Origin of the sequence: Hymenobacter rigui (assembly GCF_003944715.1) — a bacterium.
Lineage (GTDB): Bacteria > Bacteroidota > Bacteroidia > Cytophagales > Hymenobacteraceae > Hymenobacter > Hymenobacter rigui.
The window spans coordinates 1-57,671 of record NZ_RWIT01000018.1; the positions used below are offsets into that span (position 1 = coordinate 1).

51 protein-coding genes and 1 tRNA gene (1 of these 52 running past the window's edge) are annotated in these 57,671 nt (G+C 57.2%); 29 read left to right on the forward strand and 23 right to left on the reverse strand.

Features of this window, described 5'->3' with window-relative positions:
- Positions 1-550 precede the first annotated feature (550 nt).
- The 4 genes from EI291_RS20095 (at position 551) to EI291_RS20110 (ending at position 5,076) form a co-directional block, all read left to right on the forward strand.
- Positions 551-1,024, forward strand: coding sequence for a hypothetical protein (locus EI291_RS20095; protein ID WP_125424081.1), 474 nt, complete (start codon positions 551-553; stop codon positions 1,022-1,024).
- Positions 1,025-1,147: 123 nt separating this feature from the next.
- A complete protein-coding gene (locus EI291_RS20100; RefSeq protein WP_125424082.1) occupies positions 1,148-3,274 on the forward strand; it encodes a TonB-dependent receptor family protein in 2,127 nt (708 codons plus the stop codon).
- Between the two features lie 334 nt (positions 3,275-3,608).
- The gene (locus EI291_RS20105) at positions 3,609-4,307 is read left to right on the forward strand and encodes a hypothetical protein (RefSeq protein WP_125424083.1); all 699 of its coding nucleotides are present in this window, start codon (positions 3,609-3,611) and stop codon (positions 4,305-4,307) included.
- Positions 4,308-4,578: 271 nt separating this feature from the next.
- On the forward strand, positions 4,579-5,076 hold the full coding sequence (locus tag EI291_RS20110) for a GNAT family N-acetyltransferase (protein ID WP_125424084.1): 498 nt from the start codon (positions 4,579-4,581) through the stop codon (positions 5,074-5,076).
- 73 nt (positions 5,077-5,149) lie between these two features.
- On the opposite strand, the gene EI291_RS20115 is transcribed toward EI291_RS20110, so the two are convergent.
- The 6 genes from EI291_RS20115 to EI291_RS20140 all read right to left on the reverse strand — a co-directional run bounded on the left by EI291_RS20115 (position 5,150) and on the right by EI291_RS20140 (position 8,420).
- The gene (locus tag EI291_RS20115; RefSeq protein ID WP_170172737.1) at positions 5,150-5,971 is read right to left on the reverse strand and encodes a universal stress protein; all 822 of its coding nucleotides are present in this window, start codon (positions 5,969-5,971) and stop codon (positions 5,150-5,152) included.
- A gap of 136 nt (positions 5,972-6,107) precedes the next feature.
- Positions 6,108-6,545, reverse strand: coding sequence for an arsenate reductase ArsC (locus EI291_RS20120; protein WP_125424086.1), 438 nt, complete (start codon positions 6,543-6,545; stop codon positions 6,108-6,110).
- A 24-nt stretch (positions 6,546-6,569) separates the two neighbouring features.
- Complete coding sequence (locus EI291_RS20125) at positions 6,570-7,118, reverse strand: ArsI/CadI family heavy metal resistance metalloenzyme (RefSeq protein ID WP_125424087.1); 549 nt, start codon at positions 7,116-7,118, stop codon at positions 6,570-6,572.
- A gap of 36 nt (positions 7,119-7,154) precedes the next feature.
- On the reverse strand, positions 7,155-7,505 hold the full coding sequence (locus EI291_RS20130) for an ArsR/SmtB family transcription factor (protein ID WP_125424088.1): 351 nt from the start codon (positions 7,503-7,505) through the stop codon (positions 7,155-7,157).
- Positions 7,506-7,652: 147 nt separating this feature from the next.
- A complete protein-coding gene (locus EI291_RS20135) occupies positions 7,653-7,925 on the reverse strand; it encodes a hypothetical protein (RefSeq protein ID WP_125424089.1) in 273 nt (90 codons plus the stop codon).
- 42 nt (positions 7,926-7,967) lie between these two features.
- Positions 7,968-8,420 carry a hypothetical protein gene (locus EI291_RS20140; protein ID WP_125424090.1) on the reverse strand — a complete coding sequence of 151 codons (453 nt, stop codon included), beginning with the start codon at positions 8,418-8,420 and terminating at the stop codon, positions 7,968-7,970.
- A gap of 129 nt (positions 8,421-8,549) precedes the next feature.
- Between EI291_RS20140 and EI291_RS20145 the strand changes: the two genes are divergently transcribed.
- Together EI291_RS20145 and EI291_RS20150 are read left to right on the forward strand one after the other, a co-directional pair.
- A complete protein-coding gene (locus EI291_RS20145) occupies positions 8,550-8,837 on the forward strand; it encodes a GNAT family N-acetyltransferase (protein ID WP_125424091.1) in 288 nt (95 codons plus the stop codon).
- A 156-nt stretch (positions 8,838-8,993) separates the two neighbouring features.
- Entirely contained in the window at positions 8,994-9,881 is an 888-nt protein-coding gene (locus EI291_RS20150; protein WP_125424092.1) for a universal stress protein, read from the forward strand.
- A gap of 255 nt (positions 9,882-10,136) precedes the next feature.
- Here the strand turns inward: EI291_RS20150 and EI291_RS20155 are convergent, their stop codons facing one another.
- Both EI291_RS20155 and EI291_RS20160 read right to left on the reverse strand, forming a co-directional pair.
- Positions 10,137-12,464 (reverse strand): endonuclease, encoded by a 2,328-nt coding sequence (locus EI291_RS20155; RefSeq protein ID WP_125424093.1) that lies wholly within the window; start codon positions 12,462-12,464, stop codon positions 10,137-10,139.
- Positions 12,465-12,681: 217 nt separating this feature from the next.
- Positions 12,682-13,173, reverse strand: coding sequence for a fasciclin domain-containing protein (locus tag EI291_RS20160; protein ID WP_240635620.1), 492 nt, complete (start codon positions 13,171-13,173; stop codon positions 12,682-12,684).
- Positions 13,174-13,723: 550 nt separating this feature from the next.
- Between EI291_RS20160 and EI291_RS20165 the strand changes: the two genes are divergently transcribed.
- A complete protein-coding gene (locus tag EI291_RS20165) occupies positions 13,724-14,152 on the forward strand; it encodes a hypothetical protein (protein WP_125424095.1) in 429 nt (142 codons plus the stop codon).
- A gap of 343 nt (positions 14,153-14,495) precedes the next feature.
- Here the strand turns inward: EI291_RS20165 and EI291_RS20170 are convergent, their stop codons facing one another.
- Genes EI291_RS20170 through EI291_RS20185 form a run of 4 tightly spaced genes read right to left on the reverse strand, consistent with a single transcriptional unit; the run spans position 14,496 to position 21,316 of the window.
- Positions 14,496-15,329 (reverse strand): metallophosphoesterase family protein, encoded by an 834-nt coding sequence (locus tag EI291_RS20170; RefSeq protein WP_125424096.1) that lies wholly within the window; start codon positions 15,327-15,329, stop codon positions 14,496-14,498.
- Positions 15,322-16,677, reverse strand: a complete 1,356-nt coding sequence (locus EI291_RS20175; RefSeq protein ID WP_125424097.1) for a sodium:solute symporter family transporter — start codon at positions 16,675-16,677, stop codon at positions 15,322-15,324. The genes EI291_RS20170 and EI291_RS20175 overlap by 8 nt, the downstream gene beginning before the upstream one ends.
- A gap of 10 nt (positions 16,678-16,687) precedes the next feature.
- A complete protein-coding gene (locus EI291_RS20180) occupies positions 16,688-18,136 on the reverse strand; it encodes a SusD/RagB family nutrient-binding outer membrane lipoprotein (protein ID WP_125424098.1) in 1,449 nt (482 codons plus the stop codon).
- A 15-nt stretch (positions 18,137-18,151) separates the two neighbouring features.
- The gene (locus tag EI291_RS20185; RefSeq protein WP_240635617.1) at positions 18,152-21,316 is read right to left on the reverse strand and encodes a SusC/RagA family TonB-linked outer membrane protein; all 3,165 of its coding nucleotides are present in this window, start codon (positions 21,314-21,316) and stop codon (positions 18,152-18,154) included.
- Positions 21,317-22,537: 1,221 nt separating this feature from the next.
- Here EI291_RS20185 and EI291_RS20190 point away from each other — a divergent pair.
- Both EI291_RS20190 and EI291_RS20195 read left to right on the forward strand, forming a co-directional pair.
- Complete coding sequence (locus tag EI291_RS20190) at positions 22,538-23,296, forward strand: arylamine N-acetyltransferase family protein (RefSeq protein ID WP_125424100.1); 759 nt, start codon at positions 22,538-22,540, stop codon at positions 23,294-23,296.
- The gene (locus EI291_RS20195; RefSeq protein ID WP_125424101.1) at positions 23,296-23,850 is read left to right on the forward strand and encodes an NADPH-dependent FMN reductase; all 555 of its coding nucleotides are present in this window, start codon (positions 23,296-23,298) and stop codon (positions 23,848-23,850) included. The genes EI291_RS20190 and EI291_RS20195 overlap by 1 nt, the downstream gene beginning before the upstream one ends.
- 18 nt (positions 23,851-23,868) lie before the next feature.
- Here the strand turns inward: EI291_RS20195 and EI291_RS20200 are convergent, their stop codons facing one another.
- Together EI291_RS20200 and EI291_RS20210 are read right to left on the reverse strand one after the other, a co-directional pair.
- On the reverse strand, positions 23,869-24,159 hold the full coding sequence (locus tag EI291_RS20200; RefSeq protein WP_170172738.1) for a transposase: 291 nt from the start codon (positions 24,157-24,159) through the stop codon (positions 23,869-23,871).
- Between the two features lie 588 nt (positions 24,160-24,747).
- Positions 24,748-24,819: transfer RNA gene (locus tag EI291_RS20210), tRNA-Arg, on the reverse strand.
- 149 nt (positions 24,820-24,968) lie between these two features.
- Here EI291_RS20210 and EI291_RS20215 point away from each other — a divergent pair.
- On the forward strand, positions 24,969-25,457 hold the full coding sequence (locus EI291_RS20215) for an organic hydroperoxide resistance protein (protein WP_125424103.1): 489 nt from the start codon (positions 24,969-24,971) through the stop codon (positions 25,455-25,457).
- Positions 25,458-25,545: 88 nt separating this feature from the next.
- Here EI291_RS20215 and EI291_RS20220 read toward each other — a convergent pair whose 3' ends face one another.
- The 3 genes from EI291_RS20220 to EI291_RS20230 form a co-directional block, all read right to left on the reverse strand.
- Entirely contained in the window at positions 25,546-26,424 is an 879-nt protein-coding gene (locus tag EI291_RS20220; protein ID WP_125424104.1) for a transglutaminase-like domain-containing protein, read from the reverse strand.
- A 123-nt stretch (positions 26,425-26,547) separates the two neighbouring features.
- Positions 26,548-27,753: an ADP-forming succinate--CoA ligase subunit beta gene (sucC, locus tag EI291_RS20225; RefSeq protein WP_125424105.1), complete on the reverse strand. Its 1,206-nt coding sequence runs from the start codon at positions 27,751-27,753 to the stop codon at positions 26,548-26,550.
- Between the two features lie 131 nt (positions 27,754-27,884).
- Entirely contained in the window at positions 27,885-29,009 is a 1,125-nt protein-coding gene (locus EI291_RS20230; protein WP_125424106.1) for a glycoside hydrolase family 113, read from the reverse strand.
- 137 nt (positions 29,010-29,146) lie between these two features.
- Here EI291_RS20230 and EI291_RS20235 point away from each other — a divergent pair, with 137 nt between their 5' ends.
- From EI291_RS20235 to EI291_RS20295, 13 genes are all read left to right on the forward strand, one after another.
- On the forward strand, positions 29,147-29,803 hold the full coding sequence (locus EI291_RS20235) for an ABC transporter ATP-binding protein (RefSeq protein ID WP_110979954.1): 657 nt from the start codon (positions 29,147-29,149) through the stop codon (positions 29,801-29,803).
- Positions 29,804-30,191: 388 nt separating this feature from the next.
- Positions 30,192-30,992 (forward strand): hypothetical protein, encoded by an 801-nt coding sequence (locus EI291_RS20240; protein WP_125424107.1) that lies wholly within the window; start codon positions 30,192-30,194, stop codon positions 30,990-30,992.
- Positions 30,993-31,087: 95 nt separating this feature from the next.
- On the forward strand, positions 31,088-33,010 hold the full coding sequence (locus tag EI291_RS20245) for a RecQ family ATP-dependent DNA helicase (protein WP_125424108.1): 1,923 nt from the start codon (positions 31,088-31,090) through the stop codon (positions 33,008-33,010).
- A 116-nt stretch (positions 33,011-33,126) separates the two neighbouring features.
- Positions 33,127-33,747 carry a DUF4304 domain-containing protein gene (locus EI291_RS20250; RefSeq protein WP_125424109.1) on the forward strand — a complete coding sequence of 207 codons (621 nt, stop codon included), beginning with the start codon at positions 33,127-33,129 and terminating at the stop codon, positions 33,745-33,747.
- A 48-nt stretch (positions 33,748-33,795) separates the two neighbouring features.
- Positions 33,796-34,632 (forward strand): glutamate racemase, encoded by an 837-nt coding sequence (gene murI / locus EI291_RS20255; protein ID WP_125424110.1) that lies wholly within the window; start codon positions 33,796-33,798, stop codon positions 34,630-34,632.
- Positions 34,633-34,991: 359 nt separating this feature from the next.
- Entirely contained in the window at positions 34,992-35,519 is a 528-nt protein-coding gene (locus EI291_RS20260) for a CsgE family curli-type amyloid fiber assembly protein (protein WP_170172739.1), read from the forward strand.
- A 54-nt stretch (positions 35,520-35,573) separates the two neighbouring features.
- Positions 35,574-36,002 (forward strand): curli production assembly/transport component CsgF, encoded by a 429-nt coding sequence (locus EI291_RS20265; protein WP_125424112.1) that lies wholly within the window; start codon positions 35,574-35,576, stop codon positions 36,000-36,002.
- 19 nt (positions 36,003-36,021) lie between these two features.
- Positions 36,022-37,413, forward strand: a complete 1,392-nt coding sequence (locus EI291_RS20270; RefSeq protein WP_125424113.1) for a CsgG/HfaB family protein — start codon at positions 36,022-36,024, stop codon at positions 37,411-37,413.
- 213 nt (positions 37,414-37,626) lie between these two features.
- Entirely contained in the window at positions 37,627-38,598 is a 972-nt protein-coding gene (locus EI291_RS20275) for a hypothetical protein (protein ID WP_125424114.1), read from the forward strand.
- 181 nt (positions 38,599-38,779) lie between these two features.
- The gene (locus EI291_RS20280; protein WP_170172740.1) at positions 38,780-39,325 is read left to right on the forward strand and encodes a hypothetical protein; all 546 of its coding nucleotides are present in this window, start codon (positions 38,780-38,782) and stop codon (positions 39,323-39,325) included.
- Between the two features lie 103 nt (positions 39,326-39,428).
- On the forward strand, positions 39,429-39,824 hold the full coding sequence (csgH, locus tag EI291_RS20285) for a curli-like amyloid fiber formation chaperone CsgH (RefSeq protein ID WP_125424116.1): 396 nt from the start codon (positions 39,429-39,431) through the stop codon (positions 39,822-39,824).
- A gap of 29 nt (positions 39,825-39,853) precedes the next feature.
- The gene (locus EI291_RS20290) at positions 39,854-41,383 is read left to right on the forward strand and encodes a carboxypeptidase regulatory-like domain-containing protein (RefSeq protein ID WP_125424117.1); all 1,530 of its coding nucleotides are present in this window, start codon (positions 39,854-39,856) and stop codon (positions 41,381-41,383) included.
- 653 nt (positions 41,384-42,036) lie between these two features.
- Positions 42,037-45,252, forward strand: coding sequence for a T9SS type A sorting domain-containing protein (locus tag EI291_RS20295; RefSeq protein WP_170172741.1), 3,216 nt, complete (start codon positions 42,037-42,039; stop codon positions 45,250-45,252).
- A gap of 1,041 nt (positions 45,253-46,293) precedes the next feature.
- On the opposite strand, the gene EI291_RS20300 is transcribed toward EI291_RS20295, so the two are convergent.
- The 4 genes from EI291_RS20300 to EI291_RS20315 form a co-directional block, all read right to left on the reverse strand.
- Positions 46,294-46,620, reverse strand: a complete 327-nt coding sequence (locus EI291_RS20300) for a HesB/IscA family protein (protein ID WP_125424119.1) — start codon at positions 46,618-46,620, stop codon at positions 46,294-46,296.
- Between the two features lie 95 nt (positions 46,621-46,715).
- On the reverse strand, positions 46,716-47,126 hold the full coding sequence (locus EI291_RS20305) for a hypothetical protein (protein ID WP_125424120.1): 411 nt from the start codon (positions 47,124-47,126) through the stop codon (positions 46,716-46,718).
- A 112-nt stretch (positions 47,127-47,238) separates the two neighbouring features.
- A complete protein-coding gene (gene iscU / locus EI291_RS20310; RefSeq protein ID WP_044001465.1) occupies positions 47,239-47,655 on the reverse strand; it encodes a Fe-S cluster assembly scaffold IscU in 417 nt (138 codons plus the stop codon).
- A gap of 116 nt (positions 47,656-47,771) precedes the next feature.
- Positions 47,772-48,986 (reverse strand): IscS subfamily cysteine desulfurase, encoded by a 1,215-nt coding sequence (locus tag EI291_RS20315; RefSeq protein ID WP_125424121.1) that lies wholly within the window; start codon positions 48,984-48,986, stop codon positions 47,772-47,774.
- A 154-nt stretch (positions 48,987-49,140) separates the two neighbouring features.
- On the opposite strand from EI291_RS20315, the gene mce reads away from it, so the two are divergent.
- From mce to EI291_RS20335, 4 genes are all read left to right on the forward strand, one after another.
- The gene (mce, locus tag EI291_RS20320; RefSeq protein WP_125424122.1) at positions 49,141-49,545 is read left to right on the forward strand and encodes a methylmalonyl-CoA epimerase; all 405 of its coding nucleotides are present in this window, start codon (positions 49,141-49,143) and stop codon (positions 49,543-49,545) included.
- Between the two features lie 22 nt (positions 49,546-49,567).
- Positions 49,568-50,143 (forward strand): L-threonylcarbamoyladenylate synthase, encoded by a 576-nt coding sequence (locus EI291_RS20325; protein WP_125424123.1) that lies wholly within the window; start codon positions 49,568-49,570, stop codon positions 50,141-50,143.
- A 143-nt stretch (positions 50,144-50,286) separates the two neighbouring features.
- Positions 50,287-50,568 carry a hypothetical protein gene (locus EI291_RS20330; protein WP_205701640.1) on the forward strand — a complete coding sequence of 94 codons (282 nt, stop codon included), beginning with the start codon at positions 50,287-50,289 and terminating at the stop codon, positions 50,566-50,568.
- Positions 50,569-50,687: 119 nt separating this feature from the next.
- Complete coding sequence (locus EI291_RS20335; protein ID WP_125424124.1) at positions 50,688-52,106, forward strand: CCA tRNA nucleotidyltransferase; 1,419 nt, start codon at positions 50,688-50,690, stop codon at positions 52,104-52,106.
- A gap of 447 nt (positions 52,107-52,553) precedes the next feature.
- Here the strand turns inward: EI291_RS20335 and EI291_RS20340 are convergent, their stop codons facing one another.
- Entirely contained in the window at positions 52,554-55,187 is a 2,634-nt protein-coding gene (locus EI291_RS20340) for a PspC domain-containing protein (protein ID WP_125424125.1), read from the reverse strand.
- Positions 55,188-55,238: 51 nt separating this feature from the next.
- Entirely contained in the window at positions 55,239-55,646 is a 408-nt protein-coding gene (locus EI291_RS20345; RefSeq protein ID WP_240635618.1) for a PadR family transcriptional regulator, read from the reverse strand.
- Positions 55,647-55,927: 281 nt separating this feature from the next.
- On the opposite strand from EI291_RS20345, the gene EI291_RS20350 reads away from it, so the two are divergent.
- Positions 55,928-57,025 carry a putative type IX sorting system protein PorV2 gene (locus EI291_RS20350; RefSeq protein WP_125424126.1) on the forward strand — a complete coding sequence of 366 codons (1,098 nt, stop codon included), beginning with the start codon at positions 55,928-55,930 and terminating at the stop codon, positions 57,023-57,025.
- A gap of 106 nt (positions 57,026-57,131) precedes the next feature.
- Positions 57,132-57,671 carry the start of a putative type IX secretion system sortase PorU2 gene (porU2, locus tag EI291_RS20355; protein WP_125424127.1) on the forward strand. It continues 4,029 nt past the right edge of the window, so 540 of the gene's 4,569 nt are visible here — the first part of the coding sequence; its start codon is at positions 57,132-57,134; the stop codon falls past the right edge of the window.

Consider the following 57,671-nt stretch of genomic DNA (forward strand, 5'->3'; position numbering starts at 1 on the left):
CAAAACCAAGCTGCGACAAGCCCAGGCCCGTACCCGTGAAGCAGTGGAGGCGGCTATCCAAACGGCCGTGGACTGGATTTCCAGCAAGGACGCCAAAGCCTGGTTCAACCATTGCGGCTATCATGTACACCGTTCATGAATCCGCTATATAACAGCACATTCGATAACAGAGTGTATTGTAGTTCCTTGCACCCTCGGCACCGCCACGCACCCCAGCCACAGCAGCCCCGCTAATGCCAGCAAACCCGGCGGAAAAAACAGCGCCCGATACCGGCGGCGAGGGTAGGGGAGGTATAGGGCAGCGGGCATAGTATTGAATAACAGGAAGATAAAAATACAGAATCTGCCGTTAACTACTCCGGTCGATTATACCCTTTTTTTTTTACTGATTGGGTGGTAATTGTAGCAGTAGCAAGCAAGTACTATCGGCCTGCTGAGGCATAAGCCGTAGCTTTGTCAGAACAGCAGGCCCTACTTTAGGGTTATAAGCTCATGCTCGCAACCAGCGCCTCATGCTTAATGAGTCTCCAATGGGCCATTACACCACTACATGAGTAACGAACAGAATTCTATGTTGCGGGAAATTGCAGAATTTACCACTATTCTGCAGCAGCAAGGCGTACACAACGCGCTGAAATACCTGAACAATCGTACCCCGTACCGCTTCACCGGGCTATACCGATTTGATGGATCTTTACTGCAGAATGACGCTTTGTTCGATCAGTTTACCCCGGCTCTGCAGCGCGCCGAGCCGGTGCCGATGTCGGTTACCTTCTGCTCATTGGTAGGCCAGAGACAACAGCCTCTGGAAATTCAGGACGCCGCCACTGATACCCAAATGCAGGGCCTAATTGATACGGAAGTTGTGTCATACTGCGGCGTGCTGATTCGGGATGCAGCCGGTCAGCCCTTCGGAACGCTATGTCACTATGATATGCAGCGGTGCCAGGAGCGCACTGCCGATATGCCGCTCCTGCAGGCCGCGGCGGACCTGTTATACCAGCACACGCAGACGAAGGGCTAAATCCGTTGGCCAGTTTGCCCTCTGGATGGGTAAAACAGCATGACTATAGTTGACGATTTCGGCTGCGCTGGTTGCCCGTATGTGCCGCCCTTACGTTCGGACAAGGTTCCTTAACACTATTGGATGATTTCCCTGTACCGCCCTGCGGCTCCGCTGCTGCTGCTATCCTTCACGGCCCAAGCCCAAACCACCCCCCGGCCCGATACTACCCGCGCCGTGGCCCTGCCCGAAGCCACCGTAACGGGCTACGGCCAGCAGCTGCCCCTGCGCCGCACTGCCGCCGCCGTGGGCACCCTCGCAGCCCGTGACTTTGAACGGTTTCCACAAAATGCCCTCACCCAGGCCGTAAACACGCTGCCCGGCGTGCGGCTGGAGGAGCGGGCCAGCGGCAGCTACCGCCTCAGCGTGCGGGGCAGCACGCTCCGCTCGCCGTTTGGGGTGCGCAACACCAAGGTGTACTACCAGGGCATTCCGTTCACTGAAGCCAGCGGCAGTACCCCACTCAACCTGCTCGACCCCGCGCTGCTGGGCGGGCTGGAAGTGGTGAAAGGTCCCGCCGCCAGCGTGTACGGGTCCGGTACCGGCGGGGCCGTGCTGCTAAGCGGCCGCCGACCCGCGCCGGGTACCAGCGCCGCCCAGGTGGGTTTCACTGCGGGTAGCTTCGGGCTGCGGCGGTACGTGGCGAGTGTGGAAACCGGCTCGGCCACCGGCTACCTGCGCGCCACCTACGCCCGCCAGAGCCTCGACGGCTACCGTCAGCAAAGCGCCCTGCGCCGCGACGTACTGGCCCTGGATGGCGAGTGGCAGACTACTAAAAAACAGACTGTGGGCCTGCACGCGCTGTATTCAGATATTAACTATCAGCTGCCCGGCGGCCTCACCCGCGCCCAGTTCCAAGCGGACCCACGCCAGGCCCGCCCCGGCACGGCCACCGCGCCCGGCACCGTGCAGCAGCGTACCTACTACGCTTCCCGCACCGCCTTACTCGGAGCCACCCACGAAGCCCGCTTTACTGACCGGTTCAGCCTGCGCACCACTGTGTATCTGAGCGGCAGCCGCATCAATACGCCTTACCTGATAGATTTCGAGCGCAACACGCTGCTGGGTGGGGGCGGGCGCACGGTGGCCAGCTACCGCACCGCCCTGGCCGGCTGCACGTTGCGCCTGCAGGCCGGGGCCGAGGCCCAGACCGGCTTCGAAAGCTCCCGCAACTACCAGAATCGCGCTGGTCAACCCGGCGCGTTGCGCTACGACGACGAAATCCGGACGCTCACCGGCTTTGCCTTCGCCCAAGCCGATTACGAGCTGCCGGCCGGGCTGCTGCTCACGGCCGGGGCCAGCTACAACCGCCTCCGCTACCGCATCAGCCGCCTGTCGGATGCGGCCACTAACCCCGCGGGCTACGAGCTGGAGCGCAACTTTCGGCCTGAGGTGTCGCCCCGGGTGGCGCTGCTGCGGGAGTTTGGGCCGGGGCTGACGGTGTATGGCAGCCTGAGTACCGGCTTCTCACCGCCCACCGAGGAGGAAATCCGCCCTTCCGATGGCTCCATTAACCGGGCCTTGCAGGCCGAGCGGGGCCGCAGCTACGAGGTAGGCCTGCGCGGCATGGTGCTGCGGGAGCGGCTCCGCTACGACGTAGCCCTCTACGACCAGCGTCAGCGCCAGACCATCACCACCCGCACCACCGATTTGGGCACTCAACTGTTCACAAATGCTGGCAACACTCGCCAGCGCGGGGTGGAGGTGGCTTTGAGCGGCTGGTTGTGGCAGGGAGAAGCTACAAGCTTTCAGCCACAAGCAGCAAGCACCGAAGGTAACGTGTCGCCCACAGGCCTGCGGACCTTCGTGAGCTACGCCTACAACCACTACCGCTTCGGGAACTATGAAACCGGCGGACAGGACTTCAGCGGCAACCGCCTCACCGGCACCGCTCCCCACACGCTCACCGCCGGGCTTGATTTGGCGGCTCCGTTGGGTTTCTATCTCAGCCCCACCGTCAACCATCAGTCCCGCATCTACATCAACGATGCCAATACCGAAGCTGCCCCCGGCTACTGGACGTTTGGCACCCGCGGGGGCTGGCGCCGTAGCTTTGGCAGCTTCACCGCAGATGTATTCGGCGGGGGCGAAAACCTCACGGACCGCCGCTACTCCCTGGGTAACGACCTGAACGCTTTCGGCGGGCGCTACTTTCAGCCTGCCCCGGCGCGCAACTGGTACGCAGGCATACAGGCGGGCTGGAAATGGTAGATCCAGGCCGCGCCGTGCCTCCGGCCCATAAGGTAGCCGTATAGGATACGCTCCTGTGCAAGCCAGCTGGGTGTACCATTCTGGGCGAAGTTCGCGGCGAATTCGTGTAGTCGGAAAGTCAGAAATACTGACCGGCAACCCGGGGAAATTGTGGGCGACAGTCCGGATTATGGCTGATATACGGCAGCCGACAGGGCGGTGGTAAAGTTGGTTGGCGCGGCAGGTTGGTTTTCCGGGAACGGTGGCCGGAGCTACTATTGCTCATCGAAGTAGGGGAACACCGAAATCCGCAGGGCTTCTGTACCCGTGCTGTCATCGTTTATTCACGCTATCCATGAAATCCACCGTTACTTTCCTGAGCGCCGCGCTGGGCCTGCTGGCCGCTGGCTGCACCGATAAAGAGGTCCTCGATACCTGCATGGGCTCCTGCACCACGGTGGTTGGTCGACTCATAACGGCCAATGGGCAGCAGCCATTGGCCAACGCGCCGATAGAGGTGCGCTGGAACTACGGGCCGGCCTACCACCCAATGTCGAAGCTAAAAGCGCAGGCCACCTCGGATGCCAACGGAAATTATCGGCTGTCCTTTTTTATCAAGGATGAGGAGCTGACGGAAGGCTATTTCAACGTGCGCTATTCTCCGAACAAAAAGCAGTATTACACCATCGGGGAAGACGGACAGGTGCTGAACGGTGCCCGCCGGGATACCACGTTCACCCTGCCGGACTACCTGATTCCGCGTAAGGCGTACGTGCGCCTTGCCATTACCAACCCCACCGACGTTACCCTCTATGCGTTTATGTCCGACTTCAATACTCCTTACGGCCTCAATACCACCTTCAGTCGGAAAATCCAGGGAGGCGGGCCGGTAATTTTCTGGGATGGGCTACCTGCCGAAAACCCACTGCCTGTAGCCGGCGACCAGCCCATTCTGGTAAAAGGCTATAAGAAGAAAAATGGCCTCACCGAATACACCACCGACTCGCTGTTTATTCCGGCCGGCACCACCGCTACCTATTCCGTTACCTTCTAGCCGTGCTAGGTTGCAGTGCGCCCGTGTAGTACGTTTCTATTTCTGGTAATCAAGGTAAATAGAGTCCGCTGAAGCAGAGTGGGGCGTGCTGCCTGCGCCGCTGCATCACCTGACGCCCACATCCTGGTCACGGCAGCGGTAGAAAGGTAGTCCGGGATACCGGCATAGTTCGGGCGGCGCGGATAGCAGGGGGCATGTAAAGGCCAGGATTCACGGCTGATGCAGCCCGATCCTGCTATTTTCGCTCTGTACATTGCTTGCTGCACGCATTATGGCCGAAACTTTCTCTTTACTGCCACTATCGGCCGCCCATTATCCGGCCGTGGCGACTATTTATGCCGAGGGTATTGCCACGGGCCAGGCCACCCTCAACACGGAAGTGCCGGACTGGGAAGCCTGGGATACCGCCCATCTGGCGCACAGTCGCCTAGTAGCATGTACGCCTGCGGGCGAGGTAGCCGGCTGGGCCGCCCTGACGCCGGTATCGGGCCGGTGCGTGTATAGTGGGGTGGCGGAAGTAAGCGTGTACGTGGGGGCCTCACACCGGGGCCGGGGAGTGGGCCTTCTGCTGCTTCGGAAATTAGTGCAGCAATCAGAGCAAAATGGTATCTGGACGCTGCAATCCGGTATTATCCGGGAGAACACGCCTAGTCTACGCCTGCATGAGCAGGCAGGTTTCCGGTTGGTCGGCATCCGCGAAAAACTCGGTAGGCTTCACGACCAGTGGCGCGATATATGTCTGCTGGAACGCCGTAGTACGGTACTATAGTGAGGTAATGAACTGGTGCGTTTGACGTTCAATTCGCGCAGGTGGCGCAGGTAGAACGTCACTACCTCACCCCTTAGTCCAGCGCGGGCAGTAGCAGCATGGGCAGGTGGCCATGCAGAATTACCTGCGAGGTTACGCTCCGGTTGAACAACTGCCCCAGAAAGCTGCGGCGACGCGCCACGAGCACCAGTAAATCGGCGTGGGTTTCGTGGGCGGCCTGTAAAATTCCCTCCGGAACCCGGCGGTTGCGCACCCCATGCGAGTGAATTCGGGCTTCGATGCCGGCCAACAGCCCACTGGCGGCTACTGCCTGCACCGCTCCGGCGCAGGTATCATCATTTTCAGGCTCGGCGACGTGGGTTACCGTCAGGCGTGGCTGCAGGTGCTGCAGTAGTTCCCGCATACCTGTCGACTGCGTTTTTAGGCTGATGGAGCTGTTGTCGGCGGCTATTGTGACGTTGCGTGGCGGTACGGCCGCCTGGCTCCCGACAGGTACCACCAGCAGCGGAGTACGGGTGGCACGCAGCAGCTTCAATGAGGTACTGCTGACCAGTTCATCGGGGGTAGTTTCGGTATCCGGCTTGCCCAGCACCACCAGGCTGGGGGCATGCCGACGCACCGCATCGGCCACGGCCGCTTCTACTCCCTCCACGGCCGACTCCACCACGACTGGCACGCCCAGCGGCTGAATTCGCTCTTGCAGAGACGCGGCCACTTCCCCTTCGCTCAGGTGACGAATACTGCCATTGAATGCATCCGGGTCGAGAAGGGTTTCGCGCCGGATGTGGAGTACTACCAGTGGTGCCTGTATGGGGGCCGCCAGCGCCGCCGCGTACCGCAGGGCCTGATCGGCAGCGGGAGTAAAATCGGTGAGCACGAGGAAAGGAGCAGCCATAGCACGAATACGTTTAGGGGTGGGAGCAGAATGCAATAAGAACCCCAGTATACGCGAAAGGTGGCTGGATGCTGCACGGAGCCCGAGGAAAAAGCGCCGCCGTTTCCTTGGGCTCCGTGCAGCTGATGCAGCCTTCCTATGCTGGAAAGGAGAAGAGTTCGGGTGCATACGTGCGCCCGAACTCAGCGGCATAATCCCGTATCTGGTCGCGCGTCGCCCGAAAAGCGGCCATAATATCGGCTTCGGAACCCGTAGCCTGGGCTGGGTCCGGAAAGCTGTGGTGTAGCCGGCGGGCATTGGCTGCGCCGGGCAGCACCGGACACGTTTCACGGGCATGGTCACACACAGTCAGCACATAATCGAAGGGCATATCTGCGTACTCCGTGGCCAGGTTGGAGGTGTGGTGCCTGATGTCTACTCCCGCTTCGGTCATTACCTGCACGGCACGCGGGTTCAGCCCATGCGTTTCCACCCCGGCCGAGTACACGGCGGCGGCGGGCAAATAGCGTTGCAGATAGCCGTGCAGCATCTGACTGCGGCAGGAATTGCCGGTACACAAAACCAGGATATTCATACAGATAAGCTGTTCAGGGGGCTTTTAGCAGCAGCCTCCGCCTGGCGTGCAGGCCGCGCCGGTATCTACCAGGGTAAATGCCATCGGGGCCATGGCGGGCACCGTTTCGGCGGCTGGGGCCGCGGTGGGTGCAATGCAGCACTGGCTGTTTTCGGTGGCTTGGTCGTACTCCTGCTGGTAGCGCGGGTCATTGAACTCAGCATCCTCGTGGAAGTAGTACACTTCCCATTCGGTGCCATCCGGGTCGTTTACCCAGAATTTATCCTGCTTGGCGTAACAGCAGCTCGTACCCATTTCTTCCCGCTGCACCAGACCGGCTCGTTTGGCCGCCGCCAGCCGCTCTTCCAGCTGCGGCAGGGTTTCTACCTGAAAGCCCAAGTGCCCGAAATTGCTGTGCACCCGCTCCGGGTTCTGCACAAACGAGATAATCAGGGCCGGCGCATCCAGGACGTACTTAGCGTAGCCGGGCTTGATTTTGCTAGCCGGCTGCCCAAAAAATGCGGTATAGAAATTAACCGTGGCTGTCAGGTCGGAAACGTACAGCGACACGTGCATGCGGGGGAAGGTACTCATGGCTGAAACGGGGATAAGTGAGAAACAGAAGAAAAATCAGCAGTTACAGGCATCGGCGGGGCTGCAGCTGGCCGGCGTGGTTGCCTGGGCAAAAAAGCCGGCAAACTGCTGCTGTACCTGCTGCCACAGGGGCGTGTTCAGACAATAGCACACAGTGAGGCCATCAATTTCCCCCCGGATCAGATCCAGGGCTTTCAGCTCCTGCAGGTGTTGGGAAACCGTGGTGCGCGACAGGGGCAGCTCCGCGGCAATGTCGCCGGAAATGCAGGTGGTTTTGCTGGCCAGCAGCTGAATAATGGCAACCCGCGCCGGATGAGCCAGTGCTTTTGCCATACGGGCCAGTTGCTGCTGCTCGGCGGTAAAATCAGTAAGTCTGGCGTAGGTCATCTTGATGCTATGTTGTATGACGTAAACATACGACATTAATCGACAGGTGTTGCTCAACTGACAGCTGATTTTTTTTGCACATACAAAAAAACGCCCTCTGCACACGCAGAGGGCGTTTCCGAAAAAGCCATAAAGCGGCTTTACTGACTAGCGGTTGTTGTCGTCGATGGGGTTGTTGAAGCCGGGGTTCATCAACTCATCGGTCATGCTGGAGTTGTCGGGGTCGGGGCCGGTGGTAGCACTATCCGTCGGAATGCCGGCAGTTTCTTCTTCCAGGCGGGCAGAAGTGTCCAGTGTGCCTTCGGCGTCGCGCTTGTAGCCATACAGCTCTTCGCGGTGTTTGCGCTGCTCGTCGGTAAGATGAGCACCTGAGTTGGGCTCAAGAGCAGCGGCCGGATCCTGATTATTATCGGTTGCCATGTGCGTAAGTCAAAAGGAGGAGATAAGAAAAAGTAGGCTCGCTTACTTGCCCGAGCCCGGGATACCGCGTCCTTCATCGGGACGGAAGGCGCTGAACTCGTCGGGGTTGTCGTTTTTACCCACGTTGGGGTTCTCGGGGTGTTCACCGTGTTCCGGGGCCGGCTCGGTCGTATGGTTGGCCGGCTCGTTAGTGGGCCAGTTGCGGGTACCACCGGCGTAGCGGGGGTCATCCTGCGCCCACCCTTCACGCTGCTCAAAATATTCCGCATCTTCCACCTGCTGCACCGCCGATGGGTCCATGTTCTGAGGTGTGCTGCCGCGCTGCTCCGGAAAGGCAACTGGCGGGGCTACCTGGCCGCCTTCAGTCACGCTTTCTTCGTTTTCAGTAGTAGCCCGTGTTTCGGTTGCGGTAGGTTTGCCAAAATTCCCGTATTGCGGAGTGCCGGGCGTGGGGTTTTCGGGCGTGCGGTCGGAGGTATCGGAATTGGTCTGCATGGTAAGGGAGGTAGGAGAGAAGAGTTCGGGAGAATACGGGGTTGAATACCCGCTTCTCTGCCTCTTACGTAAACTCCCGGCAAATGGCGGTACTCATCCGCCAGCTCCGTCACGTTTTACCAACCACTCATGGCTGCCTCCATTACTCATCAGCAACAGGATCAAGAATTTACCACTACCCGGGAGGGTCACTCGGCCGAGCTGGCCTACAGTCTCCCGGCCCCTGGCGTTATCGATTTCACGCATACCTACGTGGATGAGCCGCTACGGGGCAAGGGCGTGGGCGAAGAGCTGGCCAAGGCAGCCCTGACGTACGCCCGCCAACAGCAACTGCGAGTGCGCACCAGTTGCCCATTCATGCAGCAATACGTGGAGCGGCATCCGGAATACGCGGAGCTGCTGGAATCCGGCGACTAAAAGCCGCATGCAACAACTGCCTGCCGTACTATCAAGTAGCAGGGCGGGGAATAATTGATTGATCCGGTGATTTTTTAATAAGATATTAATTTTTGGCCTGTTCGAAAACAGTACCTTCCCTTCTGTAATTTCTCCACGTCGTTTTACTACCGACTGATGCTCACGTTCCATGTTCTTACGGATTTTTCGGCGGCGGCCACCAATGCGCTGCACTATGCCGTAGTGTTGGCCCGGCACGTAGGAGGAGTGGTACACCTGTGGCACATGTTGCTGCCCCGGCATAGTGCCGAGGCCGCTTATTTCGACATTGCCCCCGCTATTAATTCGCCGGCCCAGGCCCAAGCTGTTTTGCTGGAAGTAGCCCGGAAGGTAGAGCAGTATGTACCTTGCACTACCTCCCTGCTACTGGAAAATCCTATGCAGCATTTGGCCGCTGCTCTGCAAACCAAGGCCGGACAGGTACTGGTGGTTGGTAATGCCAATCCGGCCAAAGTAATGTCGGCGGCAGCTTCCAGTACGGCCCTGCATCTGGTGCAAACCCTGGCGCAGCCCCTGCTGGTGGTGCCCAATACGTATCGGGCCGGAGCATTACCGCGCCGGATTGTGCTGGATACCGACAGGCAGAAGGTGAGGTTGCCAGTGGCCGCCTCAACTATCCCGAATCTGCTGGCCCAACTCACCACCTCCAGTCAGCCGCTTACTCTCTCGCACCTGCCCGGTGATGTGGAGAATTTGCTGAACCGCATTATCCCGTCGGTAGTAGGTCTGCACGTTTATACCAGCTCAGCCTCGCCGGAGATGGTGGATGTGGCCAATAATATTCAGGAAACCGGACTGCTGCATGGGGTGGCGCACACCGTTACTTCAGCCCGTCATCCATCTATAGAGGAGGGCATCCGGTATGCTGCCACCCGGCACCACGCTGACTTACTGGCTTTCGTAACCAGGCAACGCATGTATCCGGGGCGGCAGTTTCTGCACAGTGTAACAGCAGGCTTGCTGGCCCATAGCCGCATCCCGGTCCTGACCATCCCGGAAATCTAGCACCCGGTCAGATGTTATTCGCCGATACTTTGTGTTACCATTCCGCTAACAACCGCACGTGAAAAGAGCCCGCACTGCAATGCGGGCTCTTTTATGCGCATCCTACTTGGAGCGAAGCACCTAAATCGGGAAGGACATTCCTGGCTGGAGTTCCACGGATGCATGATTACACTTTGACGTAAGTCGAGTAGCAAAACGGCCCGCATCCGGGGTAGGATGCGGGCCGTTTTGCTGATTTTCAGCTCCGATGAACGATTAGTGCTGCACTGCTACGCGGCGGCTGTAGCGTATGCCATCAACGGTTGCACGCACTGTATACAGGCCATTGGACAGCGTTTCTACTGCTACCGGAATGGCTTCGGCTGCTGATACAGCTACCTCGCGGTGGAGCACTTCCTGGCCCAGGGCGTTGTAGAAGCTGATAATGGCCGTGTGGCGGCCCCGCAGCTCCGACAGGCGTACCTGCACACTACCGGCTGCTGGATTGGGGAATACCTCAATGCCAACGTTCAGTGGTGCTGCCTTGGTGGTAGCCGTGGTAATACAGCCGCTGGTATGGCTGCCTACGTTGGTGTAGATGTCCGTGCCCACAAACTGCCACTCGCCGGCGGCCTGGCTCCAGCGCTTCTGGCCCGCGTTTACGGTTGCCTTACGCACCAGCGTAGCATTAGTGGTAGAGCCACCGCCCGGCAGCTGCCAGCCACCTGCCGGCTGCTGGCCAATCACGCCAATCACGTCCAGCGTATCGGTACCGTCCATCAGCAGCAGAGCATCGTCGCCGTTGAAGAAGCACACGCTCGACTGCAGATCAGTCTGGGCGGCTACTATCGGGGAAGCTACGCCGGTGTTGGCAATTACGTACACGTCGCCGGGAGCCACGGTACCGGTAAGGGCTTGCGTAGCGGTGGGGGAGGTAGCGCCATTGGCAAACAGGCGCACCTCAATGCCTGCCAGGCTGATGGGAGCCGGCGAGGGATTGTAGATTTCCAGCACCTTGGTGTTGGTGGTGTTGCCTTCCACGTATTCCGAGAAAAACAGATCGGTGCAGGGCGAGCCGGCCGGAGCCTGGTCGTCGTTGGTGATGGTAAGCACGTGGGCCGAGGGGGCACCCAGCACGGCGCCGCCGGTAGTGGGGGTGCCTAATACCAGGCGTACCGTTTCGTTGGGCTCCGGCTGCGTGTCGCCTGCCACCGATACGGTTACAGGGAAGGACTGCGTAGCCTGCCCGGCTACAAATGTGAGCGAGGTAGTGCTGAGCGAATAGTCAGCGGGGGAAACGGCGGTGGTGCCGCTGGTGCTTACCGTAACCGGAATAGTAACGGCCGCCGTGGGGGCGCTGCCGCTCAGCGTTACATTTACCGTGTAGGTGCTGGTACCGGTGTTGCCCTCTACAATGCTGCCCGTGGCCGACGCAAACTTGATGGTCGGAGCGGGACCGTCGTCGTTGGTGATGGTGAGTTCCTGCGAAGCCGGGCCGCCCACTGCGCCGCCCGTTGAGGGGTTGATGAGGGCTAGTACAACCGTTTCATCGGCCTCCGGCTGCGTATCGCCGTTCACGGTTACGGTTACCGTCTGGGAGGTCTGGCCCGCCGCGAAGGTCAGCGTCTGGGGGGAGGTGAACGTGAAGTCACTACCAGCCGTAGCCGTTGAGTTGGCTGCATCCAGCGTTACCTGCACCGTGAGGGGCGAAGTAGGCGTAGGTGTTACGTTAATAGTGGCCGTGTAGGTGCTGGTGCCGGTGTTGCCTTCCAGAATGCTGCCGGTAGCCGACGAAAACGAGAAAGTAGGCAGTATCTGGAAGCCCCAGGCCCGTGCTACTAGGTCCGGGTAAGTAATGTAGGGGTTGAAGTTGCCCTGGCTTTTGGCCGCCCGGCGGTTCCGCTCCCGCTCCCGGGCATCCACTGGGTCGGCCAGGTGCCACTGGTACAGGGTGTTCAGGTCGGCGGCGGCCGTAATTACATCCTTGCCCGGGTCAAACGTCTGGCCCTGGTGCATGGTATAGAAGTAGAAGATGGCGCGGGCTAGATTGCCCTTGTGGTCTTCGCGCGGCTCAAACTGCGAGTTGGTATCCTCGCTGTATTCGTCGATGTTGGCTGTGGGAATGGTGGTCTGGCTGGACGTGTTGCGCATCCAGAGCTGGGTCTGGGTATCCGGAATTTCGGCAAACGGATCGGAGCCCCGGTTCGAGTTCCAGGTATCGTAAGTCGGGAACAGGTGGTGAATATCGGAGCGCATGCGCACCACTTCATTAAACCACGACTGGGGCACGGTATGCTCGCAGTTGATGCGGGTTACGCCGCCGGTGCTGGTGCTGGAAGAATCCAGCCGTACCGTTTCAGTGTAGCCAGAGTATACGCACACTACGCGGCCGTTCTGGTTATCCACGTAGTTGTACATCTTGCCACGGGCATCGTTGTAGCTCAACACCACCCGTTTACCATCGTACCAGTTCTGGCGGAGCCAGTCTTTCAGTGCCTGGCCCTGCAGGTTGGTGGGTGGGGCAGCAGGCAGGGTTTGTGCGGAAACAGCTACTGAACCAAGGCTCAGCGCAGCAACCACTATCCAGGAGAAAAAGTGTTTCATCAACGGGGGGAAGGTGTGAGGAAATAAAAAGAAATGTAAATGTCGTATTCTTTTGGGAGACGCAGATACTCAACCTGCTAACGGCCCGCAAGAATAACCTGCCGGTAAACCAGACTGGTCCAACGAAGATACGTGTGGCCCGGCCGGCTGCCCGTTGCACAAAAAAAGCCAGCCCCGGAGGACTGGCTTTTGTAGCAACAGGTAGTGCAGGAAAAAACTATTTGGTAGGCATCAGCACGGTGTCAACTACGTGCGTTACGCCGTTTTTCGAGACTACGTCAGCAATAGTTACGTTGGCCATGCCACCCTTGGCGTCATGAATCATTACCATATTGCCGTTACGGTGTACGGTCAGGGCTTCGCCTTCCACCGTGGTCAGCGTCTGGCCGTCCTTCAGGTCAGCCGCCAGCAGGCGGCCGGGTACCACGTGGTAGGTGAGGATGGTGGTGAGCTTTTGCTTGTTTTCGGGCATCACCAGCGTATTGACGGTACCGGCGGGCAGCTTATCGAAAGCGGCATTGGTAGGGGCAAACACCGTGAACGGACCGGTGCCTTTCAGCGTTTCTACCAGCCCGGCGGCTTTTACAGCGGCTACCAGGGTAGTGTGGTCGGTGGAGTTAACAGCGTTATCGACGATGTCTTTGTCCGGCGTCATCATGGCTCCACCCACCATCACGCCGTTGCCGGTGGTCATGGTCATGTCTTTCATGTCCTTGCCCTCGCGGGGCTTGGTGGTGGCTTTAATTTTGGCGCCGTCCTCTGATTTGCCTTTGACCTTGGTTTTGCCATCGTCGGCCACCTTGGTCTTAGTGGTCATCTCGCCGTCCTTAGTTTTCGTCTTCTCGTCGTCCGACTTATTCTTCATTTTACCCTGTGCCACGGCCGAGCCGGTGGTGAGCGTGAAAGCCAGTGCCAGAGTGGAGAGCAGATACTTATGCATGGTACAAGAAGAGTTGAGGGTAGACACCCAGTGAGAGAAAGTGTCCGCCTTGTACGCCAACCTCGACAGAAAGGATATATCAAGCCCTATACTCCTGCTGAAAAGAAAACCGTATCCCCGTGTCGGGCAGTCCGGCCAGAGTACTGGGATACTGTTTCCTACATGCTGCGGCAACAGTCTGTAGTAACTCGGAACAGAAGAAATGCGTGCAGCTGCGCAGATAAATAAGTTAAAATCCCTATGTTTTGGAGCCAGTGCGCTAAACCATAAAGGGCAGAGGCATTAGTTGATCGGGAGATACCAGAACGGGTAGCGCGTTATGAACAGTATTTTTCCCCTGCCCATTTACTACGAAAACGGCGCAGGTCGTATCCTGGAAAACTACAGCGGCTTTGCAGTCCTCAAGTATCACGCAACGCCGCGGCCGGAGCAGAGCCTTGCGCAACTGCTGCACGCAACAGGACAGCTGCTGCTGGCCCGCTCCTGGAGTCGTTTGCTGGTGGACCAGCAGCTTATGCAGCCGTTCTCGCCGGAGGAAGAGCGCTGGATTCTGAAAGAGTGGTTTCTGCATAAGGTGCAGCGCCCGGCCAGTCTGTACATTGCTATTGTGCCACCACTCAACGCCCGCACAGGCAGCCGGGTGCAGCAGGTGGTCAGCCAAGCGGATCCGGGTAGCCACTACTACTTCTTCCAGACGGTACAGGAGGCCGACGTTTTTCTGAAATCCTTATCTCAATCCGCAGGCTAACGGCTCCAGTAGTGAAGGGGGGAGTAGGCTGAGTGCGGCAGAAACTGCAACAACAAGAGGGCTAGCTACTTACTTGGGGGGCATCGGTTTGCATCGGTTAGACTAAATAGCGACCAGTATGCAAATGCCCATCATCCAGACAGATCCGGAGCCGCAGCTGCTGACTGGGTGTTTTTTTCAACAGGGTGGGTTTGCACCCCAAGCAGCTTTGGATAGCCGTTTCCGGGGATAGGCTCTCGGCGGGGTACCTACCAGCACTTTATACGATATTTTCACTAGGGTGAGCCCTGGTGAAAGTTCTGGTTCAAAAGGCAAACGACGAGCCTTTGGGTTCGTTAGCCTCTTAAGGCAGCACAATGGTCTGGCCCTGCAGCGCCTTCTCGGCCTCTGGCAGAATTTCGCAGTTGTCCCAGATGCCCGTCAGGAGCGTGTCAGCATAGGAATCGGGGAGCCCATTGGCCCGCATCAACTGATGTGCCTTGTCGTTATCGTAGATAAAGGCGTGAAAGGTATAACTGAACCGGCCATCGACATCGTCGAGCAGCAGGTACCACACCCGCGGGGTGCCGTCGTTGGCCGGCATCCCAATCACGCCCGCGTTAAGCCAGCAGTGCCCGGCCCGTTCATCGGCAAAGGGCAGGCCAGCGTGGCCGGCCAGGATTACCTCGGCTCCAGTGGCGGCAAAGCTGCTTTCTTTCACCGGCCAGGGAGTCGACGCAAACACGAAATCAGCAATGCCGGTGGCCGCACCGTGCAGCACTGCTACTACCTTGTCCGCGTACCGGAAGGAGAGCTGAAGCGGGAGTGTACCCAGCCAGGCAACCGAGCCGGCTGATAGGTTCCGCACCGCGTAGGGAAACCAGGCGCGCGACAACAGGTCGCACCGGCTGCCCTCGGCAAAGTTGCAGCCGCAGTCGTCTTCGCCCCGGATGATGTTCTGCTCGACGTTGCCCTGAATGGCGTGCACGCCCCAGGCTTTCACAAACTGCACCGCGGCTTCGGGCTGGGCGCAGTAGCCCACAATGTCGCCGGTGCAGAGGATGTTGCCGGCCGGAATCTGCAGCTGGTCGGCAATGACCTTAAGTGTCTCTAGGGCCTGCAGGTTTGAGTAGGGGCCGCCAAAAACGAGCAGCCGGCCGCTACGCGCGCCCAGGTCCTGGGTGAGGGGATTATTCATGAGCGGACTTTTTTTGGAGAAGTGCACAAAGCCCGAATACCGCGAAGCAGAAACCCGACGTCAGCAGGTTGGTGCTGAGTAGCGCCCCGTATTTACCGTCGCCCAGCCGCAGGGCCTCAGGCAGGGAAAATAACGTCAGCAAACCACCCAGCACCAGCCCCCCAACCACCGATAGGTGAAAGGCCAGGCGCGGCACAGGCACGTGCCAGAACAGGAATACGGGGGCCAGCCCCAGCACCAGCGTGCCGCTGATGGTAGTAGCCGATAGGATGGCCGGGTTGAAAAACACCGGGATGGTGCCAAGCACCGTGAGCACCACCATGGCCCACCGTCCTTTCGAAACGCTGGGTACGGTCGCCTTACTCAGGTCGATGCTGATGAGCTTGGAGAAGGAGGCCATGGCCGAATCGAGGGTCGACGAGGCGGAGGTGACCATGATCAGGTTCAGCAGCAGCAGCATCGGCACCCCGAAGTACCGCGCCACGGCCACCGGGGCTTCGCCGGTCAGGGCGTTGAGCTTGGCGAAGATGCCCACGAAGCTGAAGAAAATGATGCAGCCCGAGCCGATAAGCCCCGCCCACAGGTAGGACCGGAGCGTGGTGCGCGTATCGGAGATAAAACCTCGGTCGGTGAGCACCGGGTCGTGAAACGGGTAGCTGAAGCACTGCACCAGCGCCACCAGCAGCAAGTCGACACCCTGTCCCAGGGTCCACTCTCCGCTGCTTACAAAGGGCTGCAGGCTCCCCCCATACTGCGGCAGGATAAAGCCCAGAATAACCAGCAGCAGCACCACAAAGAGCGAGAGCTGAATCACGTCGGTCATAATCGAGCTGCTCATGCCGCCCTTGAGCGTGTAGGCCAGCGTAAGCAGGGTGAACACCACAATAGCCACGTAGTAGCCAGTAGTGCCCTGCGCCCCGAAATAAGAGCCGATAACGATGGTATTGGACCAGATTTCGTTGTACAGCCGAATGATAATCAGACAGGTAAAGACGACCACTGCCCCCGCGCCGTACTTCGACTCGAGAAAGTGGTGGATGCTGCGGTAGCCCCCTTTATTACGCATCGAGACGATGACAAAGCCGGCCACCAGAAACGACAGGTAATACCCCGCGTAGGCTACGCCCCCCACCAGCCCGAAGCTTTGGCCCAGGTTAGCGGCGTTAGTAATCGACTTGGCAAACAGCCAGGAAATAACCAGACTACTCGTCAGGAAAACGGTATTGGGAGCCCGCTCGTGGCGGGCTCCCCTGAAAAATTCGGGCACGGTGCGCGCCAGCGGCGACACCAGAAACAGCGTGACGCTGGAGGCCAGCACCAGGGCCCACTGCAACAGGGTTGTACTCATACGGCGGAAATCAGCGGGCCCACCACACGGGGACGTTGATGCTGTTGTTCTGGGTTCTGTCGGCTGCTATCTTGTACTGCACCGCGTTAAGCGCGCTTTCTGTGGCGGGGTAAGGCATGCGCACAGGAATCAGCCCGTTGTTGAGGCTGGCCGAAACCGTTTTCAGGCGAGGAAAACCGGTCCGACGGTACTCCGTCCAGCCTTCGTAGGCGTTGTTGATGTTGCCCAGCCATTTTTGCGTCAGGATCTGCTCAAGGGGGTTCTGGCCATTCAGCCCGTAGGCCACCTTGCTACTGGTAAGGTAGCCGGCGGGCAGCGCCGTGCCCCAGTAGTCAAACGACTGGGTGATGCCCTGCTCGTACAAGGTGCGCGCCGAGCCAGGAATGAGCCCCCGTTGGGCGGCTTCGGCCAGCCAGAAGCTGGTTTCGGCCGCCGTCATGAAGTTGGCAGACAGCCGGTCCGAGTTTTCCCGGAAAATGGTGCCCGTAAGCGAGTAGTCGGCCAGCGAGATGGAGAGCCGTGAGGCATCCGGGCCGTTCAGCAGGCCTTTGTAGCTACCCGGGGTGGCCGCCGCGGGCCGGAAATACGTCGCTATGCGGGAGTCACTCAGGCCCGTGAGCAGCTCCTCGCTGGTTTTGGACATGATGAACAGATTAAAGTCTCCGACCCGGGCAGTGGCCATGCGGAAATTGTTGGGCTGGGTCAGTGAGAACCGGAAGGCGGCGTTGTCCGCATTGGTCTTGATGAAGTTGCCTTCGGCTACGACTTTCTGCAGGGCCATCTGCACGTTTACCTTCCCCGATATGCGCATCAGGTATTTAATCTTCAGTGAATTGGCCAGCAGTATCCATTTGTTGCGGTTGCCCGCATACAGCACGTCGCCTTCGAGTGCCGTCGGCCCCTTGTAGCTGTTGATGGCGGCAATGCCTTTGTCGAGGTTGTCGAGGATGCCGCCCGGGGCCGTGTAGATGGCCTCCTGGGTGTCGTAGGCCGGCGTAATCACGCCCGCTTTGCCCTGCAGCGCCTGGCTGTAGGGCACGTCGCCGTACAGGTCCGTCAGCGAGGCGGCGATGTAGGCCTTCATAATCAGGGCCGGGCCCTCGTATACCCCGAATGCCGCGTTGGTGCGCGCCTTCTGCAGCAGAATCTCGTTGTCGCGCAGGTTGCTGTACATAAATGGCCAGGGGTTGCCGCCGTACTGCGGCTCGCTCAGGCTGTGCCGGTCAAACAGGTTGAAGTCGATGGCCGTGAAATACTGCCCCAGCAGGTTGCCCGCCACGAAGGCTTCGTAGGACATCTGCTCCCCGTAGTCGAAGATGATTTTGCGCAGCAGCAGCGACGGCTGCACGTCGACCGGGGCGTTGGGGTTGGTGTTGATTTCCTCGAATCTGTCCGTGCAGCCGGGTAGCAGGCCGACCAGAACGGTCAGCAGCAATAGGCTGTATAATTTCCGTTTCATACGTTGGGTCGGGGCTTAGAAGGTAGCGCTGAGCTTCAGGCCCACGTTGCGGGTGGTGGGGTAGGTCATGTCCTCGACGCCCGTCTGCAGCTGGTTTTGCTGGAAGGAGGTCTGCTCGGGGTCGAAGTGCGGGATGTGGGAGAGGGCCAGCAGGTTCCGGCCCACCAGGGCGACAGTCAGCTGCTGGGTGCGCAGCTTCCTGGCCAGCCAGGCCGTTTGGGGCACCGAGTAGCCCAGGGTCACTTCCCGCAGCTTCACGTAGGAGGCATTGTAAGTGTTGTTCTCCTCGTTGTTGCGGTCGTAGTACATGCGGTAGTAGGTTTCGGCCGGGATGGCCTTCGTGTTGGGCTGGTACACTGGGTTTTCGGGCGTGCTCACGTTCACCACGCCCTTGGCCACGATGCCCGCATCAGGCCGGTCGGCCGTTTCAATCAGCTGGCCCGCCACGCCGGCCAGGGCCAGCGTCCGCGACACCAGGATGCCGCCCTGCCGCCAGTCGAGCAGAAAGCCCAGATTATAGTTGCCGAAGCTGAACTGGCTCGACAGGCCCATCATAAAATCGGGGTTGTAGTTGCCCAGCTTCTTGAGGGTGTTGTCGGCAATGTACTGCCCGTTGCTGCCCACGATGAAATCGCCCTGCGGGCTGCGCAGATAGCCGGTGCCCCACATATCACCCATCCGGTCGCCTTGCCGCACCTGGTACCACACCGTCTGATTCACGTTGTCGTAGATGCGGTTGTAGCCCAGCGTCAGGGTGCCGGCCTCTTCGGGCAAGGACACCACGGTGGTCCGGTTGCGGCTGAAATTCAGGCTCGTGTTCCACCGGAAGCGGCTCGTCAGTACGGGCGTGGCATTGACCACCGCCTCAACGCCCCGCGAGCGGACTTCGCCCCCGTTGATGACCCGCTCGCTGTAGCCCGTCGAAATGGCAATGGGCAACGACAGAATCTGGTTGCTCGTGCGGGAGTCGTAATACGTCAGATCGAAGCCCAGCCGGTCGTGGAAGAAACGCACGTCGGCTCCGGCCTCCAGCGAGGTAATGGACTCCGGCTTCAGGTTAGTGTTGGCAATAGCGCTTTGGTCACTGAACGCCGGTTGCGAAAACACCGGGTTCCGGGCCGTGAAAGTGCCCGCCGTCTGATAAGGACCGGTGTCGTTGCCGACGCTGGCAACACTGGCCCGCACTTTGGCAAACGACACGGCCGCAGGCAAGGCAAACTGGTTCGACAGCACCCAGCTGGCCGATACCGACGGGTAGAAAAAGGATGTATTAGCCGTGGAGGTGGGCGTAGCCAGGGCGCTCGACCAGTCGTTGCGCCCGGTGATGTCGACAAACACCAGGTCCTTATAGCCCAGCTTAGCCAGAGCATACAGGCTGTTGATGCGCTTGCGGCCGCTCTGCTGGTACACCTCCACCGGCGAGGCGGCGTTGTTGAGCTTGAACACGCCCGGCTGGGCCAGCGTCAGGGCCTGATACTGGTCGAACGACGTCAGCTGGTCCAGGCGGTTGCCCCCGGCCGATACATCGAGCGACAGCGGCCCCAGGCTGCGGGTATAGTTCAGCAGAAAGTCGGTGTTGACTTCCCGGAAGAAAACGGCGTTTTCGGCGTAAGCGCCACTTTTGAAGCGGTTACTGCTGAAGGCCCGCCGAAACTGGCGGTTCTCACGGGAGTAGTCCATGCCGCTACGCACCAGCAGCGTCAGGTTGTTGGCCAGCTCGCCCGTGACGGCCAGGTTGCCGATAAGCCGGTCGCGGGTAAACGAGTTGCGGTTTTCGTAAAGCGTAAAGTACGGGTTGTCGAAATACGTGTAGTTGTAAGAAAACTGCTGAATCCCCTCCAGCCCCGGCTGCCAGTACTGCTTCATGGGGTTGATGTCGGTCTGCCGGCCCAGCCAGGCACTCAGGGCGTAGTTGGTGTTTTCCGAGCCGTACTTGGTGGCGGGCCGGTTGTCGCTGCCGCTGTTGATGTAGTTAATCGACGAGCTGATTTTCAGCCGCCGGATGGGGTCGAACTGCAGCCGGGCGGCCAGCGTTTTGCGCTTCAGGTCCACCCCCGGAATAATCGACTGGCTGTTGAGGTCCGTGTACGAGAGCCGGTAGCTGCCCTTGGCGTAGTCGCCCGCCACGGCCAGGTTGTTGATGGCCGTAAGTCCCGTCTTATAAAAATCCTTCAGATTGTCGGGGTGCGATACGAACGGCGTTGGGGTGATGGGCAGGCCGCTGTAGAGCCGCGTATCGGCGCCGCGCACCACCTGGCCGCTGGGCAGGGTGACGGGGCTGTCGTACTGCGGAATCAGCAGGCCCGCGTCCAGCCGGGGCCCGTAGCTGTAGGAAATGTTGTCGTTGATGCCCCCGCCCAGGCCGTCGCCGTACTTGAACGCTCCGCTGTTGCCCTGCCCGTAGGTGTTCTGGAAGCGGGGCAGCTGAAACGGCCGCTCGGCGTAGAAGGTGCTGTTGAAGCTCACGCCAATGCCTTTGCCTGCCGCCGAGCCGTCTTTGGTCGTAATCAGAATTACCCCGTTGGAGGCCCGGGTGCCGTACAGGGCCGCCGCGCTGGGGCCCTTCAGCACCGACACCGACGCTACGTCGTCGGAGTTGATTTCCCCGGCCCCATTACCGAAATCAATTTCCTGAAACCCGTTGGCATCGTCGTTGACCCGGTTGACCACTGTGGCATTGTTAATCACAATGCCGTCGACCACAAACAGGGGATTATTGTTGGTGAAGGACGATTCGCCCCGGATGGTAATGCGCGACGACGCCCCCACCCCGGTGGAGCCACCCGTGACCATAACCCCCGCCACCTTACCCGCCAGATTGTCGAGGAAGTTGGACGCTTTGACCTCGCTGATCTGGCGGCCCTCTATCTTCTGCACCGCGTAGCCCAGGCTCTGAGCATTGCGCTCCAGCCCCAGGGCCGTTACGACGACTTCGTTGAGGGATACGCCCGCTACCAGCTCTACTTTCAGGCTAGTTTGGCCCGTGTACTGCACTTCCTGCGTTTTGTAACCCAGGGAGTTAATGACGAGTACGTCGGCGGGCTGGAGGTTGGCCAGCGTGAACATGCCCGCAGTGTTGGTGAGCGTGCCCGCCTGCGTACGTTTTACCTGCACAGAGGCCCCCGGTATCGGTTGCGAGGAGGCCGCGTCCAGGATCTGTCCGGTGAGTTTCTGGGCCACTGCAGAACCGGATAAGCAGGACAGGGAGACTAGGAGGAGTAGGCGTGCTCGCATTCAGGGGAAACGTTCGAGGGATGAAGTTTGGCAAGCTACGGTATGTAAGGGGTAAGTGGATGCCTTAAATGCTACAGGTATCGCTCCAGAGCATAATAATGATGAGGTGATTTAGGAATGAAGGGTAGAAGAAGGCCTTGTATTTCTTCTGTTCTGGCAGCGTAATCCAGCAGAGCGTTGACCCACAAATGGCGTAAATACGACAAAGCTTTCAAGGCTGAATCGCTGCGTCCAGCCATTGAGGGCCGCAGCCCCAAAGCGCCCACCCGCTGGTAGCAGGCGCAGCTGGTGGCCGAAGTAGGCAGTGAGAAAGTAGCCCACGACCCGTAGGTTCAGGCTCTGCACGCGCTTGAAGCGGGCCGAGCAGGAGCTCGATATTCTATAAAAACCTTGGTCAGCAAATGCTTTAGCCGCATTACTACCCAGCATACCCCGCGAGCAGATATCAGCACATTGCCCCCTACTCAACGGCCGTACTTCAAGTGTAAGTTGCCGAATAAAAGCAGACTGCTGACCCGGGTCATGTAGCATTAAGTCCGCCTACCAAAAGAACCCATTCTAAGCAACGCAGCGGCGATTCACTATGCTTTCAGTTCGCGCCATTACCCATGTTGCGTACGCCGTGGCTCATTCTCCGGCAGCTCACTGCCAATGATGCCGCAGTCATGCAGTTTTTCGGGTTAATGCCGAGTTTCCTCGCTACGTGCCCCGCGAGCCGGGGACGTTGCTGTTACAGGGGAACAGGGCAGGAGATGCGGGGAATTATCTGTTGGTGGAACCTGCAGCCCGAGAACTATCGGGCCGAAATCGACAACGGACTGCACCCCGCGCACGGTCCGAAAGGATTGATGAATGAGGCCTCGGCCGCGGTGGTCCGGTCGGCTTCGAAACGATGAAGCTGCACTGCATTGAGGCACCGCTCGCCCCGGAGAATACCGCATCTGTCCGGCTGTTGGAAAAGCCTAACTTTGTCCGCCAAGTCCACTTCCACGAAAAGCTGTGCCCCCGGGGGGCAGTTTTTGGATGTGGCTGTCTATATCCTTCTGGCCTCTGCCTGCGCGCTTTTAAATAGCTCGACCAGCCGTCGTATAATGGCCCGGGAAAGTCAGGCGTTGGCCAGAGAAAGTGCATTCCACATCACGGGTCAGGTAGTCTACCTCATACAGGATGGATACTAACGCATATTTGGAGAGAATTCATTACCACGGCACTCCTGGTGTTACGTTAAATACCCTCGCGGAACTACAGGTAGCGCATATGCGGGCCGTGCCGTTTGAAAACCTGGCAATTCATTATCAGCAGCCTATTTCGCTGGATAATGACCGGCTGTTCCAAAAAATTGTGCGGAACCGCCGCGGCGGATTTTGTTATGAGTTAAACGGTTTATTCGCCCATCTGCTGCAAGAAATCGGGTTTTCGGTCACATTGCTTTCGGCCGAAGTATACCAGAAGGATGATACCTTCGGCCCCGCCTTTGACCACCTGACGCTTTTGGTGGAACTGGATGATATCTTCCTGGTGGATGTCGGTTTTGGCGACTCCTTTACCCAGCCATTGCGCCTGCAGCAGCGCAGCCCACAAGTGCAGGGAACAACGGCCTATCAAATCGAGCAAGTGGGGGATATCTATATTGTTCACCAGAAAAAGCTGGAAGAGCCGGATGGCGGTTGGGAACCCCAGTACCGATTCACGCAGCAGGCGTGGCAGCTGGCCGATTTTAGCCCTATGTGCCACTACCACCAGACATCACCAGAATCCCACTTTACCCACAAAAGGATCTGTTCCCGGGCTACGGCAGAAGGCAGAATTACCTTGAGTGATCAGCGCCTGATTGTTACTGAGGGGGCTAGTAGGATGGAAACCATCCTGCCGTCGGAAGCAGCATTTTTACAGGCTTTGCAGGCCTATTTTTCCATCCAGATCTGATGAGCAACCCAACCCCCAAACTAGTTGGTCTAGGAGGGAGCCTACGAGCTGGCTCCTACTCCGCGGCCGCTCTTCGCACCGGATTAAGCATCGCCACCGAAAGGGGCGCTTTGACGGAACTACTGGATCTGGGCAAGCTGCACCTGCCCCTCTACGTCCCCGATTTGCCCATCCAAGAGTATCCCCCGGAATCCCAAGCAGTCATTGAACACGTCGTGACGGCCTTTCGGAGTGCCGATGCCATGCTGTGGGCCACGCCCATCTACCACGGTGCCATGAGTGGCGCCTTCAAAAATGCGCTCGACTACATGCAGCTTTTGGCCCGAGACCCATTGCCTTACTTACAAGGCCGCGCCGTGGGCTTACTTTCCATTGCAGGACCAACGCCGTTGAGCCAGATGGCTGATTGCGTAGCAGAGTTGCGAGCATGGGTAGCGCCAACCCGTGTTACGCTGCTGGCACAGGACTTCTCGCCAGAATTGACGCTAACCAGTGAAGTAGGAATCCGCCGGCTAACCCGGGTAGTCACGGAATTACTCAGTTTCAAAAGATGACCTAGAGAGCGTGGATAGTCAACGCATCCAATCGAGAGCAGCCAGTAGGTGCGCCAAGGCTAAGAAGGAGGAAGCGGTTTTCTCGTAGCGGGTAGTGAAACCACGCGCTTCCTTGAGATGGCCGAAGAAGCGTTCGGCTTTGTTGCGGTGTTGTGGTCGGCGTACAGGTTGGGGAGCGTGGTGACGCGGGAGTTTGCACAGGGTTCTGAATGGAATCACGGGTGTAGCCTCGCATGCGGCCACAGCGGCCACTACGGCGTTGGTATCGTAGGCTCGGTCGGTTACTACCGTACCGAGCGCTTGGGGCAAGCGGACTAACAGGCGGCATCACTTTTTTTACCAAGCGGCGGAAGCGCCGCGCTACCGTGTTTCACGGGCCGAACTGCTCTGGTAAATTGCGCCATCTGCAGCCCGTGCGCACATGGTAGACCACCGCGTAGACAAACTGCCGGGCCGTAGCCCGCGTGTAGCTGCTTTCGTCAGCCAGACACAAGCCCCCGGGCTTGAGCACGCATCGTAGTTGCGCCGCTTGTCCAGCTTGCTTACTTGCAGAGGTGTTGCCATAACGGGAGGAAAACACATCCGAAATCCGTCCGGCCTCACTGCACCACCTTATTGGGCGGCCGTTGGTAGGAGTAGTAGAAAGCCACAATTGCACCCATGCAGAATTGAAGGGTAAAAGCCTGCTCTTTTTTCTGGCGTCGGAGAAAAACCTGTGGATAGGCGGCAAATTTTACCCGATTGCTCTGCTCACGTTTTGGCTTGAGAATGCCTCCAGCACTACTACCAGAAACCAGGCTAACGGGCTGAATGAGCAAATAAATGTCCCGTGAACTGTCCCGTAGGCAAAGAAAAACCCCACTAACTAACTGATCAGTTGATTAGTGGGATTTAGTGTGGTCGCGCTAGGAATCGAACCTAGATCAAGAGCTTCGGAGACTCCCATACTATCCGTTGTACTACGCGACCCGGTAATGAGTGGCAAAACTAGCCAGAAAACCCGCTGCTGCCAAACAGCTTCCCCCATTTTCTGCAAAATCCTGCACCGTTTTTCAGTAACCTTCGGCTGTTCAGGGGAGTTAACCCATCAGACTATTTTGACATTACTCACATTTTGTATGACCAGCACCGAAAAAAAGACCTTGTACACCGCCGAAGCAACGGCTATTGGGGGCCGTAGCGGCCACGTTCGTTCCACCACTGGTACCATCGACTTGGATATGTCGGTGCCGGAAGGATTGGGTGGTAAGAAAGGTGCCACCAATCCGGAGGAACTGTTTGCCGCCGGTTATTCATCCTGTTTCCAGCAGGCATTGCTGGTTATTGCCCAACGTGCCGGCGACCGGCTCGATTCGCAGACAGAAGTGAAGTGCGCGGTTTCCCTTTTCCAGGAGGGAGAAGGTTACGGCCTCTCAGCAGTACTTGATGTAGATCTAAAATCGTTTGATCGGGATAAGACCATTGAAATGGTGCGGCAGGCGCACGCCATCTGCCCATACTCAGTGGGTACCCGTGGAAATATGGAGGTAGAACTGCGGGTACAGGGAGAAGCTATTCCGCTACAGGCCGAAGAAAATGCCGGCGTCGCCGTGCAGAAAAACGCGTAAGCGCATCGGTTATCAACCACAACGACCCGGCTACAGATAAGTAGCCGGGCCGTTGTGCGTAGTTAGGATAGCGCATGATGCCAGATACTCAGGGAGCCGAAAGGCTGCCCGACTTGGCCGTCATACCGTCAACGGGGGTAGGAGGGGCGTAGAAGGTAGCCACTGAATTGGTGTAGCGGATGTTATGGATAGCTTCAGTCCGTTGGAAAATAACGGGCTTATGGGCACGCAACGGGACCAGCATCAGCGCCGTTTTAGCCGACTTCACATCATACCGGTTATCCATCACCGTATCGAAGTAAAACAGGTACTGGTTCACCCACTTGAAATATGACCTGGACTTGGCATCCGTGGAGGTCAATACTGTAAGATCCTCTTTATCGGCGGCCAAGGCCTGTTGCAGTTCCACGGCGTTAAGCGGAGTAGTGCCCAGCATCGGAATAATATCAGCCTGTGCGTCTACCATCACCCATTTGCCCAGGTCGGGCAACCAGGCTTCGGCCAACGCATGGCCGGCGGCAGAGGTGCGCGTTTGCACATCTTCGGCTTTCAGATAAAGCGGCCGGGCCGGAATGCCCACGGCGTTAAAGGCGGCTGCTAGTACCAGGCCAAACTCCACGCACTGCACCTGCTGACCGGCCTGGGCCGCTTTCAGAATGGCAAACGGATCCTGCGACTTAAACTGCTTGTGTCCGTCGTGCTCCAACCGGAAATGCACCCACTGGCAAAGTGCCCGGGCGCGGCCCAGATCCGTGGTTTCTTTCGCAATGACTTCGTTCAGGCCAAACATTTCGCGAAACCGCGTCAGATACGCTGTTTTGGCCGAGCTAAACTGAAAAGAATAAGCAACCGGGTCGAGCGTAGCGAGGTAAGGAGAATCCGCCGCCATTCGTGCGGTACCCTGCCCGTGTGCCATAAGCGCCATGCTCAGAGCCGTGAAAAGAAGTGTAAACGTCTTGCGGTACATAGGCAGTTGCTGATGAGTTGCTCTAAACGCAACCAAGTACCCAATGGTTAACGAGTACGCAAACAAAAGCCCGTCCGGAAATCCGGACGGGCCTTGTAAGTAAACAAATTTTTCTTGGAATTACTATGAAATTCCTTGCTCAGCCAGTACTTCCTTTACTTTCTGAGCGGCATCTTTCAGCAGTACAGCCGAGTACACTTTCAGGCCGCTTTCGTCAATGATGCGGGCACCTTCCTCGGCATTAGTACCCTGCAGACGCACGATGATGGGCACCTTGATGTCGCCGATGTTCTTGTAGGCTTCCACTACCCCGTTAGCTACCCGGTCGCAGCGTACGATGCCACCGAAGATGTTGATCAGGATGGCTTTCACGTTCGGATCCTTCAGGATGATGCGGAAACCAGCCTCTACGGTCTGGGCGTTGGCTCCACCCCCTACGTCGAGGAAGTTGGCAGGCTCACCGCCGCTCAGCTTGATGATGTCCATGGTAGCCATGGCCAGACCAGCACCGTTCACCATGCAGCCCACGTTGCCGTCGAGCTTCACGTAGTTCAGGTTCGAGGCCGAGGCTTCTACTTCCAGCGGATCTTCCTCGTTGGTGTCGCGCAGCTCTACGAAGTCCTTGTGGCGGTACAGGGCGTTTTCGTCGAGGGTTACTTTGGCGTCAACGGCCAGAATCTTGTTGTCCGACGTCTTCAGCACGGGGTTGATTTCGAACATGGCCGAGTCGGTTTCGTCGTAGGCTTTGTACAGGGCCATTACGAACTTTACCATCTCTTTCTGCGCCGCGCCGGTCAGGCCCAGGTTGAAGGCAATTTTAGCAGCCTGGAAGGGGCGCAGGCCCACGCGGGGGTCTACATGCTCGCGGTGGATTTTCTCGGGGTGCGCTTCGGCCACTTCCTCGATATCCATACCGCCCTCAGTGGTGTAGATAATGACGTTTTTACCGGACGTACGGTCCAGCAGCACGCTCATGTAGAACTCTTTGGTTTCCGACTCGCCGGGGTAGTACACGTCCTGGGCAACCAGTACGCGGTGTACTTTGCGGCCTTCGGCGCCGGTTTGCTTGGTTACCAGCTGCATGCCCAGGATCTGGCCGGCAATTTCTTTTACCTGCTCCAGGTTTTTGGCGAGTTTCACCCCGCCCCCTTTACCACGGCCACCGGCGTGGATCTGAGCCTTAATCACGTGCCAGCTGGTGCCGGTTTCCTCGGTCAGTTTTTTGGCAGCTTCCACGGCTTCCTCGGCCGTATCGGCCACGATGCCTTCCTGTACACGCACGCCGTAGCGCTTCAGAATGTCTTTGCCCTGATACTCGTGAATGTTCATAGAGTCAGTTAAGAGGGGGTTTCGGGGTGGTTAACTAGGCGCGAAAGTAGGGAGAAATGCGTTGATAGTTTTGGTTTTTGGTTTTTTGATGGGTGGCGTGACCCGATTATCGGCTCCGGCAGACGCAGGGGTTATTTGTGGAACCACTCAGCCATCACGCGCTCAGCTGGTTTGTGCTGCGGGGTAAAATCCAAGTGGCGGCGGGCCGAGCCATCGGGGCCCAGGCCCGGGTACCATTTCCACACAAACAGCCCCTTAAACCAGCGGCGCGGCCAGAACGTCTCGAACAGGGCGGCGTAGCAGTTCGCCTGCGTAGTTTCGTCGGCGGTGGTCAGTATGGCCATGCGGTCGGGCCAGGCCCAAGGCTCAATGGCCGCGTCCGGGGTGGTTTTGTAGCCGGCCTCCGTAAATACCACAGGTTTGTCGAAGCGTTTCTGGATGACCTCCAGCCGCCTGACCGGGTTCCGCCAGGCCCGTAGCAGGGTGGCTTTGTCGGGGCTGTTGGTAGTGCTGAGCGGAAAGTAGGCCTGCACCCCAATGAAATCCAGCGCATCCCAGAACGGTACCCGCTCAAACTCGCCGCTCCAGTTGGCCGCATACGTAAGCTGCCCGTGGTATACGGCCCGGATTTGCCGGATCAGCTCCCGCCAGGCTGCTTCATGGTCCGGGCCGCTGGCGTGTTCCAGCTCCGTGCCAATGCACAATGCTTCAATCTGACTGGTTTCTGCCAACCGGGCATAGTGCAGTATAAACACCGAGTAGTTGGCAAACCACTGCTGCCAGTCGGCCGCCGAGGTCATGGCAACGTCCCCCGGCCAGGTGCCGCCGTTGCGCAGCCACAGGTGGGGCTTCAGCAGGGTATGAATTCCCTGTTGCCGGGCCCGGGCCGCCGTCAGCCGGATGCCCCGGTCACTCTCACCCCAGTAATGCCGGTTGTTGCCAGTGCTAAGTCGGATTTCGGGTCCGGTGGCACTGGGCTGCCATCCGAAAGGGGTTTGGGCAATCCAGGTCACGCCGGCCCGGCGTAGGGGTTCTAGGTCGAGGGCCGAAACAGAGTCGCCGGCCACCCAGCTCACGCCGCGCAGACGCCCATCGGCGGGCGGCGGCCCCAGGCTGCTTAATGGCGGCAGGGCCGCCGCTTCGGGGCGCGGCTGCCGGGGCAAGAGAAACCAGCCGGCTCCTGCCAGCAGCGGCAGCAGAAGCCAGGCAAAGCGGCGCACGGTACGGGCGGGCAGGGTGGGCATAGAAACGGCCATAATGGCTTGTAAGGTACTTTGATTTGGGTAGGTTTGGCGGGTAGTTTGCCCGATTGCGCGCCGGGCACCACCGCAACGGCCTACATTCCGTAGATTTGTTTTCCGTACTCCGGCTCCACTTTACTTTTTAGTCTGTTTTGCTGCAAGCCATCAACGTCCGCAAAAAATATAACACACTGGAAGTGCTCAAGGGCATCGACCTGACGATTGAGAAGTCGGAAATCGTAAGCATCGTGGGCTCGTCGGGAGCCGGTAAAAGCACGCTACTCCACATTCTGGGTACCCTGGATAATCCGGACTCGGGCGAAGTGCTGTTTGACGGGGAGTCCGTAAGCTCTCTGGGACGTTCTGACCTGGCCCGGTTCCGGAACCGTCACATTGGCTTTATCTTCCAGTTTCACAACCTGCTGCCTGAGTTTACGGCTCTCGAAAACGTGTGTCTGCCGGCCTACCTGGCGGGCCGCTCCGAGAAGGAAACCCGCGTAAGGGCCCGTGAGTTGCTCGGGATGCTGAACCTGGAGCGCCGTGCCGACCACAAGCCCTCCGAAATGAGCGGAGGGGAGCAGCAGCGCACCGCTGTGGCCCGCGCCCTCATCAACTCCCCCGAAATCATCTTCGCCGATGAGCCCAGCGGCAACCTCGACTCGCAGAACGCTCAGGAGCTGCACCAGATTTTCTTCCTGCTGCGTAAGGAGCTAGGCCAGACGTTCGTCATCGTAACCCACAACGACCAGCTGGCCGAAATGGCCGACCGGAAGATTACGATGAAAGATGGAAATATCTGGGAAGGATAGGAAAATACATAGGCGAAATCGGAACTTGCCGATATCAGCTTCGGTTTACAAGGCACCTGTTCCAGTGGAGCAGGTGCCTTTTGCTTACTTGGTCGCGCGTCCGTTTTTGCCCCGGACCGTGTTTTATAACCCGCTGCCCCATTACCGGAATGAGGCAGCGGGTTTTCTGTTTTCGGGCCATCTAGCTGCGTGTCAGAATGGATAGGGCAGGTTGAAAAAGCTAAAAAATGGGTTTGGCTAAAAATTTTGGAAAAAATATTTATAAGTATCTGTAAATCAAGGGTAAAATTTGATAAAAATCAGAGCTGTTTTTGCACCTTTTTAGGGAGGTAGCCGTTATATTCACGTAAACAAATACGGTACTACAGGACACTAACGGAAAGACGCCATGAGCGAAGCAACCAAAATCACTAAAGAGCAGGTTCGTAAAACCAAAGTGGAGAGCTACGACATCTCGCGCTCCGATGAAACATTGCATCTGGCGACGGACCTGGCCAAGTTCATTAAAGACAATAAGCTCAGCACTACGGTGCAGGGCAAGGAGTTCGTGAATGTGGAAGGCTGGCAGTACGCTGGCTCCCGACTGGGCATTGTGCCCATTGTGGACCACGTCATCAACGTATCAAACGAGCAGGAAATTAAGTATCAGGCCAAAGTGACACTGTTTGATATGCGCAGCGGCCATACGGTAGGGGCGGGCTTCGCCATTTGCTCCAATAAGGAGCAGGGCAAGAAGTTCTACCAAGAGTTTGCCATCATGAGTATGGCCCAGACGCGGGCTATTGGTAAAGCGTACCGAAATATCTTGGCTTGGATCATTCGCGCGGCTGGCTACGAGCCCACGCCGGCTGAGGAAATGGAATACGGTGGCAACACGCCGGCTGTTCAGCAGCCTGCTATGGCTGCCGTGCCGGCCGCTCCGGTAGCAGTAGCTGCGGAAGCCCCGACTCCTATGAAAGCCGTAGCCGCTGAGCCGGCTGCTTCCGAGGCTGCCGCCCCGGCCTATGCCTCGGCTTCGCAGAAGGAGGAGATTATCCGGCTTCTGAACCATCCGCTCATCACACGCCCCGAGAAGACGAAGATGTTGCTGAACATCAACCGGCTGGATGAGGAGCGTGCCACCCAGGCAATCAGTAAGCTGAAAAAAGCCATTGATGACCGTGAAAACGGTACAGCTGCCGCTGCCTAGAACTCGTTGTTTTCTACTTGTAAAAGCCTGCCGTTTCCCAACGGCGGGCTTTTTTTGTGGGCTGATGCGCCGGCTTACCCGTACTTTTGCGGGCTATGCTACCCGCCACCGACGATATTCTGCACGTACTGCGCCAAACCTGGGGCCACATGCAGTTTCGGCCATTGCAGGAGGATATCATCCGCTCGGTGCTGGCCGGGCAGGATACGCTGGCCCTGCTGCCTACGGGCGGTGGCAAAAGCATCTGCTTTCAGGTGCCGGCCTTGGCCCGGCCAGGTCTGTGCCTGGTAGTGTCGCCGCTGATTGCCCTGATGAAGGATCAGGTGGAAAACCTGCGCAAGCGTGGCATCAAGGCCGAGGCTGTGTACGCCGGCATGAGTCACCAGGAAATCGACCAGACGCTGGACAACTGCGTGTATGGGCCGGTTAAATTTCTGTACGTAAGCCCCGAGCGGCTGCTGACGGATATGTTCCGGGCGCGGGTAGTGAAGATGAAGGTAAGCCTGCTGGCCGTGGATGAAGCGCACTGCCTCTCGCAGTGGGGCTACGATTTCCGGCCGCCGTATCTGCGCATTCAGGAGCTGCGGGAGTTGCTGCCCGGTGTGCCCTGCATTGCCCTCACGGCCACCGCTACCGAGCAGGTGCGGCTGGATATTGTGGAGAAGCTGCGGTTCGGAGCCACGCACCGCATGTTTCAGCAGAGTTTCGCCCGGCCCAATCTGTCGTACTCCGTACTGAGTACCGAAGACAAGCTGAAACGCCTGCAGGAAGTGGTGCGCGGGGTTGGGCCTGCCAAAACGAGTATCGTGTATGCCCGTACCCGCCGCCAGACGGAGGATACAGCGGCCTTTCTGCAGCAGCAGGGCATAACTGCCGCCGCTTACCACGCCGGTCTGCCCGCCGAGCAGCGCACCCGCGTGCAGCAGGACTGGATGCAGAACCGGACCCGGTGCATTGTGGCCACCAACGCCTTCGGAATGGGCATTGACAAGCCCGATGTGCGGCTGGTAGTGCACCTCGATGCGCCCGATAATCTGGAGGCTTACTACCAGGAAGCCGGCCGGGCCGGGCGTGACGAGAAGTATGCCTTTGCCGTGGTATTGCAGGGGCCCAATGATGCCGATGAGCTACGCCGCCGTACCCGGCTCAGTTTTCCGCCGCTCGATACGGTGCGCCGGGTGTACCAGGCCCTGGCCAACTTCTCCCGCACAGCCATTGGGGGAGGCGAGCTGGTGGCCTTCGATTTTGATATTCAACAGTTTGCTGAAACCTACCGCATCAAAGCACTGGATGCACACAACAGCCTGCGGATGCTGGAGCGGGAAGGCTTTGTGCAGCTCAATGAAGCGGTGAATAACCCGGCCCGCGTGCATATCCCCATCGACCACACCGATTTGTACCGGTTTCAGGTGGCTAATGCCCAGCACGATAAGCTGATCAAAAGTCTGCTGCGGTTTCATGGTGGGGAGCTGTTTGCCGGGTTTCAGCGGATTTCCGAGAACAGCCTGGCCCAGCACCTGCGGCTAAGTGTAGTGGAGTTGCGCCGGATGCTGGTGTTTCTGCACCGCTCGGGCATCATCCAGTTTCAGCCGCGCCACGAGTCGCCGCAGGCCCTGTTCACTACCCCCCGCTACGACGCCGACAAGCTTCCGCTGGACCAGAAGCGTCTTACCCAGCAGCGCGACCAGGCGCTGCACAAGACCGAAGCGGTAATCCGGTATGCAGCCGGCGGCCGGTGCCGCCAACAGCTGCTGCTGGAGTATTTCGGGGAGCTGGATGCGCCGGCCTGCGGCGTCTGTGATACGTGCCTGGCCCGCAAAAAAGCCCAGCAGGCGGCCACCCCGGCCCCCGAGCTACGGGCGCAGCTGCTGACCTTGGTGCAGGCCAATCCCCAAACACCCCGCGAGCTACTCACGCACTTCGCTCCTGGTCAGGCAACGGCCGTGACCGGTCTGCTGCGGGAGCTGATAGAGCTGGGGCAGCTGCGTTACGCACCGGATGGACGGCTGGTAGGGTAGGAGTCCGGTTTGTGGAGAGAGCCGTCTGAATTCTGGAGTTACAAACGGTATGGAAGCTTTACCCAGCATATAACCTGCCGGAAACAGTTGGTAATAGTAGCCAACGAACAGCCAGCATGAATAAAACGATTGTACAAACCCGTTTCGATAATCTGGTGTCTAGCGGGTTGTGGCCGGTACTTAAGGAACTGGGATATCGGCGGCAGGGCAATAACTTCCGGCAGTACTTCTTTGCGGAAGGCTGGGGGCGTATCCTGAATGTACAGAAGAGTGCTTTCAATGCTTCAGATAGAGTGCAATTCACCCTGAACGCGGGGCTGTACCTGTTGGCTGCCGAGCGGGTGAATAACTGGGGCCGCGTTTCGGCAGAGCAGTTTCTGGAGCCGGACTGTCTGATACGCAAGCGCATTGGCCGGTTGAACGGTACGCAGCAGGATACGTGGTACGAGCTAACGCCCACTACGCCGCCCGGGGTAGTTGAGCAGCAGGTACTGGCCGATGTGCAGCACTACGTGCTACCGTATCTGCAACGGGTGCAGTCGGGCCCGGAGCTACTGGCCCAGGTGGTGCGAGAACGTGACCCCAACAATGCCGACGGTATCCGGGCGGCGTTTGTGGGTGGTTTGCGGCAGCAGGCGCTGGCATGGTTGAATGAGGAAATAGCCGCAACCATCTATCAATACAAGAAAGCAGAACTACTGCGGCTGCAAGCGCAACTGCTAGCCGAAGAGTTGTGAGCCAGTGCCGAAGTCCTGTTGCAGCGGACTGCGTACCTTCGGGCCGCAATGGCTACTACTTCCTCTCCCCCCGACCTGACTACCCGTCCTATTGGTGTTTTCGACAGTGGTATTGGCGGCCTTACGGTAGCGCGGGCCGTGAACCAGGTGTTGCCCCACGAGCGGCTGGTGTACTTCGGAGATACGGCCCATTTGCCCTACGGCGACAAAAGCACGGCGGCTATCCAGGCCTACTCCGTCAAAATCTGCGACCTGCTTCTGAAGCAGCAGTGCAAAGTGATTTTGATTGCCTGCAACTCCGCCTCGGCAGCAGCTTATGAGCTGGTGCGCGAGTACGTAGGCTCCAAAGCGCGCGTGCTCAACGTCATTGATCCTATTGTTGCACACGTAGGCCAGCAATATGCCGGCCGCACCGTAGGCCTCATCGGCACTAAGCAAACGGTGAACAGCAACGTGTACCGCAAAAAGATAGATGATCTGGACGCCGGAGTGGACCTGCGCAGTCTGGCTACGCCCTTGCTGGCTCCTATGATTGAGGAAGGCTTTTTCGATAACTCCATTGCCGGCAATGTCATCGAAACCTACCTGTCGAATCCCGTACTGGAGGGCATTGAGGCGCTGGTGCTGGCCTGTACTCATTACCCGCTCATCAAACACCAGATTGCCGAGTTTTATCAGGGGCGAACCGAAGTGCTGGACGCTTCTGCCGTAGTAGCCGAGCATGTGCGACACTACCTGCAGAATCAGCAGCTGGCCGCGCCGGCCGCTGCCACTCTGCCCCGGCACCACTTCTACGTGTCCGATTTCACCCGCTCCTTTGAGGAAAGCACCCGTATCTTTTTCGGGCAGGAAGTGCATCTGGAGCATTATCCACTGTGGGAGTAAGATCTGACAAGTAAGTCTGGCACAAGAGTAAGTAACGTGCTGAGTATAAGGGAAGTTGCGGAGATGCTGTTATTGGCATAGTGCAGACATTACTGAATTGTGTGCAAAAATAATCTTGTTACATACTTGTATTATTTTTCTAAATATTTATATTTATGCCGTCAAACTGTTTGCTGATCCTGTAAACAGTTCTATTCATCCTTTTTGATCAATTGGAAATTCCTGCCTTTTGAGGTGGGCCAGCTCCTTATTGTCTTATGCGTAAGCCTCGGAAAGCCAGCTCTGGTAATGCCCCCGTTGCACTTGTTTTGTGGTGGCGGCCGTGGGTATGGGGGTTAAGCAGTATTCTGCTGCTTGTTGTGTTGCCGCAAAGCGGCTGGGCTCAGGCGGAGCGCAACCGGCCGATGCGGGCCGATGCTCCTAAAAAACCGGCTGCGCAAGCTCCGGCCAAAGAGGCCACTGCCGGTGCCGAATCAAGCCGGAAGCTGGAAGAAAATCTGCGACTGCTACTGCGCCTCGACTCGCTGCAGTCGGCACGCCGCAAAGTGGTTGCCGGCCTTGAGATTAGCGGCCTGGTGGTGGATCAGTCCATTACCAAACCTGCACGCGACTTCTACGACCTGTTCTATAGCCAATGGGAAGCTCCTGCCGGCATCCAGGAATACACCATCATCATTGGCGAAAAGCCTGCCCGCGCCACCAGCACTCTGCTTACTCTGCGAGTGAATGAGGAAGACCTGCTGGAATTTCCGCTGCAGCCCAGCTTTGATCTGATCCAGGATGCGGTGACGGAGGCCATTGCCTATGTGCAGGATTATATGGTGCAACAACAGAACCTGAGTCAGCAGCTGGAAAAGGGCGGCCGCGTTGCTATCGACCAATACTAGGGCTGTCATTTCCACCTCCCGGATACTTCCTCATTTTTTCATCTCCCACCCATTATGAAATCAGTATTTCTACTAGCCTGTGCTTTGTTACTGCGTGTAACGGCAGTGTGCGCTCAGGATTTCGTGTACGAGCCTAAGAACCCGGCATTTGGGGGAGGCAATACGTTCAACTACTCGTGGCTGCTGAGTGCCGCCCAGGCTCAAAACACCATTGAGGATCCGGCGGCCACTACGGCGCAGTCGTCGTTTCAGATAGACCCGCTGAAACAGTTTGAGCAGAACCTGAATCAGCAGATTCTCAGTCAACTGGCCCAGAAGCTGGTGGGTAACAAGTTTGGCGCAAGTAATCAGGGGCTGCAGGAGGGCAACTATACGGTGGGTAGCTACCAGATTGCCGTTACACCCAATGGCGGCGGGTTCAGTATTCAGATTACAGATTCCAATACAGGCAATCAAACGACCATTACCGTTCCGGCCCTCTAGCTGGTAGCCCTCCACCGATATGCGAGTTCTGTTGTATAGTTGCCTGCTGCTACTACTGGCAGTAGCGGGCTGTGCGCCCTATTTTCATCAGCCCTTTACTACTGAGCGGGCCCGACTCGGGGCAGAAGCCCGGGCTAATGTGGATTTGTCGCAGCTCCCGGCTCCACCCGCCGAGCGTATTGTGGTAGCGGTATACAAATTCCGGGACCAGACGGGCCAGTACAAGCCCACGCAGGCGGGGTCCAGCTTTTCTACAGCTGTTACACAGGGTGGTACCAGCATTCTGCTCCGGGCACTGGAAGAATCCAAATGGTTTAACCCCATTGAGCGGGAAAATCTGGGTAACCTGTTGAATGAGCGAAAAATCATTCGCTCCAGCCGTGCTGAGTACCAGGAGCTGACAGGTCGTAAGGAACCCATGCTGCCTTCCCTGTTGTTTGCGGGAGTCATTCTGGAAGGCGGTATCATTTCCTATGATGCCAACGTGGTAACGGGTGGGGCTGGCCTGCGCTATTTTGGGGCCGGCGCCTCGGGCCAGTACCGGCAGGACCGGGTTACCGTGTATCTGCGTGCCATCAGCACCAGCACCGGCGAAATCCTGAAAACGGTGTACACCTCCAAAACGATTCTATCGCAGCAGGTGGATGCCAGTCTGTTCCGGTTCGTCAACTTCAAGCGGCTACTTGAAACCGAAACCGGCTTTACATACAATGAGCCCACGGAAATGGCGGTAAAAGAAGCCATTGAAAAATCGGTGCAGGCTATGGTGTATGAGGGCATTCGGGAAAAGCTGTGGATGCCCCGCAACCCGGCCGATGAAAATGGTCCGGCTATCAGTGCCTATTTCCGGGAGAAAAGTGATAATCAGGAAATAGACGTGCTTGGCCGTACCCAGCATGACCGGCGTGCCCAGCTGGGAGTCGGTGTCAGCGGGGCTACTACCCGCTACGTCGGAGACCTGAAACACCCGCAGGTGCGGGGCAGTGCGGAGCTGGCCCTGCGCTACCAGCGCAACCCGGCTTCCGGACTCAGCACGGCATTTCACCTGGGGTATTTTGAGCTGGGAGCCGGCGACTACTTCAAGCAATCTTTCAACTACGCCGAGCTGGCGGCTTATTACCGGATTTTCCCCCGTGACCGGTTCACTCCTTACATCTGGGGTGGGGCAGGAGCTACTGCGCGCAGTCCGCGCGGCAACGGCAACGCAATACTGCCCCACGTAGCCGGTGGAGTGGGAGGGGAGCTGCTGCTTACGGACCGTTTCGGTATCAACCTGGGGACGGATGCCCGCTATTACTTCTCCGATGAGCTTGACCGGGTATCTCTCGGGAAATACAACGACTATTTCTGGACGGTGCGCCTGGGGGCCACCTTCTACCTGGGCCCAAGGCCCCGCTCGTCTGCTCTGTAATGGGCTGCTGAACAGTAGCCGGTAAGTTGCTGAGTAACACGCCGAAATGCAATTGCTTGTTGTTTATAATTAAGTCAATAATTTTTTTAATTATTTTTTTAAAAACTACTTGGAATTTACTTTTTCTCACATACATTTGTACTGTTCCTCCGGAGGGAACATGTTTTCACTTCCCCAAATCCTCATCCTTCTCTAACCTATTTCCCGCATTCCATGAAAAAGTTATCTTTCCTCGCCGCTTCTCTACTGGTAACTGGTGGAGCTTTTGCCCAGGGTAGCAACTTGCAGACCTCGACTCAGACGGGCACCATGCACCAACTGACGGTAAACCAGACGGGAGGCCTGAACCAGGCAAGCAGCACGCAGCGTGATGCGCACAACTCCCTGACGCAAACGCAGTCGGGCACCAGCAACAAAGCCACCTCCGACCAGCGCGATACGTACCAGCAGGCCTGGCAGACCCAGAGCGGCAGCAGCAACGAAGCTTCCGTGAAGCAAGGGGATAATATCCCGTTGGATGGCTACAACAAAGCCTACCAGACGCAGACCGGCAGCAACAACAAAGCTACCGCTACGCAGCTCAGCGGCTCTAACCTGTCGGTTCAGACCCAGGCTGGTACCCGCAACGAAGCCACTGTTTTTCAGAGCGCTAGCGAAGGAAATAAAGCCTACCAGACGCAGGTATCGGCTCCTGGCTATCCTGGCAGCCCCGATAAAAATAAGGCCAACATTCTGCAGTTGGGTGCCAACAATACCGCAACGCAGATGCAGCGTGGTGTTGAAAGCGAAGCCTCTATCAGCCAGACGTCCGGCAGCAATAACGTAGCCTCGCAGGATCAGGGTGCCAACTACACCGGTAGCTACCGTGCTAAAGCAGCCATTACTCAGTCGGGTAACGGTAACCTGGCTACCCAGAACCAGCGCCATGACTATCAGACTGCCACGATTGAACAGTCGGGTGGCGGCAACAACAAAGCGTATCAGGATCAGGATGCCCCTGGTGACTTCATCACGCCCGGCAACACGGCCTACATCAGCCAGAACGGCGGTGGCAGCCACATTGCTTCGCAAACGCAGTTCGGCTCGGGTAACGTGGCTACCACGCTGCAGGGTGCTTCCGGCAACCAGAGCTACGTAACGCAAACCGGCAACGGCAACGTAAGCTCGGTGTCTCAGAACCGCTAATTACCTTCATATCGACGGCAGTATTTCCCCTATCTGCCTGACTTTCTGATAGCATCTCGTGGTACTCTCCGGAACTACGAGATGCTATTGGTTTTTATATTTATGGAACATAAACTTGTATTTTTCTTAAAATAAGTAGTATATTTAACCGATGTTCCATCAACACTTGTGTTCCTTGACCATGAAAACAATTCGTTTGATCTTTGCTTTGCTCGGCCTGCTTTGCTACGGCGGTGAGGTGGCTGCTCAGTCGGAAGAACCGGAAGGGCAGGCACCTGATTTGCTGCTGCTGAAAAAGTCAGGAGCCGATCTGAATGCGGCAGCCGCGGCCGCGCTGCCACTTGCCAACAAGGCCATTCTGGCGCAGGTGGGCAGTGCCAATCAGGCTATACTGCAACAGTACGGGAATGCCAATGTTATTCTTGCGGAGCAAACCGGCGTGGGTAACACGCAGACGGTAACGCAGAGTGGTACTGCCAATACGGTCATCTCAACCATTGAAGGCAACGGGACTTCTTCCACCATTCGGCAGACCGGCAGCAACAACTACATTACGCAGGACCTGCAGGTGGACAACCGCCGCTACACGGTGCAGCAGCAGGGAGTCAATAACCAGTTGACCCAACGCGAATCGGGTGTGGCGGCACCGCCCGGCTACGATGTCAAAATGCAGGGTAATGGTATTCGACTTACCATTGATCAGGGTGTAAAAACCTACCAGCCGTAAGCCCGAACAGCCGGATGGTTACCCGCATACTCCCGCGGCTGGTCATCCGGCTTGTTCTGCCCCGTTCCTTTCCCATCAATTCCCCCAGAAATTTAATACTGCTATGGCTTTTTTTACAGTGTCTTCCTGGCTGGTTTCTGGCCTGGGCCTGTTGATTGGCACCTTCAGCCTTACTGATGATGCCGGTTGCCAGGCCCGGTTGGTAGCACAACCCGAAAACGGTATGCTGCGCATCATTGGCTTTTGCCGCAACAAGTCGGTACAGCCGCTGCCCATCCGCTACGAGTTGCTCACCAGCCGGAGTGGTCAAGCCGGCAGCTCCCGCAACGTGCAAAGCGGTACTTACACTGTGGGGCCATCACAGGAGCAGGCGCTGTCTGAGACGTCCATCAGCTACCAGTCATCCGATGCCTGTAGCATTCATCTGCGCCTGTTCAACCCGCAAGGCCAGCTACTGGCTGAGGACTCGGTTGTACACCAACCCCAGGCTCGCCACTAATCTGCTATTTCTCCTAACGTTCCTGTTCTATGTTTTCTCTGTTGCGCAATGCAATTGGCGCGGTGGTATGGTGTGTGCTGTGTGTAAGTATCTGGTCCTGTGAAGATACAACTGTTGAGCCGAATCAGTATGGGCAGTTGGTCGGTACCGTGCTGGATAGCCGGGACAATAAGCCGGTATCCAACGCCGTCATCACCACTACTCCGGCTACCTCCTCCTTTACTACCGATGCTCAGGGTAAATTCGAGTTGCCGCAACTGGTAGTAGGGAAATACGCCCTTAGTATCAAAAAAACCGACTATAAGACCGAAACGGTTAACGTGCAGGTGAACTTGGGTGCCAACCCGGAAGTAAAAGTGATACTGGAAAAAGCTTCCGGCACCAACCGCCGCCCAAATGCTCCGTCTAATCCCGTGCCTGGCGACCAGGCCACCGGGCAGTCCACGTCGCTGACGTTACGCTGGCGTGCTACGGACCCCGATGGTAAAAGTGATTCTCTGCGCAGTGATGTGGTGCTTTACGAAAGCAACTCCACCAGCCGCCTACAAGTAGCCAGTAACTCCAAAGATACAGCCGCTACTGTATCCGGACTGCGCTACAATACCACCTACTTCTGGCAGGTAACCGTACGGGATAAAAGTGGGGAAACAGTTAAGGGAGACGTTTGGAGCTTTCAGACCAAAGCGCAGCCCGATAACCGCTACCTGTTTGCCCGCTCTACCAACGGAAATACCGATATTTTTTCCTCGGATGATACAGGCGCCAACCTGTTGCGCCTTACTACCTCGCCGTTTATAGAAACGGCCCCTCAACTGAGTCCTAATCGTGACCGGGTAGCGTATACCTCCAATGCAACCGGTCAGTTTCAGATTTACACAATGAACCGGGACGGTTCAGATCAGCGGCAGGTAACATTACTGCCCGTTGATGGGTACTTCAACATGGGCATCGGGTACCGGTGGTCGCCCGATGGCTCGCAGCTTATTTACAGCAGCTACAACAAACTGTACCGCATTAACCGTGACGGAATAGGCCTGACGCTACTGGCCACGGCTCCTGCCGACCGCCACTTCCGGGAGTGCGACTGGACTGCCATCGGCAATAAGATTGTGGTTCAGACGGTAGGAGTGAGCGTATATGACTCGGAAATCTATCTGCTGAATGCGGATGGCTCCGGATTTACGCAGCTGATCGGTAATCTGCCCGGACGTCTGGATTCGCCATCATTCAGCGTAGATGGCCGCCGCATTCTATATACGCGGGACTTGGATAACTTCAATGATGGAACCGGCCGGCAGCTGAATGCGCATATTTTCACCCAGAATCTGGACGGTACGGGTATTGTTGATGTGTCCGCCGGGCAGGGAGGGACTACCTCAAGTGGCAAGCCAGTGGGCTACAACGACGTGGTGCCTCGCTATGCTCCTGACGGATCCAAAATCATCTTCGTGCAGGTGAACAACGTAGCGCAGTCGGTGCCAGATGTATATACAGTTGATCTGGATGGCCGCAACAGAGTTCGGCTCTTCCAGAACGCTACGTTGCCTGATTGGAAATAGCCTATAAAACAGGATTTTAAACAGCTGCCGACCCCGGTTTCGTACGGAGGTCGGCAGCTGTTTTTTGGTCGTGTTATATGAAAAATATGCAATATGTATTTGGTGCACAACAGAGGACTATATATGTGATAAAATTAATATTCGTGATTATACCTCCGTTACGTCATAAAGCAACCTATACTCACATGGCATTTGGTAACCCTTTATAAATAGGGTAATTTTGAGAGGGAATGGCGGGATGTATAGAAAAATTGTGTGTGTAAAATGTATTAATCTTATATATAAATATAACATATTTTTTGGGTATGCGTGTAATTCGCTGTTATGCCGTACTTTTGGCACGCATTATGAAGTTCAGTTTGTTATCTGCCAAAATATTGTCTGTTAGTGACAATAATCCTACTTGATGTTGAAAAAATCATGATCCATTTTGCGGTATATGCCGTATAGCCCCCCGACTGACATTCATACCCGACGACACTCGGCAACAGATTCCTTCACCAACAACTCATTCTGAAACTTCTTCTCTAACATACATTATGGAAAAGACTTACAATCCAGTTGAAGGCCAGCGACGCTGGCTTCAGCTATTCATTGCATGGTCTGTGTTCTTACTGCCAAGTTTGGGCTTTGCCCAAACCTTTGTGGAAAGCATGGGTACCACTGCTACAGAAGGTCAGGCAGTAGACTCTTACGAAGCCAACCTAGGTTTCGACAACGACAATGAGAAGGGCTTTACGTACACTGTTACCGGTGCTACCATGCCAGTTCTGTCGGTTGCCAACGCCAGCACAGGTTCTGCTGGACCAAACATTTACTTTGCTAACTCCAGCAACACCTCTTCTTTCGCTATTGGCTCAGTAAGCACAGCAGGTCTTTCTACCGCTTCGCTTACTTTCTTGCTGAATGCTCCTGCTAATGCCTTTACCAGCTCGACGGTAGCCGCTGGTAATGCTCGTTTTCGGGTACAGCTGGGTATTGGCACAGTAAGCCCAACCAACGGGAATATTACTTACGCATACAGCAATCTGGCCTACACCTATGCTCCCGGTGCAACTGGTGGCTGGGGTGCTGCCACTATAACGCTGCCGCCCAATACAGTAGGAAACCCACTGGTTTCTATCCGTTTTCAGCGGATAAACAATGCCGCCAATACCGGCGACTACCGCATTGATGATGTGACGCTTTCCGGTACGGCTACTGGTGTAGTGACTGCGCAGCCTACTTCACTGGATTTTGGTGATGTGGCCGTAGGTACCAACAGCACCGCGCAGGCTGTAAGGGTGAGCGGCCAGAATCTCACGGGTAACCTGACCCTGACGGCTCCTGCCGGCTACCAGATCCGTGAATTCGGTTCAGGGGCCTATGGTTCTTCGCTGGCTTTGGCTGCTAGCAATGGTATTGTTCCCAGCACGCGGATCCAGGTACGCTTTGTACCTACTGCAGCTGGTGTAAATAATGGTACGCTGGTTGTAAGTAGCCCCGGCGTTACGCAGGCTGAAGTTGACCTGACCGGTAACGGTACGGTACCTACGCTGGCAGCTACTCCTACCTCTCTGAGCTTTGGTTCTGTTTTCGTGGGGCAGATGTCGACGTCGCAAAACGTGACGGTATCCGGTACCAACGTAATAAGCAATGTGACGGTAACAGCGCCAACCGGCTTCCGCGTGCGTCGTACGGCGACAGATGCGTATACGCAGTCCATCGTGCTTACTGCGGCTGAAACAAACGCAGGCTTTACCTTCCAGGCAGTGTTCCAGCCTACTACCGCTGGTTCTTACTCTTCTGCTATCAACATTACCACTCCTAATGCATCTACTTCGGTTGCAGTAACGGGGCAGGCTGATCCCGTGCCATCGGGACCGTATATCAGCGTTAATCCGAACCTGTTGGATTTCGGAACGGTTTCCGCTACCGGCTCGGCTCAGACGCTCTCCTTCTCGGTTAATGCTGGCAACCTGACGGCTCCTCTGGTACTGACGGGGTCTAATAACAACATTGTATTCCGGGATGCTTCGGCCGGCGGTAGCTTTGTAAACGGTCCGATTACTATCAACCCCGTAAGCGGTACTGTTTCGACCCGCACGATTGAAGTACAGTTGACTGGCCCTATTGCCAGTGGACCATTCAATGGTTCTATCACGGCTTCTAGCGCTGGTGCTACCAGCCAAGTCGTAACCATCACGGCAAACAGCACGGGTAACAACTCGGTAATCAATGCATCGGGTAACCTGAACCAGTTCTCTACGGTACCCGGTGTAGCTTCGGCTGTTCAATCTTACACGCTGTCGGGTTCCAACCTGCTGCAGGATATTACAGTATCTGCTCCTCAGTATTTCCAGGTTTCGCTGGATCCCAACTTCACGGGTATTACTACCACGGGCAACACCCTGACGGTAGCACGTAATTCCGGGTCAGACGTAACGGCCACCACTGTGTACGTGCGCTTCCTGCCGCCTTCTGCTCTCACTAGTTCGTCGCTGATCCTGAACTCCAGCAGCCCGGCAGTAGCACAGGGTATTCCGGTAGCAGGCACCAGTGAGCCGAATATTCAGGTTGCCAACGCTTTCCAGGAGGTACGCAACGTGGTATTGAATACGGTTTCTGCTTCACAGGCGCTGACCATTAACGCTCAGCGCGTACTGCAGCCGGTGACCATCTCCAAAATTCTGTCGACCAACCCCCTGAACCCTGGCAACACGCCGCAGTTTGAGTTGTCGCTGGATAACGTGACGTTTACCAACTCGGTAGTACTGACGCCCAACACGACGACGTACAGCATTAACCAGCCCATCTATGTGCGCTACAAGCCTACGTACCTGGGTACTGCACAATCGACGCTGCAATTCCAGAGCAATGACTTCTCGAACAAGTCGGTACAGAGCTTTGGTGCAAACGACCAGTTGGCTGCCCGTTCAATTGATGTGGAGCCTACGCAGCGCAGCACCGCCACAGTAGTTCGTAATAACACTACGGCCACGGTAAGCTTCAACCTGCCTGCCAACTATGCCCAGCTTGGTTATGGTGAAGGTCGTCTGATCGTAGCCAGCACTAACCCCCAACTTCCGGCTGCTAACCAGCCACTGGATGGCAACTCGTATCAGACGGGTAACCAGACATACGGTCAGGGCCCGCAGATTGCTCCCGGCTACTACGCAGTGTACTCCGGCTCGAACCAGACGGTAGTAGTGGATGGCCTGGACTTGGCTACCACGTATTACTTCTACACCTTCGAATACAACAACATTGACAACAACTTCAATGTGAGCGTAATTGGTGCTGAGAACTACCTGTCGCCGCCGGTACCGAACACCATCCCGGGCATCATTGCTCCTTCGCCGCTGCCTGTTACGCTGGTATCTTTCTCGGCCAAAGTGAAAGGAAACCAGGTTGCACTAAACTGGGTAACGGCTTCGGAGCTGAACAACAAGCAGTTTGAAGTACAGCGCAGCCGTGATGGCCGCTCGTTCGAAACCATCCTGACTCGCGAAGGCAAGGGCACTACCAATGCTACCACTGCTTACAGCGAGGTAGATAAGAAGCCGCTGAACGGTCTGTCGTACTACCGCCTCAAGCAGATTGATACGGATGGCAGCAGCAGCTTCAGCTCGACGGTAGCTATCAGCTTCCTAAACTCGGGTGAGGTTACCATGTACCCCAACCCGGTTGAAGATCTACTGACGATTGACCTAGGTGGTTCGGCAGAAGGTGTGTCGGCTGTGATTACTGACATGACCGGCCGAGTAATCAGCACTCAGAAACTGGGAGCTGACAGCAAGCTGAACATGACCTCGCTGCAAACTGGCACTTACCTGGTAACAGTAGGTGAGGGTACTGCCAAGGTTACCCGTCGGATTGTGAAAAAGTAACCACGCGCACGTCGCATCGGTTTTTACTAATAAAAGCGCCTCCGTATGTACGGAGGCGCTTTTATTTTCAATAGACCTTACCTATTCGATAATAGCCGGAGCAAACCCGGGACGGAATGGAGTTGCAATGTTGTAGCCGGTACCGAGGGTGTACCTTGTTTCTTTCCACACCTTTCGCGCATTGTTAGTACCGGAACTCTGCTCCGCACTTATTGCTATAAACTGCCGCCCTAGGTTTCTATGGCGGCTTTTGTTTGCTCTTGTATGTCTGCTGCCTCTGGTGCTACCAGGGGAGGCCATTACTATTTTCACCGCGGCAGGAGGCAGCACAATTCCGCCACCTGTCTGGAAGCTACAGAATAGTAACGTCAGCCTATTGACCAGACCTTATACTGGCTGAGTGAAACAATCCCAACAGACGTTATTACGACGGTCAATTTTAATCTATTAGCCTACACCTCCGCCACTTTCATGGCTGACGATGTGTAGCGCTCCACCAATGGCCACGATTTCCGAGTTATCGGGCATGTGCGCTAGTACAGCACTACCAATCAAGTACACCACAATACGTAGTTAGGATGTTGAAGTGCTGGGCGGAGCGGTCTGTTATCATCTCAGGCAAACGGATACTAGTGGTAGTGCCACTGACCGAGTATCTGTGTGTTAAGCACTGCTAGTGCCGTAAGTGTACATCCGAATCCTGCGCAGGCCTGACACTGCAATTGTCGGCTGAGGGCACCCTTGTTTACTAGGCAGTAAATATGTTGGGCAGCATTGTATTGCGAGGCAAGGGATGCGGAGCCACGCAGCCGACGGTGGCGGTACTGCCCGCGGGAGAGCTATGTGTTTGTAAGCCTACCAATTGGTCACTCTATTCACAAGGGCATAAAGCAGTAAGAAAGCCTTACCCTGATGGCCAGCGAAACTTGTCGTTACTATATATAGTAAATGCACCAGCTAGTATTGTCACTAAGCCAAACAACACAACGGCCCCATCCTTTTCGGGATGAGGCCGTTGTGTTGTCTGATTAAAGGTTGCTTTTACACCGAGAAACTCTCGCCACAGCCGCAGGTACGGGAGGCGTTAGGGTTATCGAAGAAAAAGCCCTTGCCGTTCAAACCATCTGAAAAGTCGAGTTCAGTGCCGGCCAAGTAAAGGAAGCTTTTCATATCTACCACTACACGCACCCCTTTGTCCTCAAACTCTTGGTCCATGGGCTTGACCTCGTTGTCGAAGTCAAGCTTGTAGCTGAGGCCGGAGCAGCCGCCGCCGGCCACCGAGGCACGCAGGCGGTAAGTGGAGTCCAGCTCTGCATCGTGCATGAGCTTTTCAACTTTCTCTTTGGCTTTATCAGAAACGGTAATCATGGGGCAAAAAGGCTAGTTCAGGCCGCAGTGGGCGCTACCCGAAAAGAAATGTCATCTGTAGAACAGCAAAGATACGGTGCTTGTTCAGAAACATTCTAAGAACTTGGATTCAATACCACGCTGAACACCGTGATGGTCGTCAGGTCGCGGCCGAAATAGAGCTTATCCAGCGCCTCATACACATTGTGCGCCCTGAAATAAGAAGTTTGCAGTTCCTTGTCGCCGCGGGCCCGCCATTGAATAGTATAGGAGCTTTCCTCGTCGCGGTAGTGCTGCACATAGGCCAGCATCCTGCGCAACGCATCCAGCTTATCATGTCCCGTCTCGTAGCGAAACAGAAAGCTTTGGTGGTGGCGCGGGTTGACCGTAATCAGATCCAGCCGTATCTGACCATCCAACTGCCGGAACTCAAACAGCAGGTTGCCCGCACCCAAGCCCAGGTAATCTTCTATCTGCCGCTGAATCCGGGCGCTTTCAATGTGTACGTCGGTGGGGGAGAGGTCCATGCTTGCAGGAGCTAGAAGTCAGGAGGTAAAAAAAGGAGCCAGAAGATAAAACGACCAGCCAGGCAGGCAGGTGCATTCTATCTTCCAGCTCCTTACTTTTTTTGCTACCAGACTAGTGGTGCGACTTAGCCATTTCCAACTCGGGCAGGCCGTTTTTCACGCGGTAATCGTTGATGGCCGATTTGATGGCGTCTTCAGCAAGTACCGAGCAGTGGATTTTTACGGGCGGTAAAGCCAACTCTTCCACAATCTCCATGTTGTCGATGGCCAGCGCTTCGTCCACCGTCTTGCCTTTCAGCCATTCCGTCGCCAGCGACGACGAAGCAATGGCCGAGCCGCAGCCGAAGGTTTTGAATTTGGCGTCGGTGATGGTATTGGTGGTTTCGTCTACCTCAATCTGCAGGCGCATTACGTCACCGCACTCAGGTGCACCCACCAGGCCGGTACCTACGTTCTTCTTGCTCTTGTCCAGCGTGCCCACGTTGCGGGGGTTGCTGTAGTGGTCGATTACTTTATCGGAGTAAGCCATGGCTTTCTGTTAGTTTCTGGTTGCTAGTTTCTGGTTTCTTGTTGTCGTTCTGGCTGCGCGTTTTCGTCAGGACAATTTGCCTAACCAGAAACTAACAACCAGAAACAAGAAACGTATTAATGCTCAGCCCACTCAATAGAGTTCAGGTCGATGCCTTCTTTAAACATCTCCCACAGGGGCGACATTTCGCGTAGCTTGGTAACGGCTTCTTTTACGTGGTTAATGGCGTAATCGATTTGCTCGTCGGTGGTAAAGCGCGAAAGACCGAAGCGCAGGGAGCTGTGGGCGAGGTCGTCGCTGAGGCCCAGGGCTTTGAGTACGTAAGAAGGCTCCAAAGAGGCCGAGGTACAGGCCGAACCGGACGATACAGCCAGATCTTTCACGCCCATCATCAGGCCTTCGCCTTCCACATACTTAAAGCTGATATTGGCCACGTGGGGCAGGCGGTGTTCGACCGAGCCATTCACATAGCTTTCCTCCAGCGTCAGCAGCTCTTTTTCCAGCCGGTCGCGCATGGCGCTCAGGCGGGCTGTGTCGGCGGCCATTTCCAGCTTCGCCAGCTCGCATGCTTTGCCCAGGCCCACAATGCCGGGAACGTTGAGCGTGCCGGAGCGCATGCCCCGCTCGTGGCCGCCACCGTCCATCTGGGCGGTAACTTTTACGCGGGGGTTCTTACGGCGTACGTACAAAGCACCAACCCCTTTGGGGCCGTACATTTTGTGGGCCGTGAAGGCCATCAGGTCAATACCGTCGGCAATAACGTCTACCGGAATCTTACCTACGGCTTGGGTGCCGTCCGTCATGAACAGGGCACCGTGCTTGTGAGCAATGGCGGCAATTTCGCGGATGGGCTGGATGGTGCCAGTTTCGTTGTTGCCGTACATGATGGTTACCAGAATGGTTTCCGGCGTCATGGCGGCTTCCAACTCTTCCAGGCTGATGAGGCCCTCGGCGTTTACGGGCAGGTAAGTTACGCGGCCACCCAGCTTCTCAATGTGCTTGCAAGTATCAAGCACAGCTTTGTGCTCGGTGGTGGCGGTGATGATGTGGTTACCCTTCTGAGAGTACATCTCAAACACGCCTTTGATACCGAGGTTGTCGGATTCAGTAGCGCCCGAAGTGAAAATGATTTCCTTAGGGTCACAATTAATCAGGCCGGAAATCTGCTCGCGGGCGTAATCCACGGCTTCCTCAGCGGCCCAGCCGAAAGGGTGGTTACGCGAAGCAGCGTTGCCGAATACCTCGGTCAGGTACGGCATCATGGCCTCCAGAACACGCGGGTCGAGGGGCGTGGTGGCGTTGTTATCGAGGTAAATAGGTAGCTTGAGCATGGCTCGGAGTGTCTGGTTTCAGCGGAGAATCATTCGCAGGTAGAACACAAAAACCGGGTAACAGGTTTTCTTTTCTTCCCACATTTGTAACTGCAAAAGTAGAACAAAACCAACGAAGCCGCGCTATGACGGTTTCGTCCTTCTCGACTAACCGATGCTCACCAACCTCGAACATTTAGGCCTCGCCGTTAAAGACCTGGAAGCCGCTACCACTTTATACACCAAATTGCTGGGTAAGGAGCCTTACAAGCGGGAGCACGTAGCCTCTGAGGCCGTGGATACGGTGTTTTTTCAGGTAGGCGGCTCCAAGATTGAGCTGCTGGCCGGCACCTCGCCCGACAGCGCCATTACCCGCTACCTGGAAAAAAAGCCCGAGGGCATTCACCACGTGGCCTTTGAGGTAGATGACATCCGGGCGGAAATGGAGCGTTTGCGGGCCGAGGGGTTTCAGCTGCTGAACGAGGAACCCAAGCGCGGGGCCGACAACAAGCTGGTGTGCTTCGTGCACCCGAAGTCGGCCAACGGCGTACTGGTAGAGCTGTGCCAGAGCATCAACTAACCTCACGTACAGAATTCAGCACATGAAGTTTTTTCGTCAGGAAGTAGATAGCGCCGTGGACGCGCTGCTGATGCAGCAGGTAATTCTCTATCCTACCGACACGGTGTGGGGCCTGGGCTGCGACGCCGAGGTGACACGGGCGGTGGACCAGGTGTACAAGCTTAAAAACCGGCCTGCCGAAAAGGCTTGCATTGTGCTGGTAGCCGACGAGCAGATGTTTGCCCGCTATGCCGAAATAGTGCCGCCTAACCTCCCGGAGCTGCTGGCCCGGCAGGAGCGACCCACTACCTACGTGGTGCCCGGCAGCCGGCAGTTGGCCCCCAACCTGTTGGCCCCCGATGGCAGCATTGGCCTGCGCGTAGTGCAGCAGGATGAGTTTTGCCGCCTCGTGATTCGGCGCCTTGGCCACGGGCTGGTGTCCACTTCCGCTAATATCAGCGGAGAGCCTACACCGGCCGTATTCAAGGAGGTAAACCCGGAGCTGGTGCGCAAAGTGGACTACGTAGTGAACTGGCGGCAGGACGACGAAACCCGCTCGGCCCCGTCCCGGGTGGTGCGGGTACTGCCCGATGGCGGGCTGGAAGTGCTGCGGGATTAGCCCGAAACAACGCGTCAAACCCGGCGAAACAGGCTCAGCAGTAGAGAAGGGCAAGGCGAAAACAGGATGCAGGCGGGTTACCTTCTTCTGAAAGCGGGTATAAAGCCCGCAATCCATCACCAATCCTTTTGACTCTTTTTGCCATGAAATTCTCCTTCAAATCCCTGCTCGTTCTGGCCGCTTTTGCTCCTTTCGCCCTGGCCTCTTGCTCGGAGAAAACCCAGGAAAACGCTGAAGCTACCGCCGAAAGTGCTGCCAACGACGCTGCTGCCAACACCGAAGCTGCTGGCGACGCTGTAGAAAACGCTACCGATAAGGCTGCTGCCGAAGTAAAAGAGGAAACTACTCCTACTGCCGGCGACACGGCCGTAGTAGTGAACAAGACCACTACCACTGTAGTAGAAGAAACGCCCGTTAAAAAGTAGTTCTGCCTAAGGGCACTGCTGCCAAAAGCTCCTCCGGACTTGTGCCAGAGGAGCTTTTTCGTGTTTACTGCCCGGCAGCATCGGCTGCGCCATCAACTGGCTCGTGCTACCTTTGTGGCATGAATCAGCCCCAACTGCCCGATCTTCCGTTGTTCCGTACCATTGCCGACGCCGCCGGTGAGCTGGGTTTCCCGGCCTACGTGATTGGGGGCTACGTGCGGGATTTGGCGCTGGGTCGGGAAAGTAAGGATGTGGATGTAGTGTGCGTGGGCGACGGCATTGCGCTGGCCCAGGCCGTGGGCCGCAAGCTGCCTGGCCGCCCGCGCGTGACGGTGTTTAAGAACTTCGGCACGGCTATGCTGCCTACCCCCGAAATTGAAGTGGAGTTTGTGGGAGCCCGCAAGGAAAGCTACCGGGCCGAGAGCCGCAAGCCCGAAGTGGAAGCTGGTACCCTGGAAGACGACCTGGCCCGCCGCGACTTCACCATCAATGCCCTGGGCCTGAGCCTGAACCCCGATACCTACGGTCAGCTGGTGGACCGCTACGACGGCATGGGCGACCTGCAACGGAAAATCATCCGGACGCCGCTGGACCCCGATATTACGTTTTCCGACGACCCGCTGCGCATGCTGCGGGCCATTCGGTTTGCCACGCAACTGGATTTCGATATCGACCCCGACACGTTTGATGCGCTGGCCCGGAATAAGGAGCGCATCAAAATCATCTCGCAGGAGCGGATTACTACGGAACTGAACAAGATTATCATGGCTCCGAAGCCCAGCTATGGCTTTAAGCTTTTGTTCAGCTGCGGGCTGCTGCCGCTCATCTTCCCCAAAATGGCCCAACTGCAGGGCGTGGAGAAAGTGGGTCAGCACGCCCACAAAGATAATTTCTACCACACCCTGCAGGTGCTCGACAACGTGGTGGCTGCCGGTGGTGATCTGTGGCTGCGCTGGGCCGCCATCCTGCACGATATTGCCAAACCCGCCACCAAACGCTACGACAAGCGCGTGGGCTGGACCTTCCACGGCCACGAGGATAAAGGGGCGCGCTGGGTGCCCGGCATCTTCACCGATCTGAAATTGCCGCTGGGCGAGGAAATGCGCCAGGTCCAGAAGCTGGTGCGCCTGCACCTGCGGCCGATTGCGCTGGTCAAGGAAATTGTGACGGATTCGGCCGTGCGCCGACTGCTGTTTGAGGCCGGTGATGATATTGACCGCCTGATGCTGCTGTGCCGCGCCGATATTACCAGCAAGGACCACCAGCGTGTGGCCCGCTACCTGCGCAATTTCGATGTGGTGGAGCAGAAGCTGAAGGAAGTGGAGGAAAAAGACCACCTGCGCAACTTCAAACCCGTCATCACCGGCGAAATCATCATGGAAACATTCGGGCTGAAGCCCAGCCGCGAAGTAGGTGAACTGAAGGAGGCCCTATTGGAAGCCATCCTGGAAGGCAAAGTCCGGAACGAGTACGAAGAAGCCTTCCTCCTGCTGTTGGAACTGGGCCAGCGCAAAGGGCTGGTGGTAGTGAAAGGATAAGGCAGAAAGTAAAAACGGTCATTCCGAGCGAAGCCGAGGAATCTCGCGTGCTGATGTAGCAGATTAACTCTGACATCAGCACGTGAGATTTCTCGGCTTCGCTCGGAATGACCGTTTAATAGTATTCCTTAAAACGCATTGAAGGCAGCTCCGGCCGTCCTGTTGCAGCAGGAGGGTAGGCCGGGGCTGCCTTCGGGTCTCACCTTTTCACTCACAAATGGACCCAGTATTGCTGTCGTGCTAGCTCAACGGTATAGATGCTGGAAACCGGCGACGGGTTGCCTGAACAAGAACTGTTCCAGCAATATGCAGCTTCCGACATGTAGAACGCATGAAAAGCCGGAGGGTTACAGTGGAGGTGAGGTAAGTAGCGGAGTATCAGGATTCAGCTAATTGCAGCAGATTTTGTCCAGCTGCTCGTAATAGAGCAGCTGGACAGATACCGTATTATTTTTCCAACGACCGGATAGTTGCGGCCCCGAAGGCTTTGCGGCTTACGTTTTCGGGACGGCCACTGTACTCGATGAGGCTGGCACCAACCGCGTTGGCTTTCAAATCCTCGGTTACACGCAGGCGGATTTTGGTAGCCCCAACCGCATCCACATCAGCACGCCGCACATTAAACTCCGTGGCGGCTACCTCGCAGGCACCGGCTCCGCTGATATCCAGACGGTCGGCGTTGCCCTGGAGGGCAGCCTGGCAGCCCCCGGCCAGATCCAGTTTCAGCTCCTGCAGGTTACCACGGAAGCGGAACTGACTGCCGCCGGCCTGCTGCACGCGCAGGTCGCCGGAGCCGAAGCCGCTTACCTCGGCGTGGGTGCCGCCCACCAGCTCCAGGTCATTCAGCTCGGGCATTTCAATGATGAACAGCACGTCATCGGTGTCGCCCCGGTCCGAGTCGAACAGGTCCCGGTTGCGGGGGGCAATGGTGAGCTTATCACCGTCCCGCTCCACTTTAATGTCGCGCAGAGCCCGGCCGGGGCCGGCGGCCCGCACGCTGAAGGTGCCGCCCTGGCGGATGAGGGCCCGGTAGCCCCCCACAATGCTCAGGTGGTCGAAGCCGGATTCGTTGAAGGTCTGGCGCTCCGAGCCGTAGGAATCTTCGTCTGCGTTGATGGGCTCGATGCTGTCGAAGCTCAGTTTCACGTCCGAGTCGTTGCGGCCTTCCTCGTAGTCGTTGTTGTTGCTGTCGTAGTCCTCCGAGTTTTCATCGTGGGGCTTACGCAGGTCGGCTTCCTTGCAGTTTACGCACTCCACTTTATTGCCCTTCATGCGGAACACAAAGTTTTCGGGGTGGTAGGGTTCCTGGTTGTTCACGTAGTCTTCCTCATTCAGCCAGTTGGCAAAGGTTTCCGACATGCGGAACCGGCGGCCCTGGGGCATGAGCAGGCGCAGGCGCATTTCCTGGTCGCGGAACTTGGCCGTGGGCTGGAAGGCGAAGTGGTCGTCAATGCTCAGCGTGGAGTCGTTGAGGATGCGCAGGTTGTGCAGGGTAGAGGTAGCGGCGTTGCGGCGGGCAATGGAGTCAGAAGAACCTTTGGCCTGAATGATGCGCTCCAGACGCGGGGCCTGGGCACTGTCAATGCCCACCAGGTCCAGGTCAACCCATTTGCCGTTGTTCAGCTGCCGGCGCTCCAGCACCAGCGTAGGCTTGGTAAGGCCACCCAGGGTAGTGGTTTGGGTTACCTCTTCTTCGCGCTGAAATTCCCGGCCTACCCGGATGCCCGCCACCGTGCTACCTACCACACCCAGCAACCACAGGCCCAACAGGCTAAGCGAGGCCGTACGGCTCAGGATAGTGCGGCGCAGCAGCAGGCCAACGCCCATCAGGAGCAGGGCCAGTGCTGGAATGGCTGTCACCAGGAAGAACGACAGCACTGCCCACACCGAAATATCATTGAAGATCAGGAAGGGTTGCAGGGGGCCAAAGTCCAGATTGTCGGAGGAGGAAATGATGCCCAGGCCGATGCCCAGACCCATCACCACCGCCAGCAGCAGGCTGAAGCCCGTGAGGGTGAGGATACCGCCGGCCACCACCCGGATGATGGAGCCAATGCCGTTGATAACCGGGCGCACATTGCTGAATGAATCCTCCAGGAAAGTGCCCACGGGGCGGTTGTTTACCGGCGTACCCTCTGCGCCTGCGGCGTAAGGGTTGTTGCGCAGGTTTTCATCCAGGGCCGAAAGCGTCACGGCGTCGCCCCGCATGCGGAGCTTGTCGGAGGCGGTTTTCGCCTCCGGCAAGAGAATCCACAGCAGCACGTAGAGCCAGAACCCAAGGCTGCCGGCAAACAGCAGGGCCAGGAACGCCACCCGAATCACCACCACATCTACCCGGAAGTAAGCAGCCAATCCGGCCGATACCCCGCCCACTTTACCGTTGTCGGTGTCCCGGTAGAGCTTCTTGAATACCGGGTCCTCATCCGTGGGCATGGTGTCGTACTTCTTGGGCAGCACAATCCACATCACGATGTAGGAGAGGATGCTGATGCCCGCCAGCCGGCCCGATAAGTGGTCGAGGGGGCCGTTGTCCGCAATGGCTGGGAGCAGCACTGCCAGGACCAGGAAGCCCAGCCGTAGCCAGATGGGGTTGACGGCGAAGTAGCGGGCCAGGCCGGCAGCTACACCAGCCACCTTGCGGTTGGCCATGTCGCGGTACAGGCGCTTGGGGCCAGCTTCCTCAGCGGCTTCCGCCGCTTCGTGGGCCGTAGCGGTGCGGGCGCGGCTGCTGGTGTAGGCACTGCCGGCGTAGGTGCCCTGAGCCGAGCCAGAAGCTACGGCTTCGGCCAGCAGCTCGTCGTCGTCCTCAGCCTCGTCGGCCGACTGGAAGTCGCTTACGCGGCCCATTTTGGCGGTCATGGCCTCCACGTCTTCCAGCGTGATGACCTGCTTGAGGCCGGAGAGGCGGGCGGCGAAGAGCTCGGCAATGCGGCTCTCGATGTCGGCCACAATTTCCTCGTGGCCGCGGTAGCCGCTGAAGTGGGCTTTCACTTCCGCCAAGTAGCGGCTAAGCACTTCGTAGCCATCTTCCTCAATGTGGAAGATCATGCCCTGAAGGTTGATGCTGATGTTCTTTTTCATCTCAGTGCTGCAACTAGTCAAGAATAACTGGTAGGGGGCGGCTGCGGGGGGTTACAGCAGCGGGTCCGGGGCGGAGGGAGCGTGGGGAGGGGCCACCTCGAGGCCAGCGGGCGAAACCGCATCCGGATTGTGCGGCTTCTGGCGGATGATGCGGATGGAATCCTGGACTTCCTCCCAGGTCAGGCGCAGCTGGTGCAGAAACTCCTGGCCATCGGTGGTGAGGGTGTAGTACTTGCGGGGCGGGCCGGAGGTAGACTCCTTCCAGGTGTAGTCCAGCAGGCCCGCGTTCTTAAGGCGGGTCAGCAGCGGGTAGAGCGTGCCTTCCACCACAATCATGCGGGCAGAAGTCAACTCTTCGAGCATATCGGACGCGTACACCTCGCCGCGGGCAATGATTTCCAGAATGCAGAACTCCAGGATGCCCTTCCGCATCTGCACTTGGGTGTTCTCGACTTTCATGGGCTGAGGCAGATATCGGTGAAGAATGAGACAAATATAATAGAAGGTACTATGCAACGCAAGGTACTGGTGATAATTATTTTCAGGAAGTTGACTACTCGTTTGCGAAGCGCTGGTACAGCCGCATCTGCCTGATTCGGAAATCGGTTAAAAAAGGGCTTTTATCCGCTTGAAATGCAGTTTGCTCCAGAACCTGAACTCGCCTCGCACTATTAATGAGTATCTTGCGTTCCTGCCTCGTTCCCGCAACTTTTCCGGTTTTCTATCCGATTACACTCTCTATGCTCCACATTTCCCGTAGTGCGGCCCTGTTTACTGGTCTGGGCCTGAGCGTACTGGCCACATTGCCCGCGCTGGCCCAGGACAAGACCCCCAAGTACAGTAATGAATTCCTCAACATTGGGGTAGGGGGCCGGGCCCTCGGGATGGGCAAAGTGCAGGTAAGCCTAGCCGACGACGCCACGGCCGGCTATTGGAACCCCGCCGGGCTGGTCAATCAGAAAACTAAGTATGACGGCGTTCTGATGCACTCGGAGCTGTTTTCCGGCATCGTAAAAAACGACTATGCCGGCTTCAGCATGAAGCTCGACGATAAAAGTGCCGTCGGCGTGAGCCTGGTGCGGCTGGGGGTAGATGATATTGCCGATACCCGTAACCTGGTAAACGAGTACGGCTACATCGACTACAACAACATCCGCTACTTCTCAGTAGCCGATTATGCCCTGCTGCTGTCCTACGCCCGCCAGATTGGCAATGTGGAAGGCCTGCAAGTGGGAGCCAACGCCAAGCTCATTTACCGCAACATCGGCTCCTTTGCCAATGCTATTGGGTTCGGGGTGGATGCCGGCGTGCAGTACCGCCGCAATGACTGGCGCCTGGCGCTGATGGCGCGGGATATTACTACTACCTACAACGCCTGGACCATCCACCCGGAAGAGTTCAAGGGCTCAGCCAACGCTCTGGACCCGCTGCCCAAAAGCAGCACCGAAATAACCCTGCCGCTCTTCGTGCTGGGGGCCAGCCGCCTGTTCAAACTGCCCGGCGAATTTACCGCCCTGCCCGCCCTGGATGTGGAAATCAGCACCGACGGGCAGCGCAACACGCTGGTATCGTCCAAAGCCGTGAACTTGGACCCCCGTGCCGGCCTGGAGCTGGGATACAAGCAGCTGGTGTATCTGCGCGGTGGCGTAGGTAACCTGCAGCAGGTACAGTCGTTCACGGGCAAAGAGGAGTGGAAGGTACAGCCCAGTTTAGGCGTAGGCCTGGCCCTGAGCGGCCTGCGGCTGGATATGGCTCTCACGCGCCTGGCCGTTGAAAAGCTGGGCCAACGCTCCCAGCCCACCTCCATCATCGTATCGTTGGGTTACGGAATTAAATGAGTTGTCGGTTGTGTGTTATCAGTTGTTAGTTGCTGGTTGTCAGAACGATGCCGGCAACTGACAACTGATAACTACCAGCCAGCAACTGACGACTAACAACTAGTGTATGAAACAGGCTTACCAGAAATTATGGCTGCTCGTGCTGCTCGCTGTGACGAGTATATCGGCGGCTTACGCTCAATCGGGGCCCTATGGCAACGAGTGGATTGTGCCCGGCCAGCAGTATTATAAAATTAAAGTGGCCCGCGACGGTTTGTACCGTCTCGACTATCAATACCTGCAGCGGGCCGGCATCAATGGCGTAAACCCGCAACGCCTGCAGCTGTGGCGGCGGGGCAAGGAGGTAGCCATCCACGTAGGCGGCAACGCCACGGCACTGGATAACAGCTCGTTCATTGAATTCTTCGGCCAGCGCAATGATGCGGCTTTGGATAAGGGCATGTTCCTGACGCCCGCCGACCAGGCGCAGCCTTATTACAGCCTGTTCACCGATACGGCCTCGTATTTCCTAACGTGGTCGAATACCACGGCGGGCAAGCGGATGGTGCAGCGCAACCCGGCCGCTACCGGTGCCGCCCACGCCAACCGCATCCGCAAGCCGCTGCAGGTACAGGCGTTTCGTTATAATATTATAAATGATGAGACT

Excerpts from the sequence above, each read along its gene's own strand:
- EI291_RS20155 (WP_125424093.1), bottom strand. The coding sequence starts at position 12,464 with ATGAAACACTTTTTCTCCTGGATAGTGGTTGCTGCGCTGAGCCTTGGT.
- EI291_RS20345 (WP_240635618.1), bottom strand. The coding sequence starts at position 55,646 with ATGAAAGTCGAGAACACCCAAGTGCAGATGCGGAAGGGCATCCTGGAG.
- EI291_RS20220 (WP_125424104.1), bottom strand. The coding sequence starts at position 26,424 with ATGTACCGCAAGACGTTTACACTTCTTTTCACGGCTCTGAGCATGGCG.
- EI291_RS20305 (WP_125424120.1), bottom strand. The coding sequence starts at position 47,126 with ATGGACCTCTCCCCCACCGACGTACACATTGAAAGCGCCCGGATTCAG.
- EI291_RS20140 (WP_125424090.1), bottom strand. The coding sequence starts at position 8,420 with ATGCAGACCAATTCCGATACCTCCGACCGCACGCCCGAAAACCCCACG.
- EI291_RS20165 (WP_125424095.1), top strand. The coding sequence starts at position 13,724 with ATGAACAGTATTTTTCCCCTGCCCATTTACTACGAAAACGGCGCAGGT.
- EI291_RS20150 (WP_125424092.1), top strand. The coding sequence starts at position 8,994 with ATGCTCACGTTCCATGTTCTTACGGATTTTTCGGCGGCGGCCACCAAT.
- EI291_RS20230 (WP_125424106.1), bottom strand. The coding sequence starts at position 29,009 with ATGGCCGTTTCTATGCCCACCCTGCCCGCCCGTACCGTGCGCCGCTTT.
- EI291_RS20340 (WP_125424125.1), bottom strand. The coding sequence starts at position 55,187 with ATGAAAAAGAACATCAGCATCAACCTTCAGGGCATGATCTTCCACATT.
- mce (WP_125424122.1), top strand. The coding sequence starts at position 49,141 with ATGCTCACCAACCTCGAACATTTAGGCCTCGCCGTTAAAGACCTGGAA.
- EI291_RS20270 (WP_125424113.1), top strand. The coding sequence starts at position 36,022 with ATGCGAGTTCTGTTGTATAGTTGCCTGCTGCTACTACTGGCAGTAGCG.
- EI291_RS20190 (WP_125424100.1), top strand. The coding sequence starts at position 22,538 with ATGGATACTAACGCATATTTGGAGAGAATTCATTACCACGGCACTCCT.
- EI291_RS20145 (WP_125424091.1), top strand. The coding sequence starts at position 8,550 with ATGGCTGCCTCCATTACTCATCAGCAACAGGATCAAGAATTTACCACT.
- csgH (WP_125424116.1), top strand. The coding sequence starts at position 39,429 with ATGGCTTTTTTTACAGTGTCTTCCTGGCTGGTTTCTGGCCTGGGCCTG.
- EI291_RS20135 (WP_125424089.1), bottom strand. The coding sequence starts at position 7,925 with ATGGCAACCGATAATAATCAGGATCCGGCCGCTGCTCTTGAGCCCAAC.
- EI291_RS20115 (WP_170172737.1), bottom strand. The coding sequence starts at position 5,971 with ATGGCTGCTCCTTTCCTCGTGCTCACCGATTTTACTCCCGCTGCCGAT.
- EI291_RS20240 (WP_125424107.1), top strand. The coding sequence starts at position 30,192 with ATGAGCGAAGCAACCAAAATCACTAAAGAGCAGGTTCGTAAAACCAAA.
- EI291_RS20275 (WP_125424114.1), top strand. The coding sequence starts at position 37,627 with ATGAAAAAGTTATCTTTCCTCGCCGCTTCTCTACTGGTAACTGGTGGA.
- EI291_RS20160 (WP_240635620.1), bottom strand. The coding sequence starts at position 13,173 with ATGAAAGACATGACCATGACCACCGGCAACGGCGTGATGGTGGGTGGA.
- EI291_RS20125 (WP_125424087.1), bottom strand. The coding sequence starts at position 7,118 with ATGAGTACCTTCCCCCGCATGCACGTGTCGCTGTACGTTTCCGACCTG.
- murI (WP_125424110.1), top strand. The coding sequence starts at position 33,796 with ATGGCTACTACTTCCTCTCCCCCCGACCTGACTACCCGTCCTATTGGT.
- EI291_RS20120 (WP_125424086.1), bottom strand. The coding sequence starts at position 6,545 with ATGAATATCCTGGTTTTGTGTACCGGCAATTCCTGCCGCAGTCAGATG.
- EI291_RS20105 (WP_125424083.1), top strand. The coding sequence starts at position 3,609 with ATGAAATCCACCGTTACTTTCCTGAGCGCCGCGCTGGGCCTGCTGGCC.
- EI291_RS20195 (WP_125424101.1), top strand. The coding sequence starts at position 23,296 with ATGAGCAACCCAACCCCCAAACTAGTTGGTCTAGGAGGGAGCCTACGA.
- EI291_RS20250 (WP_125424109.1), top strand. The coding sequence starts at position 33,127 with ATGAATAAAACGATTGTACAAACCCGTTTCGATAATCTGGTGTCTAGC.
- EI291_RS20290 (WP_125424117.1), top strand. The coding sequence starts at position 39,854 with ATGTTTTCTCTGTTGCGCAATGCAATTGGCGCGGTGGTATGGTGTGTG.
- EI291_RS20100 (WP_125424082.1), top strand. The coding sequence starts at position 1,148 with ATGATTTCCCTGTACCGCCCTGCGGCTCCGCTGCTGCTGCTATCCTTC.
- EI291_RS20265 (WP_125424112.1), top strand. The coding sequence starts at position 35,574 with ATGAAATCAGTATTTCTACTAGCCTGTGCTTTGTTACTGCGTGTAACG.
- EI291_RS20315 (WP_125424121.1), bottom strand. The coding sequence starts at position 48,986 with ATGCTCAAGCTACCTATTTACCTCGATAACAACGCCACCACGCCCCTC.
- EI291_RS20215 (WP_125424103.1), top strand. The coding sequence starts at position 24,969 with ATGACCAGCACCGAAAAAAAGACCTTGTACACCGCCGAAGCAACGGCT.
- EI291_RS20280 (WP_170172740.1), top strand. The coding sequence starts at position 38,780 with ATGAAAACAATTCGTTTGATCTTTGCTTTGCTCGGCCTGCTTTGCTAC.
- EI291_RS20295 (WP_170172741.1), top strand. The coding sequence starts at position 42,037 with ATGGGTACCACTGCTACAGAAGGTCAGGCAGTAGACTCTTACGAAGCC.
- EI291_RS20325 (WP_125424123.1), top strand. The coding sequence starts at position 49,568 with ATGAAGTTTTTTCGTCAGGAAGTAGATAGCGCCGTGGACGCGCTGCTG.
- EI291_RS20095 (WP_125424081.1), top strand. The coding sequence starts at position 551 with ATGAGTAACGAACAGAATTCTATGTTGCGGGAAATTGCAGAATTTACC.
- EI291_RS20130 (WP_125424088.1), bottom strand. The coding sequence starts at position 7,505 with ATGACCTACGCCAGACTTACTGATTTTACCGCCGAGCAGCAGCAACTG.
- EI291_RS20300 (WP_125424119.1), bottom strand. The coding sequence starts at position 46,620 with ATGATTACCGTTTCTGATAAAGCCAAAGAGAAAGTTGAAAAGCTCATG.
- EI291_RS20180 (WP_125424098.1), bottom strand. The coding sequence starts at position 18,136 with ATGAAACGGAAATTATACAGCCTATTGCTGCTGACCGTTCTGGTCGGC.
- EI291_RS20350 (WP_125424126.1), top strand. The coding sequence starts at position 55,928 with ATGCTCCACATTTCCCGTAGTGCGGCCCTGTTTACTGGTCTGGGCCTG.
- EI291_RS20245 (WP_125424108.1), top strand. The coding sequence starts at position 31,088 with ATGCTACCCGCCACCGACGATATTCTGCACGTACTGCGCCAAACCTGG.
- iscU (WP_044001465.1), bottom strand. The coding sequence starts at position 47,655 with ATGGCTTACTCCGATAAAGTAATCGACCACTACAGCAACCCCCGCAAC.
- EI291_RS20170 (WP_125424096.1), bottom strand. The coding sequence starts at position 15,329 with ATGAATAATCCCCTCACCCAGGACCTGGGCGCGCGTAGCGGCCGGCTG.
- EI291_RS20110 (WP_125424084.1), top strand. The coding sequence starts at position 4,579 with ATGGCCGAAACTTTCTCTTTACTGCCACTATCGGCCGCCCATTATCCG.
- sucC (WP_125424105.1), bottom strand. The coding sequence starts at position 27,753 with ATGAACATTCACGAGTATCAGGGCAAAGACATTCTGAAGCGCTACGGC.
- EI291_RS20335 (WP_125424124.1), top strand. The coding sequence starts at position 50,688 with ATGAATCAGCCCCAACTGCCCGATCTTCCGTTGTTCCGTACCATTGCC.
- EI291_RS20175 (WP_125424097.1), bottom strand. The coding sequence starts at position 16,677 with ATGAGTACAACCCTGTTGCAGTGGGCCCTGGTGCTGGCCTCCAGCGTC.
- EI291_RS20330 (WP_205701640.1), top strand. The coding sequence starts at position 50,287 with ATGAAATTCTCCTTCAAATCCCTGCTCGTTCTGGCCGCTTTTGCTCCT.